This is a genomic window from Mesorhizobium sp. B1-1-7 (genome assembly GCF_006442705.1).
Taxonomy (GTDB): Bacteria; Pseudomonadota; Alphaproteobacteria; order Rhizobiales; family Rhizobiaceae; genus Mesorhizobium; species Mesorhizobium opportunistum.
Genome location: NZ_VFWQ01000001.1, coordinates 57516 through 112729, shown reverse-complemented (window position 1 = coordinate 112729; position 55214 = coordinate 57516). Strand labels below are relative to the sequence as shown.

Here is a 55214-nt window from a genome sequence, read left to right as displayed (position 1 = left end):
CCTTGCCAGAAAGCGCGTTCTTTAGGGATCGCTGGCCGCCCTCTCTTTCATGGATGGAGGGGCAGGACGGCGTAACCTGCGCAACGTGGGAAGCATACGCCAAGGCTTGACGCCGGCGTCGCCGGCGCCATCATTTAGCGATGGCTGATAAGACAATCGACATCGACATCGGCGACGACATCACGCTTGAGATCACCATCGTCAAGCTGCTGCCGGACGGCCGCGCCAGCTGCCAGATCGCCGGCTACGACTATCCGTTTTCCATGGTGGTGCCGCCCAAGTCGAAACCGGGCGACCAGCTGGAATTGACGCGCCAAGTCAAGCGCGTCGATGACGACCTTGGCACCGTCACAATCGATGTCGGCTATCCGATCAGCGTGCGGCAGGCAGCGGTCGGGTGACCAAGGCGCCGCGGCGCAAGACCCCGTTGCGCGACAAACCCACGTGAGGAATTTTTTCCTCGACCGCTTGACGGCGCATGCGGGCGGAACGAAATCGGAACGATGGACCCGCTCTATGACGCCGTGCCAGGCAAGGCTTACTACGCCATCAGCTTCAACGATGTGCCGCCGGAATACATTCTCGGCGGGCGCTGCCTGATCTGCGAGCATGTCGGGCCGGTCGATCGCCACCGCATCGAAAAACGCTTCGGCGCCAGCGAGCAGCTGCGCTGGGTCGGCGGCCGGTTCCTGCGCTGCCTAGCCTGCGGCAACCGGGTCCGCAATCACTTCACCGTCGTCGGCTGCTATCTCACCGTGCTGCTGGAAAAACGCTAGCCGCTTTCCAGTTCGCGCAGCGCCTGGGCCAACAGGCCTTTCAGCTTGGCGCGCCCGTCCGACGTAAGCTCAAACGAGCCTTCCAGCCTGGTGACCACCTCTTCATTCAGGCTGCGGCCGTTCTCGGCCGCCGCGACCTTGAGCCGCTTCTTGAGGTCGGGTGTCAGGCGGATATGGGAATCGAGGCGCTCGGGCATGTCGATCTTATGACCGACTCCGCGAGGCGGGGAAATCGCCCCACCAGATGGGTTAACATGCCCACAACACCGCCCACCTTCTCAACGCTATTCACCGCTATCCACAATGATATCTGCTTATACCGGCACCGGCGTTGACCCGGCCGGTCACGCGGACGTGAACTACCCCCAGGCCGCCCCGAACAAGACGGCTCAAACACACGGGATCGTCAAAGGAACAACCAGAACTATGGAGCATACAGACCCGCTGAATCGCATCGACCAGCAACTTGCCGAAATTCGACAGCTGCTGGTCGCCGTTATTTTTATTTCCGAGAACGTCGAGCCCTACCAGCACGAGCTGCTGCAGCACTCGGCCATCACACTGTGTCATTGCGCCAATGACAAAATCGCGGCCGCCAACCGCGACGTTTCGCTCTTGCTGCGCAACGCGGCCTGACTCGCCCGGAACAGCCAGAGAACGCGCCGTGCGAGAAAACGACCTCGCACGGCTCGCATTCCTCGCACAGGTTCCGGCTCTGTTCCAAGACCGGATTTCCTAAGTGTTTGATGTTCCACGTGAAACGATGGTGAGCGCGTCGGGGTTCGAACCCGAGACCTACTGATTAAAAGTCAGTTGCTCTACCGGCTGAGCTACGCGCTCCCGCGGGCTCGAAAAGGCCGCCCTCGAAATTGCGCGGAACATAGGGAGAGTGCTTCGGCCGGTCAACCGGAAAAAGCGGGCCTGCGAACCTGTCCAGCGCCGCCAGTTGCGGCACCGTAGGGTCGCTCCTTGACCTCTGCCCGCCAGCGGCGGCCGATGCGGGGGAACAAATCCCCTGCGACGACCGTTTTCGGCCTACAGGGACGTCCGCTAATCCTTCGAGGAGAAGACCCATGAACAGAATCCTATCCGGCGTGATTGCAGCTACCCTTTCGGCCACATTTGTTGCGGCGGAAGTGGTGCCGGTCAACGCTGCAACTGCCTATGTACCCCTATCCCAGACCGTAACGCCTGATGTGCAGACAGTGCAGTACCGCGAGTGGAGGAGAAACCGCTCCTTTGACCGCAATTTCTCGCGCAACCGCAGTTTCGCCCGCAATGGCGGCATGTATTGGAATGGCCATCGCGGCTATCGCGAATACCGTCGCGGCTATCGCCGTCACGGCGACTACTGGTTCCCGCTCGCGGCCTTCGCCACCGGCGCGCTGATCACCGGCGCGATCGTCAACAGCGAGAACAACCGCGTCTATGAAGGCAATGCCCATGTGCAGTGGTGCTACGACCGCTATCGCAGCTACCGCGCTTCGGACAACACGTTCCAGCCGAACTACGGTCCGCGTCGGCAGTGCCGTTCGCCCTATTGATTTGCGGGTGAGTGCCAGCAGCTGCCGAGCAGGCCCGTGCCAGAACCTGGCGCGGGTCTTCTCTTTCAGTGAGTATGGCGAGCCGGCATCAGCCGGCCCAACTGATGGCCTTGATGATGTAAAAACGTGCATCGCCCTCCCCGGAAGGTGAGCGATATGCTCCAAGGGCGTCGCAAATTCGAACCGCCACGGCGCTCAGTTCCCAACCAAGCACTTCCAGCTCGTCATCCACATCCGTCACGTAAGACTGGGCCAGTTCATCGACGCTGTTCGTCTCGCCGAAGGATCGAACCAGCTTTGCGTCGATCATAACGTCGTCGGGCCAATTTGAATTTGCCCAGGCCCAGAGCCAACTCTGCGACTTAATGCTCGTGGAACCGGCAATCTGGACCTCTGCGGTCACTTTGATTTCGCCGTCTTTGGAAAACAAAAGCCTTCTGGTCTCTATGTCATAATCGTAGCGAGACCAGTGGCCGAGCTGGAAGTCTTTCTCCAAGCGGTCATTCTTGGCATTCAGTTGTTCGATAGCCTCGTCGCGCCAAGCAGGATACCAGTCCGGCTTCATTTCTCTCGTCCCCCGACCCAGATAGTTTGATTATTGCACGCTCAGCGTCCTGCGCACAGCATCGCGCCAGCCTGCGAGTTTGGCTGAGCGTATGGAGCTATCCATGTCCGGCTGGAAGCGCCGCTCGAGCGCCCAGCTTTTCGCGAACTTCTTCGCATCCGGCCACACGCCCGCCTTCGAGCCGGCGAGCCAGGCCGCCCCCAGCGCCGTGGTCTCCAGAATGGTCGGGCGGTCGACCGGCGCATCGAGGATGTCGGCCAGGCGCTGCATGGTCCAGTCCGACGCCACCATGCCGCCATCGACCCTGAGCACCGTCTTGGCCGCGCCGCCCTTCCAGTCCTTGCGCATGGCGTCGAGCAGGTCGCGCGTCTGATAGGCGACCGATTCAAGTGCGGCGCGCGCAAACTCCGCCGGACCGGAATTGCGGGTCAGCCCGAAGATGGCGCCGCGCGCTTCGGCGTCCCAGTGCGGCGCGCCGAGCCCGACGAAGGCCGGCACCAGATAGACGTTTTGCGAGGGATCGGCTTCAGCGGCCAATTTGCCGCTCTGCTCGGCCTTGCCGATCACCTTGATGCCGTCGCGCAGCCATTGCACGGCCGCACCGGCAATGAAGATTGAGCCTTCCAGCGCATAGGTCGTCCTGCCGTTCAGCCGGTAGGCTATGGTGGTCAACAGCCGGTTCTTCGAACGGACCAGGTCGCTGCCGGTGTTGAGCAGCGCGAAGCAGCCGGTGCCATAGGTCGACTTCATCATGCCCGGCTCGAAGCAGGCCTGGCCGATGGTCGCGGCATGCTGGTCGCCGGCAACGCCGAGGATTTTTATCTCGGCGCCGAACAGACCCTTCTCGGTGGCGCCGTAGTCGTCGGCGCAATCCTTCACCTCAGGCAGCATCGCGGCGGGGATGCGCAGGATCGAAAGCAGTTCCTCGTCCCAGACATTCTCGGCGATGTTGTAGACCAGCGTGCGCGAGGCATTGGTGGCATCGGTGGCGTGGACCTTGCCGCCGGTCAGCCGCCAGATCAGGAAACTATCGATGGTACCGGCCAGCAACTCGCCCTTCTCCGCGCGTCGCCTCGCCCCTTTCACCTTGTCGAGCATCCAGGCGATCTTGGTGCCCGAGAAATAAGGATCGAGCAGCAGGCCGGTCTTGCGGGTGAATTTCTTCTCCAGCCCTTGCTTCTTGAGCTTGTGGCAGAGCGGTGCGGTGCGGCGATCCTGCCAGACGATCGCATTGTGGATCGGCTTGCCGGTCGCCTTGTCCCAGATGACGACGGTCTCGCGCTGGTTGGTGATGCCGATGGCCGCGACATCCGAAGCGACGCGACCGGCCTTCTTCAGCGCTGCTTTCACCGTCGCCACGACACTGCTCCAGATTTCCTCCGGATCGTGTTCGACCCAGCCGGAGGCCGGATAGTGCTGGGTGAATTCCTTCTGCCCGGAGCCGACGACTTTCATGTCGCCATCGAACATGATCGCCCGGGTCGACGTCGTACCCTGGTCGATCGCCAGCACAAAACCACTCATCCCAACGTCCTCCGCCTTGATACAAAGAAGGGAGACGGCAACACGCCGCCTCCCCTGATTTCACACGGGCGCGAGCGCCCGCATAGACAGTCCTATTTCTGCCAGCTCTTCACCAGTTCGTCGTAGTTGATGGTGATCGGCTTGTCTTTCTCCTGCTCGAGCTTCAGCTGAGGGGCGAGATTGCCGGCCTTGACCGCGTCGGCATTCCAGTAGGCCAGATCGTGCTCTTCGGCCATCTTCGGCCCGATGTCGCCCTGGACACCGGATTTCTCGATACGGCTCATGACCTTTTCCTGATCGGCGCAGAGCGAATCCATGGCTTCCTGCGGCGTCTTGGCACCCGAGGATGCGTCGCCGATGTTCTGCCACCAGAGCTGCGCCAGCTTCGGATAATCCGGCACGTTGGTGCCGGTCGGCGTCCACTGCACACGGGCCGGCGAGCGGTAGAACTCGATCAGACCACCGAGCTTCGGCGCACGTTCGGTGAAGCTCTTGTCGTGGATGGTGGAGTCGCGAATGAAGGTCAGGCCAACCTGGCTCTTCTTCACGTCGACGGTCTTGGAGGTCACGAACTGCGCATAAAGCCAGGCGGCCTTGGCGCGGTCGGTCGGCGTGGACTTCATCAGCGTCCAGGAGCCGACGTCCTGATAGCCGAGCTTCATGCCGTCCTTCCAGTAGGAGCCGTGCGGCGATGGCGCCATACGCCACTTCGGCGTACCGTCCTCGTTCATGACCGGCAGGCCCGGCTTGACCATGTCGGCTGTGAAGGCGGTGTACCAGAAGATCTGCTGGGCAACATTGCCTTGCGACGGCACGGGACCGGATTCGGAGAAGGTCATGCCCTGAGCTTCCGGCGGCGCATAGGCTTTGAGCCAGTCAAGATACTTCTGGATGGCGTAGACCGATGCTGGTCCATTGGTGTCGCCGCCGCGTGCCGTGCACGAGCCGACAGGCCGTGAATTCGCATCGACCTTGATGCCCCATTCGTCGACCGGCACGCCATTCGGCAGGCCCTTGTCGCCGTTGCCGGCCATCGACAGCCAGGCGTCGGTGAACCGCCAGCCGAGCGACGGATCCTTCTTGCCGTAGTCCATGTGGCCATAGACCTTCTTGCCGTCGACGTCGCGGCCGGTGAAGAACGCGGCGATGTCCTCATAGGCCGACCAGTTGACCGGGACGCCGAGATCGTAGCCGTATTTGGCCTTGAAGTCGGCCTTGTTCTTCTCATCGTTGAACCAGTCGTAGCGGAACCAATAGAGGTTCGCGAACTGCTGGTCGGGAAGCTGGTAAAGCTTCTTGTCCGGCGCGGTGGTGAACTTGGTGCCGATGAAGTCGTCGACGTCCAGCATCGGATCGGTGACGTCCTTGCCTTCGCCCGCCATCCAGTCGGTCAGGTTGCGCACCTGCTGGTAGCGCCAGTGCGTGCCGATCAGATCCGAATCGTTGACCCAGCCGTCGTAGATGTTCTGGCCGGTTTGCATCTGGGTCTGAATCTTTTCGACGACGTCGCCTTCTTGGATGACGTCATGCGTGACCTTGATGCCGGTAATGGCGGTAAAGGCCGGCGCCAGCACCTGAGACTCGTACTGGTGCGTGGTCAAGGTTTCCGACACGACCTTGATGTCCATGCCGGCGAAGGGCTTGGCCGCGTCGATAAACCACTGCATTTGCTTTTCCTGGTCGGCACGGGAAAGCGTCGAGACGTCGCCTATTTCCTTGTCCAGGAAGGCCTTGGCCTCGTCCATTCCGGCATACGCATTGCCTGCCCCGAGCAATAGGACAAGCGCAGTCGTCGATGTAAGAAATTGCCGTCGCATTGTGTTTCCTCCACATTTTGAAAAGATTTCAAGTGCGATCTGGAGCGGCCGCCGGTATGCGGCCGTTCCAACAGTTTCCCCCTCTATACGTAGCGGAACACGCCGACGGCGTAGACCACGGAGAGAGCGAGAGCCCACCACAGGTTGGGTCCGACAAGACCCAGCCAAGCGAGATGGATAAAGGCGCTGCCAAGCAGCGACAGGAAAAGACGGTCGCCGCGCGTCGTCTCGAAGCGCAGCACGCCGACGCGCGGATTGCCGCCCGGAGAGGCGTATTCCCAAGCGCCCATCCCGACCAGAAGCAGCACGATGACGGCGAAGAAGGCGGCCGTCGGCCAGGTCCACGCCATCCAGGAGAAGTCGAGGTTCATGGTCACACCCTCCCGAGGGCGAAGCCCTTGAAGATGGTGTTGCGGACGAACCTTTGCGTTCGTTTCATCATACCCTCCCCAGGGCGAAGCCCTTGGCGATGTAGTTGCGGACGAACCAGATGACGAGCGCGCCGGGGATCAGCGTCAGCACGCCGGCTGCGGCCAGCAGCCCCCAGTCCATGCCCGATGCCGAGACGGTACGGGTCATTGTGGCGGCGATCGGCTTGGCGTCTGTCGTGGTCAGCGTGCGGGCGATCAGCAGCTCGACCCACGAGAACATGAAGCAGAAAAAGCAGGCGACGCCGATGCCGCTGGCGATCAGCGGCATGAAGATTTTTACGAAGAAGCGCGGGAATGAATAACCGTCGATATAGGCGGTCTCGTCGATTTCCTTCGGCACGCCCGACATGAAGCCCTCGAGGATCCACACCGCCAGCGGCACGTTGAACAGGCAGTGCGCCAGCGCCACCGCGATATGCGTGTCAATGAGGCCGAAGGCGGAATAGAGCTGGAAGAACGGCAGTGCGAACACCGCCGGCGGCGCCATGCGGTTGGTCAAAAGCCAGAAGAACAGATGCTTGTCGCCGAGAAAACGATAGCGCGAGAAGGCGTAGGCAGCCGGCAACGCCACGGACACCGAAATCACCATGTTCATGACGACATAGGTGATCGAGTTGATGTAGCCGGAATACCACGCCTTCTGCGTGAAGATGGTGACGTAGTTGGCGATCGTAGGCTGATGCGGATAGAGCGTCAGCGAATTGACGATCTCGGCATTGGTCTTGAAGCTCATGTTGATGAGCCAGTAGATCGGCAGCAGCAACACGATGATGTAAAGCGTCGGCACGATCCACCACCAGCGCGATTCCTCGCCGCGCCGGCGCATGCGCCGATCGATTTCGCTCTGCGACAGCGCGCTGGAGAGCCCTTCTGAAACCTGGCTCACCCGGTCACGCTCCGTCGTCGTCTCGTTGGCGCGGCCCATCTCAGCGCTCCGCGTCGTAGTTGGTCATCACGGTGTAGAACACCCATGACAACAACAGGATGATGAGAAAGTAGACCAGCGACATGGCCGCCGCCGGCCCAAGGTCGAATTGGCCGAGTGCGGTCTTGACGAGGTCGATCGACAGGAATGTCGTCGAATTGCCCGGCCCGCCGCCGGTGACGACGAAGGGTTCGGTGTAGATCATGAAACTGTCCATGAAGCGCAGCAGCACGGCGATCAGAAGCACGCGCTGCATCTTCGGCAACTGGATGTAGCGGAACACCGCCCAGCGCGAGGCGCCGTCGATCTTGGCCGCCTGATAGAAGGCATCCGGGATCGAGACCAGGCCGGCATAGCAGAGCAGCACGACGAGGCTGGTCCAGTGCCAGACGTCCATGACGATGATCGTCACCCAGGCGTCGAACGGATCCTGCACATAATTGTAGTCGATGCCGATCGCGTTGAGATAATAGCCCAGCAGGCCGATGTCGTTGCGTCCGAACACCTGCCAGATGGTGCCGACGACGTTCCACGGGATCAGCAGCGGCAGCGACATCAAAACCAGGCAGACAGGAACGCCCCAGCCCTTTTTCGGCATGTTGAGCGCGATGAAAATGCCGAGCGGCACCTCGATCGCCAGGATGATGAAGGAGAAGATCAGGTTGCGCACCATCGCTTCCCAGAAGCGGCTGGACGAAAGCAATTCCTCGAACCATTCGGTGCCGGCCCAGGTGAAGACATTGTTGCCGAACGTGTCCTGCACCGAATAGTTGACGACGGTCATCAGCGGGACGACAGCGGTGAAGGCCACCAGCACCAGCACCGGCAGCACCAGAAACCAGGCCTTGTTGTTCCAGGTCTTGTCCATCTATGCCCCCATCTCGACACGCCAGGAATCGGCATAGATGTTGATGCCGGCCGGATCGAACCGCACCTTCGGTTCAGCCGGAACCGTTTCGTCCTCGCCGATCACGGCCGCGATGTCCCGGCCTTCCAGTTTGGCGCGCACCACCTTGTGGCGACCGACGTCTTCGACCTTGCTGATCGAGACAGCCATGCCGTCGCGACCGAGCCGTACATATTCAGGACGGATGCCGAGTTCGACTGCGCCGCTGCCGGCTTTGGGCGCGCCCGGCAATTCGATCCGTTGCGGACCGAGCATTGCCGTCCTGCCTTCGATCGCCACCGGCATGACGTTCATGCCCGGCGAGCCGATGAAATAGCCGACGAAGGTATGGCGCGGCCGCTCGAACAGTTCCGCCGGCGTGCCGATCTGGACGATGCCCCCGTCAAACATGACCACCACCTGGTCGGCGAAGGTCAGCGCCTCGGTCTGGTCGTGCGTGACATAGACCATGGTGTAGCCGAAGCGGCGGTGAAGCTGCTTGAGCTGTGAACGCAGCACCCACTTCATGTGCGGATCGATGACAGTCAGTGGCTCGTCGAACAGGATGGCATTGACGTCCGAGCGCACCAGACCTCGGCCGAGCGAGATCTTCTGCTTCTGGTCGGCGGTCAGGCCCCTCGCCTTCTTCTTGGCCCAGGACGACAGGTCGATCATCTCCAGCGTCTCGCGCACCTTGCGGTCGACGTCGGCTTCCGGCACGCCGCGATTGCGCAGCGGGAACGCCAAATTGTCGTAGACGGTCATGGTGTCGTAGATGACCGGAAACTGGAACACCTGTGCGATGTTGCGCTCCTGGGTCGACAGGCTGGTCACGTTCCTGCCGTTGAACAGCAGCTGGCCGTGCGAGGGATGCAGCAGGCCCGAAATGATGTTGAGCAGCGTGGTCTTGCCGCAGCCGGAAGGCCCGAGCAGCGCATAGGCGCCGCCGTCCTCGAAGGTGTGATGCACTTCGCGCAGCGCGAAATCGGCATCCGTTCGCGGGTTCGGCAGGTAGGAATGCCTGACATGGTTGACGTTGATGCGCGCCATATCGCCCTCCTCAAGCCGCCAGCTTCGGTGCCGTCACGGCGCGGCCGTGCTCGTCGAAAACCATGATGTGACGCGGGTCGATAAACACATCGATCGCATCATCGGGCTCGAAATCGAGGATGCCGTGAGACAGCATGACCCAGCGTGCATCGGCGAAGTCGAGATGGATGAAACTCTCCGACCCAGTGATTTCTGTGATGGTGACCTTGGCTCGCACCGGCACTGCCAAGGCATTGGGCCGTTCGAGCGAAAGATGGTGCGGTTGAAAACCAACCGTGTAGTTCGCATCGGCAATGCCGACGAGTTCGGGCGGCACCGGCAGCTTGACCCCGCCCTCGAGCAGGAAGTCGGCGCCTTTCTTGGCCAGCACGATGGTGTTGAGCGGCGGATCGGCGAACGTCTTGGCCGTCACCAGGTCGACCGGCTTGCGGAACACATCGATGGTCGGCCCGAACTGGGTGATCTGGCCTTCCGATAGCGTCGCGGTGTTGCCGCCGAGCAGCAACGCCTCGTGCGGCTCGGTCGTGGCGTAAACGAAGATGGTGCCGGCGGCGGCAAAAATCCTCGGCAGTTCGGCGCGCAATTCCTCGCGCAGCTTGTAGTCGAGATTGGCGAGCGGCTCATCGAGCAGCACCAGGCTGGCATTCTTGACGATGGCGCGCGCCAATGCGGTGCGCTGCTGCTGCCCGCCAGACAGGTTGAGCGGCGTGCGGTCGAGATAGGGCGTCAGTTTCAGCAATGCGGCGGCTTCGCGCACCTGGCTGTCGATCTTGGCCTGCTCGATGCCGGCCACCCGCAGCGGCGAGGCGATGTTCTCATAGACCGTCATCGCCGGATAGTTGATGAACTGCTGGTAGACCATGGCGATCTTGCGCTTCTGGACCGGCATGCCGGTGACATTCTGGCCGTCGAACCAGACCGAGCCGGAAGTCGGCACATCGAGGCCGGCCATCAGCCGCATCAAGCTGGTCTTGCCTGAAAGCGTTGGGCCGAGCAGGACGTTGAGCGAGCCGTGCTGAAGCGTCAGCGACACGTCGCGGATGTGCTCGATCGCACCGACCGTCTTGGTGACGTTCCTCAGTTCCAGCATGACGCCTCCTCCCAGGCTTTCCGCATCAGCTCAAAAACCTCTTCATTCAGCGGCCGCGACGTGCCGCCGGCTTATGCCACGCATGAATTCATCGAGTGCGGAAACCTGCTCACGGCCAAGATGCAGGCCGCGCTTGGTCCGCCGCCACAGCACGTCTTCCGCCGTGATAGCCCATTCGTTTTCAACGAGATAACGCACTTCGGCCTCGTAGAGATCGCCGCCGAAATTGCGGCCGAGATCGGCATTCGATTTGGCAAGGCCGAGCAGGTTCTGTGCACGCGTCCCGTAAAGCCGGGTCAGCCGGCGGGCAAGGCGCGCGTCGAGGAACGCATAGGCCGCCTTCAGCTTTGCCACCTGCGCGTCGAAACCGGTGGCGGGGAAGTCACCCCCAGGCAGTGGCGCGTTGGCGGTCCATGGCTTGCCGCGCTTGCCGAGAAAACCTTCGATCTTTTCCAGCATCGATTCCGACAGCCGGCGGTAGGTGGTGATCTTGCCGCCGAAAGCGTTGACGATCGGGGCCGCGCCGTCGCCGCCATCGGCCTTCAGCACATAGTCGCGAGTTGCTTCCTGCGCCTTGGAGGCGCCGTCATCATAGAGCGGGCGAACCGCCGAATAGGTCCAGACAATGTCCGAGCGCTTCACCGGTTGCGCGAAATACTCGCTGGCCGCGGCGCAGAGATAGTCGATCTCGGTGTCGCTGATCTTCACGTCGTGCGGATCGCCGGGATAGTCCCGGTCGGTGGTGCCGATCAGCGTGAACTCTTCCTCATAGGGAATGGCGAAGATGATGCGCCCATCCCTGTTCTGGAAGAAATAGGCGCGCGGATCGTCGAATTTCTTGGCGATGACGATGTGACTGCCCTGCACGAGGCGGACATTGTGGACATCGTTCTGGCCGACGACGCCGGACAGGACATGATCGACCCATGGACCGGCAGCATTGACCAGCAGCCTTGCCTTGATCTCCTCGGTCGCGCCTGTCTGCAGGTTCTCGATCTTGATCGCCCAGATGCCACCTTCGCGGCGTGCCTCGACCACCTTGGTGCGGGTTCGGATCGTCGCGCCGCGGTCGGCGGCATCGCGTGCATTGAGCGCCACCAGGCGTGCATCATTGACCCAGCCATCCGAATATTCGAAAGCCTTCTTGAACAATGGCTTCAAGGGCTTGCCCGCCGGGTCGCTCGCCATGTCGAGCGTCCTGGTCGCCGGCAGCAATTTGCGCCCGCCAATATGGTCGTAGAGGAACAGGCCGAGCCGGATCAGCCAGGCCGGGCGCAGGCCCTTGGCATAGGGCAGCACGAAACGCATCGGCCAGATGATGTGCGGGGCGTTCTTCCACAGAACCTCGCGTTCCATGAGCGCCTCGCGCACCAGGCGAAATTCGTAGAATTCGAGATAGCGCAGCCCGCCATGGATCAACTTGGTCGAACCGGAGGATGTTCCGCTGGCGAGATCGTTCATCTCGGCGAGAAAAACCGAAAAGCCACGACCGACGGCATCGCGGGCGATGCCGCAGCCGTTGATGCCGCCACCTATGACGAAAATGTCACGGATTGAAGATGCGTCCACTTAGCTCCTCCACGATTTCGCATTGCACCATTTTGGGTCTTTTGCGAAACCGTGGTGGAATTATTTCGAACTGATAACGAATGTCAAACGAAATATCGCGAGCCTGTGAGACGGCCGTGAAACCTCTTAGCCGAGCGATGTCTCGATCAGTTGAACCTCTGCCTCCTGGCAGATCTTGCGCACCGAAGGAATGTCGCAGCGATCGGTGATGAAGGTGTTGACCTGCGACAGATGGCCGATGCGCACAGGCGCGGTGCGTTCGAATTTGGTCTGGTCGGAAACCAGGATGACATGTCTTGCGTTGGCGATAATCGCTTGCGCCACCTTCACCTCGCGAAAATCGAAATCGAGCAAGGCGCCGTCATGGTCGATCGCCGAGGCGCCGATCACGGCATAGTCGACCTTGAATTGCCTGATGAAATCGACCGCCGCTTCACCCACGACACCGCCATCGGAGCCGCGCACCACCCCGCCGGCGATCACCACCTCGATCGAAGGATATATACGCATCCTATTGGCAACATTGATGTTATTAGTAATCACCATGAGACCGTTGTGGTCGAGCAAAGCCTTGCTGACCGACTCCGTCGTGGTGCCTATGTTGATGAACAGCGAAGCGTTGTCGGGGATCAGCTTGGCCGCCGCGCGTCCGATCGCCTCCTTCTCTTCGGCGGCAATCTTGCGCCGCGCCTCATACTCCATGTTCTCTATGCCCGAGGGAAACAACGCGCCGCCATGGATGCGCGAAAGCAGCCGCTGGTCGCAGAGGTCGTTGAGGTCCTTGCGGATGGTTTGCGGCGTCACGTTGAAATGCGTTGCCAGGTCGTCGACCAGCACGCGCCCATTATCCTTGGCCATCTGGACGATTTCGGCATGGCGCGGCGATAGATACATTTGGGCAAGCTCCCGTTTTCGTTTTTCTTGAGCATAGTTGAAAACGAAACCGATGAAAAGGCACAAGCCGGCTAACGAAAATCACATGATTGCAAAGACAAACTCCTGCGCAATCCGGAACAGCCTTGATTAGGACATGGCGCGCGCGACTTCGGTGATGACCGCGAAAGCCGCATCGACGTCGCCAGCCGTCGCCTCGAACTGACCAACCTGGAAGCGGATCGCCACCCGTCCATCGACCCTCGTCTGTGTCAGGTAGATGCGGCCGTCATCGTTGATCGCATTGACCAGCCGCAGATTGTGTTCGTCAGAATTGGCGTCCGGGGCCGCCTCGTGCCGGAACGAAAACAGCGAGAGCATCGGTTGGCTGACGATCTCGAAATCGGCCTCTTTGGCCAGCCGCGCGGCGAGGCCTTCGCTCCAGGCGACATGGTTGCGGATCATCGTGCGCAGGTTTTCCAGCCCGTGAGCCCGCAGCAGGAACCACAATTTCAGGGCGCGGAAGCGCCGCCCGAGCGGCACCGACCATTCGGAGTAGTTGATGATGCCGTCGTGACCATGGGTCTTCAGATAGTCCGGCTTGATGGCCAGCGTCCTGACATGGCTTTCGGGATCGCGCAGGAACTGGATGGAGCAGTCGAATTGCGCGCCCAGCCATTTGTGCGGATTGAAGACGATCGAATCGGCGCCTTCGACGCCGGTCCAGAAATGCCGGTACTCAGGACAGATCATCGCCGACCCCGCCCATGCCGCGTCGACATGAAGATAAAGCCCATGCCGCCGCGCCACCTCGGCGACCGCGGCAATGTCATCGGTACCGCCGGTGCTGGTGCCGCCAACGCAAGCGATGATCCCCGCCGGCAGCATGCCGGCTTGCCGGTCCGCGATGATCGCCGCTTCGAGAGCCGAAGTATCCATGGCACGAAAACGGCCGGCGACCGGAATGCGCACCAGATTGTCCTCGCCGATACCCGACACCCAGATCGCCCGGTCGATGGAGGTGTGCACCTGGTCGGAGGAATAGATGCGCAACCGCTCCTGCCCGGCCAGCCCCTTTTTGTTGCCTTGCCAGTCCAGCGCCCGCTCGCGCATGGTCAGCACCGCGTTCAGTGTCGCCGACGAGGCCGAATCCTGGATCGCGCCGGAAAAGCCCTGCGGCAGGCCGAGCGCCTGGCGCATCCAGTCGACGGTGCGCGTCTCGAGTTCGGTCGCCGCCGGCGAGGTCTGCCAGAGCATGCATTGCGCGGCCATCGCCGACACCAGGTACTCCGCCACCACCGAGACCGGCGCGGCGTTGGCCGGGAAATAGGCGAAGAAACGCGGATGCTGCCAATGCGTCATCCCCGGCACGATCTTCTCCTCGAAATCGGCGAAGATCCTGTCCATCGGTTCGGCGTCTTCGGGCGGCGAGGCTTCTATGCTCCTGAAGATGTCGCCCGGCTCGACCAGCGGCCGCACCGGCCGCTCGCGCAATGTGTCGCGATAGTCGGCGCCCCAGTCGGCGGCGCGTTGCGACCATCGCCGGAAATCATTGTTATTCATCTTGTCCTCCCGACACGATCGCAATGCCGGCACTCTTCGCCCGGCCTTCAAAATCCATTACTAATTAACATGTGAAGCATATGCAACGGCTGACGCCTGCTGCACGCGCCCTACCCCGGAAAATCCGGCAGGCTGGCAAAGGCCGTCTTCAACGCATTCGACCAGCCATCGGAGATCGTGCGATAATACTGGTCGTCCTGGCCGATCCGCTTCCTCAAGCCGACCTTGAAGGCATCATTCTCCAGGAAAAGCAGGTCGAGCGGCAGCCCGACCGACAGGTTCGACTTCAGCGTCGAATCGAAGGAAACCAGCAGCAGCTTCACCGTCTCGGCGAGGCTCATCGTCCGCTCATAGGCGCGGATGATGATCGGCTTGCCGTATTTGGTCTCGCCGATCTGGAAGAACGGCGTGTCGTCGGTGGACTCGATGAAATTGCCCTCGGGATAGATCATGAACAGCCTGGGCGGGCTGCCCTTGATCTGTCCGCCCAGGATGAAGGAGGCGTTGAAATAGGAATCAGCCTTCTCGCCCGCGGGCGAAGAGTGCGCGATCACTTCCTTGACGGTGTCTCCGACCAGCCGCACCGTCTGATACATGGACGGCGTTTCGAGCAGCGTTGCATGGCGGTCCGCCACGGCCTTGGTGCGCTCGTCCAGCAGGCTGACCACGGCCTGCGTCGTCGCCAGATTGCCGGCCGACATCAAGACGATGACGCGCTCGCCGGGCTCTTCCCAGACATGCATCTTCTTAAAGGTCGAGATCGAATCCATACCCGCATTGGTGCGCGTGTCCGACATGAACACGAGCCCGCGATCGATCTTCAGGCCGACGCAATAGGTCATGGAATCTCTTCTGGCACCAATCCTTGCGGGATTACTGCTCTACCGTGACGGTGACCGCAAGCAGTTCTTCCGCCTGTCCCAGCCGAATTCCCGACACCGGTGAGGCGTCGCGGTAGTCGCGACCGGTGGCCACCTTCACATAGCGTTCGTCGGGAGAGATACCGTTGGCGGGGTCGAAGGCAACCCAGCCGAGGCCCGGGACATGGGCTTCGGCCCAGGCGTGGCTTGCCGCCTGCTCGACAGCGGCGTCCATCATCAGATAGCCGCTGACATAGCGGGCCGGAAATCCCATCGCACGCGCGGCGGCGGCGAAGATATGGCCATGGTCCTGGCAGACCCCGGTCTTAAGCGCCAGGGCTTCTTCCGCCGACGTCGTCGCGTTGGTGGTGCCCGGCGTATAGGCGACGCGTTCGCAGATGATGGCCATCAGCCGATGCAGTCTTTCGATGTCGGTACCCTTGCCGACCGTCTCGGCAAGATCGCGGATGCCGTGGCCGATCGTGGTCAAAGGCGTCTCCTGCGCGAACAGCCAGAGCGGCGCAAAGCCCTGGTGCGGTCCGCATACGCCTGATGTATCGCGCGTCACCACCTCGCCGGACGCCTCGACCGTGATGAAGTCGCGGTCACCCTCGACGCTCAGCAGCCTGGTATCGTTGCCGTAGTGATCGGTAAATCGCACTTCCTCGCGCGCGCCTTCGATCTTCAGCGCCCAGGACAGCACCGTCTGCGTCGGCCCGCTGACCGGAAGCAGCCTTAGCCTCTGGAGCAGGTATTGCACCGGCGCATCGTAGCGGTATTCCGTCCGGTGGGTGATCTTGAGCCGCATGGGGTCATTTTCCGTTTGTAAGCAAGATCTTGTCCGCAAACCGGTTTCCACTTTGCGGGATCATGCTCAATAAAACCGGTAATCCTGCGCGATCTCGTCGCCGAGCCTGGTGTTGTCGCGAATGAACCCCGCCAGGAACTCGTGCAGGCCGGTGTCGAATATATCCTTGATCGATCCGGCCCTCAGCATCGCCTGTGTTTTGTCCGCCGTGGCGTGGCAGGCATGCCGCTCGCCATAGTCGTCGCCAAGAAATTTCAGATGCTCCGACAGAAAGCGATAGCAGAAGGTCAGCGAACGCGGCATGCGCACATTGAGGATCAGGTAATCGGCGATGTTGGTCGGCTTGTAGTCGGCGTCGTAGACCCAGCGGTAGGAGCGATGCGCCGACACCGAGCGCAGGATCGATTCCCACTGGTAGTTGTCGAGTGTCGAGCCGACCCAGGAAATCGACGGCAACAGCACGTAATATTTCACGTCGAGGATGCGCGCCGTGTTGTCGGCGCGCTCGACATAGGTGCCGAGCTGCGAAAAATCGAAAATCTCGTTGCGCAGCATGGTGCCGTAGAACGAGCCGCGGATCAGCGCCGTCTCGCGCTTGATCGCGTCGAGGACGGTCGGCAGGTCGCGTTCGTCGATCGGCCTTGCCAGCATCCGCTTCAGCGCCATCCAGGCTTCGTTGATGCTTTCCCATGTCTCGCGCGTCAGCGCGGTGCGCACCATGCGCGCATTGTTGCGGGCCGTCTCGATCGACGACATCGTGCTCGAAGGGTTCGACGTGTCGCGCAGCAGGAAATCGGAGACGTTGGCAGCCGTGTAGTCCTGGTATTTCTGCGTGAAGGTGACATCCGAGCCGGCGCTGAGCAGCACCGAATTCCACTCTTCCGAAGCGCTCTGGGTGCGGGTCAGCGCCATCCGCAACCCGGCATCGACCAGCCGCGCCATGTTTTCAGCCCGCTCGATATAGCGGTTCATCCAGTAGAGCCCGTTGGCGGTGCGGCCCAAAAGCATGTCAGCTTGCTCCGATGTCGAGCGAATAGCGAGTAGCGAATAGCGAATAGCGAATAGCGGAAAAACTTTTCATGACTTCTGTTGCAGGCTCCTGATCATCGAACGCAGCATTTTCCCAATCTCGTCAGCTTGGCCAAGCAAGTTCGCGACACCCGCTTCGACCATCAATCCCACCTCTCCACACAGGATGATATGTGTCTCCAACTCTTTTAGGGAGCCCTGCGCTACGCGAAGAAACTGAATGAAGGCCCCTGTACTTTCTCGACCATGACCTTCAGCGATATTTGCTGCAATGGAAGCTGCAGAGCGTCGTATCTGAGAGGTCATTCCGTATACTTCGCTACTCGGAAAGCCTTTCGTGGCCGAGTAGCAATTCACTGCCAACCCTAGGGCCGCCTTCCAAATAATCAGATCCCTGTAGGAATTGATCGCCGTCGTATCCCCCTATTCGCTATTCGCTATTCGCTACTCGCTCTCTCAATCATCCAGCACCCAGGTGTCCTTCGTTCCGCCACCCTGCGACGAGTTCACCACCAGCGAGCCTTCCTTGAGCGCGACGCGGGTCAGCCCGCCGGGCACGATCTGGATGCGGTCGGATACCAACACGTAAGGCCGGAGATCGACATGGCGCGGCGCCAGGCCCTTGTCGGTCAGGATCGGACAGGTCGACAGCGCCAGAGTGGGTTGCGCGATGTAGTTGGAAGGTTTTGCCGCCAGCTTCTTGGCGAAATCCTGGCATTCCTTTTTCGTCGCCGCCGGCCCCACCAGCATGCCGTAGCCGCCCGAGCCATGCACTTCCTTGATCACCAGTTCGTGGATGTGCTCGAGCACGTATTTCAGGCTGTCCGCTTCCGAACAGCGCCAGGTCGGGATGTTGCCGAGGATCGCCTTGCGGCCGGTGTAGAATTCGACGATCTCGGGCATGTAGGAATAGATCGCCTTGTCGTCGGCGATGCCGGTGCCCGGCGCATTGGCGATGGTGATGTTGCCGGCGCGATAGACATCCATGATGCCTGGCACGCCAAGTGCCGAATCCGGCCGGAAGGTCAGCGGGTCGAGGAAGGAATCGTCGACACGGCGGTAGAGCACGTCGATCTGCTTGTAGCCCTCGGTCGTGCGCATCGCGACATGGCCGTCGACCACGCGCAGATCCTGCCCCTCGACCAGTTGCACGCCCATCTGGTCGGCGAGAAAAGCGTGTTCGAAATAGGCGGAATTGAAACTGCCGGGCGTCAGCACCGCGATGGTCGGCGCACCCTTGGTGCCTTGCGGGCGAACCGCAGCCAGGGACTGGCGCAGAAGCTGCGGATAGTTCTCCACCGGCCGCACCTTGATCTTCTGGAACAGCTCGGGAAACAGCTGCATCATCGTTTCGCGGTTCTCCAGCATGTAGGAGACGCCGGAGGGTGTGCGCGCATTGTCCTCCAGCACGTAGAATTCGTCCTCGCTGATGCGGACGATGTCGACGCCGATAATGTGGGTGTAGACGCCGGCCGGTGGCCGCACGCCGATCATTTCCGGCAAAAACGCCTCGTTCTTGGCGATCAATTCCCTGGGAACGCGGCCGGCGCGCAGGATTTCCTGGCGATGGTAGATATCGTCGAGGAAGGCGTTCAGCGCCTGCACGCGCTGCTCGATGCCTTGCGTCAGGCGCCGCCACTCATTGCCTGAAATGATGCGTGGAACGATGTCGAAAGGGATCAGCCGTTCGGAGGCTTCCTGCTCGCCATAGACGGCGAAGGTTATGCCGGTCTTGCGGAAGACGCGTTCGGCGTCCTGCATCTTCTCGGTAAGTCTGGCTGGATCCTGCTCCTTCAGCCAGCGATCATAAGCCGAATACGGTCTTCTCAATCCGGAGACTTCCGGAAGCATTTCATCGAACGCTGCCAATCGCGTACTCCCCTGTGACACCATTTCACTGGCCTCGCCGGAGAAAATCAAGCGCAATCGGTGATTTGGAGGAAGCGGGCGATCAGTATCTTGCGCCTGCCTAAAATTGAGGCAGCCTAAATATGACCTTGATCAGCCTTTGCCTCCTGCCCGGGCAACAGCGTTTGGCGGCTAGAATGCGCGGAAGGTGACGACGGTGAATGTGTCCTTGATGCCGGGGAGAATCTGCACCTTCTCGTTGACGAAATGGCCGACGTCTTCCTCATCGTCGACATAGAACTTGGCGAGCAGATCGTAGTTGCCGGCGGTGGAGTAGATCTCCGAGGCGATCTCGGCATCGGCCAGCGCGCTGGCAACCTCATAGGATTTGCCCAGCTCGCATTTGATCTGCACGAAAAACGCCTTCATGGCTTCGTCCCGCTAAACGTCCAAGTCCAAGCGGCCCTTCTGGCAGACTGAAGGCGGGCTTTCAAGCGTTGGAATCCATCCTTAGCCGGCCCGAGCCTTGGCCGCGGCTTCCCGTGGCTCGGTTATCACCTTTGCGATTATTCGCAATCGCTGAAACCGCGATATCCCGCAAAGCGTATATTATAATGCGTCTTCGGACAGCGATTTTGAGGGAAGCCCTTTTCGAGGGACAACGGAGACAGGCCATGCGCCGCGCTTTTTTCGCATTCGCAGTCGTTCCATTCATCTTCATGTCGCCCATCTTCATACCAGGAGCCTTTGCCGGCGATGCCGAGATCAAGGCCGGCCAGGCTGTCATCGACGGTCAGTTGAAAGCCCTCATCGCCAATGACGGCGCCAGGGCCTACAGCTTCGCCGCGCCAAACGTGAAGCAGGTCTTCCCGACCGTCGACGCCTTCATGGACATGGTGACCAACGGCTACCCGCCGGTGCGCAGGCCACAATCCTATGCCTTCGGCAAGGTCGAGCAGACTGGCCCGGGTTCGATCGTCCAGCAGGTGCTGATCGTCGGGCCCGATGGCAAGAACTACGAGGCGGTCTATACGCTGCAGCAGCAGCCCGACGGCACGTTCCAGATCACCGGCTGCAGCTTGCGGGCGTCGAATTCGTTGAGCACGAGGTTTTTACAGGACGGGGATGTCGCCCCTCGCCCAGCCCTCGGTGATCTCAGCTCCACGCGCATCGAACGCGCCGGCCTCGATCGCGGCTCGGATATCCTGCATAAGCTTTTGATAATACGAAAGATTATTCCAGGTCAGCAGCATGGCCCCGAGCGCCTCCTGCGAGCGCACCAGATGGTGCAGATAGGCGCGTGAATAATCCCGCGCCGCCGGGCAGTCGCTTTCCTCGTCGAGCGGGCGCGGATCGTCGGCGTGGCGTGCGTTGCGCAGATTGACCTTGCCGCGCCTGGTGTAGGCAAGGCCGTGGCGGCCGGCCCGCGTCGGCATCACGCAATCGAACATGTCGATGCCGCGCGCCACCGATTTCAGGATATCGTCGGGCGTACCGACGCCCATGAGATAGCGCGGCTTGTCGTCAGGCAGTTCCGGACAGGTGATGTCGAGCATCTCCAGCATCACCGCTTGCGGTTCGCCGACAGCAAGGCCGCCGACCGCGTAGCCTTTCAAATTCATCGCGCTCAGCGCCTGCGCCGAGCGCACCCTCAGTGCCGCGTTGTCGCCGCCTTGCACGATGCCGAACATCGCCTTGCCCGGCTGGTCGCCGAACGCCGTCTTGCAGCGCTCGGCCCAACGCAGCGACAGCTCCATGGCGCGCTCGATCTCCTTGATCTCGGCCGGCAGCGCCGTGCATTCGTCGAGCTGCATCTGGATGTCGGAATCGAGCAGACCCTGGATCTCGATCGAGCGCTCCGGCGACATTTCGTAAGCGGCGCCGTCGATATGGGAGCGGAAAGTGACGCCCTTCTCGGTCAGCTTCCGCAGCTTCGACAGCGACATCACCTGAAAACCGCCGCTGTCGGTCAGGATCGGCTGCGGCCAGCGGGCAAACTCGTGCAAGCCGCCAAGCCGCGCCACGCGCTCGGCTCCGGGTCGCAGCATCAGATGATAGGTGTTGCCAAGGATGATGTCGGCGCCGACGCCGCGCACCTGGTCCATGTACATGGCCTTGACCGTGCCGCCGGTGCCGACCGGCATGAAGGCCGGCGTGCGGATTTCGCCGCGCGGCATGTCGATCAGGCCACGCCGCGCCGCGCCGTCGGTCGCCAGAACCTTGAAAGAGAACGGCTTAGCCATTGAATTCCTTGTCATGAACCGGCGCGTCCGGCGCTTGGCTGTCGAGCGACTGGCGATATTGGATGCAGCCGCGCATGAATTTGGGCCAAGGCGGCACCGCGATGGATGGCTCGGTCTTCTCCGGCAGCAGATCCCAGAGGTCGGGATGATGCCAGCACAGATCGTGCCCGGAAGCATCGCGGTGTGCGCGAATGCCGGCGCGCAATTTTTTCACCTCCGCGATCAGGTTTTCGCGATCGAGGGCTTGCAGATCATCGTCCATCGCTCGTCTCCGCTCGATAAAGCAGGCTTGCGTCTCCATACGAATAGAACCTGTAGCGCTCGGCGATGGCATGCGCATAGGCGGCACGCATCGTCTCCAGGCCACTGAAGGCCGACACCAGCATGAACAGGGTCGAGCGCGGCAGATGGAAATTGGTCATCAGCATGTCGGCGGTGCGGAAACGATAGCCGGGCGTGATGAAGATGTCGGTCGGCCCGGACCATGCAGCCAATGTGCCGTCGTCATGCGCGGCACTTTCCAGCAAGCGCAGCGACGTCGTGCCGACGGCGATGATGCGCCCGCCCCTCGCCTTCGCCGCGTTGAGCGCTTCGGCGGTCGCCGCGCTGACCGAACCGATCTCGGCATGCATCTTGTGGTCGGCGGTATCGTCCGCCTTCACCGGCAGGAACGTGCCGGCGCCGACATGAAGCGTGACGAACCGGCGTTCGACGCCCTTGGCGTCGAGCGCGGCAAACAGCTCCGGGGTGAAATGCAGGCCAGCGGTGGGCGCCGCAACGGCACCTTCCTCCCGCGCATAGATGGTCTGGTAGTCGGCCCGGTCGCGCTCGTCGTCATCGCGCTTCGAGGCAATATAGGGCGGCAGCGGAATATGGCCGACGGCATGCAGCGCCTCGTCCAGGAACGGCCCCGACAGGTCGAAGCCGAGCAGCGCCTCGCCGCCCTCGCCCTTCTCGATCACCGTCGCGTCGAGCTGGCCGAGGAAACAGGAATTGCCGTCATGGCCGAAATGGATGCGGTCGCCGACGGCAACGCGCTTGCCTGGCCGCATGAAGGCGAGCCAGCGGTCCGGCGCCATGCGCATGTGCAGCGTGGCCTCGACCTGTGCCTGCGCCTCGCCGCGCCGCCTTATGCCTTTGAGCTGCGCAGGGATGACCTTGGTGTCGTTGAACACCAGCACGTCGCCGGCCCTGAGCAGGGACGGCAGGTCGCCAACCCTGCGATCGTCGAGCGCCTCGCCCGGTCTGACCACCAGCATCCCGGCGCTGTCGCGCGGCTCCGCCGGTCGAAGCGCGATGCGCTCCTCAGGCAGGTCGAAATCAAAGAGATCGACACGCATCAGTAGAGCCGGACGAGCAGCGCTCCGGCCAAGAGCAGCACCGCGCCGGCAACGCGGCCGAGCGAGATTTCACGCACCGCGACACCGAGGAAGCCTATGCGGTCGATGAGCATGCCGGCCAGCAGTTGCCCTGCAACCAGGAACGCCATCAGTGCGGCGGCACCGATGCGGGGCGTGAGGATCGTCGACAACGTGACGTAGAAGCCGCCGAGCATGCCGCCGGCGACGAACAGCCAGGGCGCCGGCGCCTTCCAGTCGAGTGAGATGCCTTGCAGCTTGACCACGATGACGGCGATGATGCCGAGCACCACCGCGCCCGACAGGAACGAGAACGCAGCCGCCGCGACCGGGAGCCCCAGGCCGCGCGCCAGCTGCGAATTGATCGGCGCCTGAATGGCAATGAAGGCGCCGGACAGGATGCCGAGAAGCGACCAGACGACGCCCATCATTGTCGTATTACCTTACTTGACGTCGGCCGCGACCTTCAGCGACACGATCTTGTCGGGATCCTGCACCGGCTCGCCGCGCTTGATCTTGTCGACATTGTCCATGCCCTCGATGACCTGGCCCCAGACCGTGTACTGGCGGTTGAGGAAGGCGGCATCGTCGAAGCAGATGAAGAACTGCGAGTTGGCCGAATTCGGGTTCTGCGAACGCGCCATCGAACAGGTGCCGCGGCCGTGGTTGGCATTGGAGAATTCGGCCTTGAGGTCCGGCTTGTCGGAGCCGCCCATGCCGGCGCGGGAAGGAGCAAAGGTCGGCTTGTTCGAATTGCCGAACTTGACGTCCCCGGTCTGCGCCATGAAGCCTTCGATGACGCGGTGGAAGACCACGCCGTCATAGGCGCCTTCCCGAGCCAGTTCCTTGATGCGGGCGACATGGCCAGGTGCCAAATCGGGGAGAAGTTCGATTACGACCTTGCCCTTGGTCGTTTCCATGATGAGCGCGTTCTCGCGGTCCTTGATCTCGGCCATGTCAGTTATCCTTTTGATAAAACAGATTTATTTGACAATTTTACTTGTCTGCGGCGATGCGCACTTTGATCATCCGATCGGGATCGGAGACCGTACCGTTGTCCGCCTCGTCGCCCTTCTTGATCTTGTCCACCAGGTCCATGCCGCTGACCACATTGCCGACGATGGTGTACTGCCCGTCGAGCGGCGGCGCCGGCGCGAACATGATGAAGAATTGCGAGTTTGCGGAGTTCGGGTCCTGCGAGCGGGCCATGCCCACCACGCCGCGCTTGTAGTGCTCGGTCTGCGAGAACTCGGCCGGCAGGTCGGGCAGGTCGGAACCGCCGGTGCCGACGGCCTGGGGGTTGAAACCCTTCTCCATATTGCCGAACTTCACGTCGCCGGTCTGCGCCATGAAGCCGTCGATGACACGGTGGAAGGCGACGTTGTCGTAAGCATGATCACGCACAAGCTTCTTGATCTGCGCGACATGCTTGGGCGCCAGGTCGGGCCGCAGCGCGATGGTCACGTCGCCGCCCTTCAGGGTGATGATCATGGTGTTTTCGGGATCGGCGGCATGGGCCGAGATCGATGCGGTCACGAGACCGGCAAGCACGACGAGGAACGAGGCGAGCTTTTTCAGCTGCATGGTCTTCTCCGAGAAACCTATTTTGCGAATTTGGCGGTGAGCGCACCGGCGACGGCCGCTGGCACGAAGGGGCGGATGTCGCCTCCCATCGAGGCTATCTGGCGCACAAGTGTGGCCGTAATGGTGCGTACCGAAGGGCTGGCGGGCAGAAAAACCGTCTGCAGTTCCGGCGCCATGGTCTCGTTCATGCCGGCCATCTGCATCTCGTAATCGAGATCGGTGCCGTCGCGCAGGCCCCGGATCATGATCGAGGCGCCCTCTCTCCTGGCCGCGTCGATGACCAGCCCGTCAAAGGCGACCACCTTGATGCGGCCCCCGTCCCGGCCGAATTCGGCCTTGGTGGCGGCTTCGATGAGTTGCACCCGCTCCTCGAAGGAGAACAGCGGTTTCTTGCCCGGATGAATGCCGATCGCGGCATAGACGATGTCGGCCACGGCCAGCGATGCTTTCAGCACATCGAGATGGCCGTTGGTCAGCGGGTCGAAAGAGCCGGCATAGAGGGCAATTCGTTCAGTCATGGCTGGTGCTTCTAGCGAGCCTCCGCCGCAAAGGCAAATCCGATCGGCACCGAAGCCGTGAACCTTTTCCGCCGCATGAACGACAGATGAACACGCTGATCACGAAGCCTTCACGCAGCGTTCACTAGGTTGCACCTTAATAAGATGAAACCAAAATCCCATCTATCCGTTGTAAGGCGCAGGAGAACACGCAAATGCTGATCTACATGCTCGCCACCGCAATGACCGTCGCCATGCTGATCGCCACAGTATTCGGGCTGCATCAGGAGGCGCAACGGGTCCGCGTCAGGGCCACCACCAAGCGCTTCGAAGGCTTCGGCCCCCGCAAGCCCTATCGTCACTACTAAGTTAGTCCAGACTTGCTGCCGCGCCGGCCAATGGGCCGGCGTTGCTATGTCCAGAACCTGCCGCGGCAGTTATTCCGCGGTACCGGTGCCAGCGTCTGGTGTAGGGCTGGCCTCAGAACCGCCCTCGACGGCTTCTTCGATTTCCTCGTCCGATTGCGGTTCGGATATCCGCTCGACCGAAACCACCTTTTCACCCTCAGCCGTGTTGAAGATGGTCACGCCCTTGGTGGCGCGGCTGGCGAAACGGATGCCGTTGACCGGTACCCGGATGACGGTGCCGCCGTCCGACACCAGCATGATCTGGTCGTCATTGCCGACCGGGAAGGTCGCCACCAGCTGGCCGATCTCGGCGGTCTTCGACACGTCGGTGGCGCGGATGCCCTTGCCGCCGCGGCCGGTCAGGCGGAAATCATAGGACGACGAGCGCTTGCCGTAGCCATATTCGGTCACCGTCAGCACGTACTGCTCATGCGCCTTGAGCTCTTCGTAACGGCTGTCGGAAAGCTCCGTCTCCTCGCCGATCTCCTCATTGGTGAGCGCGATCTCTTCTTCCTCTCCCGCCGTCTCGGCGGCAAGCCGCCGCTCCGACGCCGCCCGCTTGAGGTAAGCGGCTCGCTCCGCCGGAGAAGCATCGACATGCTCGATCACCGACATGGAGATGATGCGGTCGGCCGCAGCCATGGTGATGCCGCGCACGCCGACGGAATTGCGGCTCTGGAAGACACGCACGTCCCCGACGGAGAAGCGGATGCACTGACCCGAATTCGCCGTCAGAAGCACATCGTCATTGTCGGTGCAGGTCTCGACACCGAGGATCTCGTCGCCCTCTTCCTCCAGCTTCATCGCAATCTTGCCGTTGCGGTTGACCTGGACGAAGTCGGACAGCTTGTTGCGGCGCACGGTGCCGCGTGTCGTGGCGAACATCACGTCGAGCTCGCCCCAGCTCGTCTCGTCCTCCGGCAGCGGCATGATGGTGGTGATGCGCTCGCCCTGCTCCAGCGGCAGCATGTTGATCAGCGCCTTGCCGCGTGACTGCGGGTTGCCGATCGGCAGCCGCCAGACCTTTTCCTTGTAGACGATGCCGCGCGAGGAGAAGAACAGCACCGGCGTGTGGGTGTTGGCCACGAACAGCCGGGTCACGAAATCCTCTTCCTTGGTCGACATGCCGGAGCGGCCCTTGCCGCCACGGCGCTGCGCCCGGTAGAGCGAAAGCGGCACGCGCTTGATGTAGCCGGAATGGCTCACCGTCACGACCATGTCCTCGCGCTGGATCAGGTCCTCGTCTTCCATGTCCGCGCCGCCGTCGGTGAGTTCGGTGCGGCGTGGCGTGCCGAACTCGTCGCGCACGGCGGCAAGTTCGTCCTTCACGATCTGCTGGACCCGCGCGCGGGACGACAAAATGTCCAGATAATCAATGATTTCGGCGCCGATCGTGTTCAACTCGTCGGCGATTTCGTCGCGGCCAAGTGCCGTCAGGCGCTGCAGGCGCAGTTCGAGGATGGCGCGCGCCTGTTCCTCGGACAGATTGTAAGTGCCGTCCTCGTTGATGCGATGGCGCGGATCGTCGATCAGAAGGATCAGCGACTCGACATCGCCCGACGGCCAGCGCCGCTCCATCAACTGCTCACGCGCCGTCTGCGGATCCGGCGCGGTGCGGATCAGCTTGATCACTTCGTCGATGTTGGCGACGGCGATGGCCAGACCCACCAGCACATGGGCGCGGTCGCGCGCCTTGCGCAGCAGGAATTTCGTGCGCCTCGTGATCACCTCTTCGCGGAAGGAGACGAACGCCCTCAGCATATCGGTCAGGTTCATCACTTCCGGCTTGCCGCCGTTCAGCGCCACCATATTGGCGCCGAACGAGGTCTGCAGCGGCGTGAAGCGGTAAAGCTGGTTGAGGATGACGTCGGCAACGGCGTCGCGCTTCAGTTCGATGACGACGCGGTAGCCCTGGCGGTCGCTTTCGTCACGGATGTCGGAAATGCCCTCGATGCGCTTGTCGCGCACCAGTTCGGCCATCTTCTCGATCATCGAGGCCTTGTTCACCTGGTAGGGAACCTCGGTGATGATGATCGATTCACGGTCATTGCCGCGCTGTTCGATGTTGACCTTGCCGCGCATGACGATGGAACCGCGGCCGGTCGCATAGGCGCTGTAGATGCCGGAACGGCCAAGCACGATGCCGCCGGTCGGAAAATCCGGCCCCGGAATGATCTCCATCAGCGCCGGCAGGTCGATCGCCGGATTGTCGATGATGGCGATCGCGCCGTTGCAGACTTCGCTCAGATTGTGCGGCGGAATGTTGGTGGCCATGCCGACGGCAATGCCGCCGGAGCCGTTGACCAGAAGGTTGGGGAAGCGTGCCGGCAGCACCTTCGGCTCGGTGTCGGAGGCGTCATATGTGTCCTGGAAGTCGACGGTGTCCTTGTCGATATCCTCCAGCAATTCATGCGCGACCTTGGTCAGGCGCGATTCGGTGTAGCGCATCGCCGCCGGCGGATCGCCGTCGATCGAGCCGAAATTGCCCTGCCCGTCGATCAGCGGCACGCGCAGCGACCAATCCTGCGCCATGCGCACCAAGGCGTCATAGATCGAGGCATCGCCATGCGGATGGTATTTACCCATCACGTCGGCGACCGGGCGCGCCGACTTCACATATTTGCGGTTCCAGTGGTAGCCGCTCTCATGCGCCGCATAGAGAATGCGGCGATGCACCGGCTTGAGGCCATCACGCACATCGGGCAGCGCACGGCTGACGATCACGCTCATGGCGTAAGACAGATAGGAGCTCTGCATCTCCTCGATGATGGAGATCGGCTCAATGCCGGTGGGGCCGCCGTCGGCGCCGCGCGGTGTTTTTTGGTCGGTCAAATCGGATCACAATCTAATCAGGAATCACTTGACGCTTATATAGGAAGCACGGCCGAAACTCCAATATTCCCGGCACTTTTCCAGTGTCATTTTTAGTGGTTATTTCAAAAGGATACCGCTGATTGCGACGATATGGCCACAACGCTTTTCGCCGCCACCTGGGCAAAAGCCGGCAATGGACCAACTTCGCCAAACGAAAGCCGCGGGCGCCCTGAATTTGGAGCCCGTGGCTGCCTTGCGAGCGCTGAGCCGCGATCTCGACGGCATCTGATCGCGGCTTGGCCGTGTGCCGACTTCTGACTGAGCCCTAACCAAGACGCTCGCGAGCCGGGGCGCTTGATCGGCGGGCGCGATAGTCGCCGGGCGTTTCGCCCATGACACGTCGAAACCGGCGATTGAAGGTCGACAAATCATTGAAGCCGGCCTCGAAGGCGATCGCCGAGATCGTATCGTTCGACATGCGCAGCCGCACCGCCGCGCGGTGCAGCCGGATCTTGAGCAGGAACTGATAGGGCGTCATGCCGGCGACCTGCCGGAAGGTGCGCAGGAAATGATAGGGACTGGTCGCCGCTTCATCGGCCAACACCGAAAGCGAAACCGGCCGGTCGGCATCCAGCTCGATCCGCCGCACGGCTTCGGCCACCCGTTTCTGGTCGCGGCGGCTCGGGGCGCGCCTGGCAGGCGTGGCGCTGGAAACCGTGGCGACTGCGGCAGCGGCAATGCGTAGGGAAAGTTCCTCGAAGGCGTCCTTGTCGGCCATTTCGCGGGCGGCTTCCACCTCTGCCAACAATGGCGCCAAGGCCGGCAAAGGCGGCAGTCGCGGCGCGTCGAAGGCAGATTTCTTGGCGCCTGGCACATCGGCGACGATCCGTTCCATGTAGTCCGGCCTGAAATGGAACGAGAGGCAACGGTCGCCGCTGCCATGCTCGTGCCCGCATTCGTAGCACGTGCCGGGATTGCCGAGCAGGAGGGCGCCGGGTGCCAGCATCGCGGTGCCTTGCTGCGCGCGGTAGCGGAACGTGCCGCTGGTCACCGCCGCGACACAAAAATCCCGATGCGCCTCCTCGAACGGCCGATCGCCGGCGCCGGCCGTGCAGATCACATCCGCCACATGCCAGCCAGGTCCAAATGCGAGCGTATGCGTTGTGGCCCTCATGGGCCGAAATATAGCAATTTTTCCCAAGCCCAGAACCCCGTCACCGGCTAGTCCTCACGGTCTCCTGACAAAAAGAGACCACGGCCATGTTCGATCCCTTTGCCGAAGCTTTGCACAGCCCCGGACCGATCGGCGAGTTAGCCGAAAAACTCAATCTCTACGGCCGCTTCGTCGGTGCCTGGACATTCGACGCCTCGCGCCACCTCGAGGACGGCACGGTGCTGACCGGGCGCGGCGAGGTGCATTTCGGCTGGGTGCTGGAAGGCCGCGCCATCCAGGACGTCTGGATCCTGCCCGCACGGAATACCGGTTCGCAGCCTTCGCTCGGCAAATGGACGTTCTATGGCACGACGCTGCGGGTCTATGATCCCGCCGCGGACGCCTGGCACATCTTCTGGAGCGATCCGCGCAACCAGTATTTCAGCCGCCAGCTCGGCCGTGCCGAGGGCGACACGATCGTGCAGGTCGGCGCCGATGGCACTGGCTCCTCGGTGCGCTGGAGTTTTTCGCGCATCACCGAGGACAGCTTCCGCTGGCTTGGCGAGCGTTCGCACGACGATGGCGCGACATGGCGGCTCGAGGTCGAATTCCTGGCCCGCCGCGCGAATAAAGTTCGAAATGAAAGGTAGCGGTCCCTCACGCCCCCTCTATCTTGCCGGCATTTCACGCCACAGCCTGTTTTCAGTGCCCCTGCTTTGCTCTACCAATTGCAGGGCACGGGCTCGGCCCGGCGGGAGGGTCAGAGATGCCGAGTTTCGACAGCCTGTTCAACGCCTTCGTCACCATTCTGGTGACCATCGACCCGCCCGGCCTGGCGCCGCTGTTTCTCGCCGTCACACGCGGCATGAACCGCGAGGAGCGCCAGCAGGTCTCGGTCCGCGCCTCGATCATCGGCTTCCTGGTGATGGCGCTGTTCGCCGTCGCCGGCGCCTCCATCCTGTCGGTGTTCGGCATTACGCTGCCAGCCTTCCGTGTCGCCGGCGGTTTTCTGCTGTTCTTCATCGCCTTTGAAATGGTGTTCGAGCGCCGGCAGGATCGCAAGGAGAAGATCGGCGACGTTGCCATCACCAAGGACATGATCCACAACATCGCCGCTTTCCCGCTGGCGATCCCGCTGATCGCCGGCCCCGGCGCCATTTCGGCGACGGTGCTGCTCTCCGGCTCGTTTCAGGGCTTTGCGGCGCAAGCCGCGCTGGTCGGCATCATCTTCGTCTGCCTCGCCATCACCTATCTGGTGTTCGTGCTGTCGGAGCGCATCGACCGCATCCTCGGCCAGACCGGGCGTTCGATCCTGACCCGCCTGCTAGGCGTCATCCTGGCGGCATTGGCCGTACAGTTCGTCGCCGACGGCATCAAGGCGCTGATGGCGAGTTGAACAGTAATCCCTACTGCCTACTGCCTACTGCCTACTGCCTACTGCCTACTGCCTACTGCCTACCTCGCCGTCGTATCGATCACTTCGAAATCATGCGTGATCGTGGCGGTTTTGGCCAGCATTGCCGAGGCCGAGCAGTATTTCTCGATCGACAGGTCGATCGCTCGCTTGACCTTGTCCGGCGAGAGCGCCCTGCCCTTGACGACGAAATGCATGTGGATGCGCGTGAACACCTTTGGGTCGGTCTCGGCCCGGTCGGAATCGAGCTCGACGACGCAGTCCTCGACCGCCTCGCGGCCCTTTTCAAGGATATGGACGACATCATAGGCCGAACAGCCGCCGGTGCCGATCAGCACCAGTTCCATCGGGCTCGGCCCCGGCGTCTTGCCTTCCGGGCCGGACGCGGTTCCCAGCACGACCTTATGACCGCTGCCGGACTCACCGATGAATGTGCGTTCCTCCACCCATTTCACGCGTCCTTTCATCGAACTCGTCCTTCACCGTGTTTCCTTGACCGCTCGGCCAGCGCTCAATTCGACAATGCAAAACCCCGAAAGTCCATTGGGACTCTCGGGGCACAATGCTTGAGCCAACATTGAGCCTGAGCCAAAACTGGCGTCCGCGGTTTCGATCAGAGCCCGCCTTGATCAGAACGGGATTTCGTCGTCCAGCTCGCGCGACGAACCGCCGCCACCGCCGCCCCTGGGAGCGCTGCCGCCGCCACGGTTGAAGCTCTCGTTCGGGCTGGACTGGCCGAAATCGGAACCACGGCTGTTGCCGCCGGAATAACCGCCGACCTGGCCACCCTCGCCCTGGCCGCGCGCGTCGAGCATCTGCAGCTCGCCACGGAATTTCTGCAGCACGACTTCCGTCGTGTATTTGTCGGCGCCGGTCTGGTCCTGCCATTTGCGCGTCTGCAGCTGGCCCTCGACATAGACCTTCATGCCCTTCTTCAGGTACTGCTCGGCGACCTTGGCGATGCCCTCATTGAAGATGACGACGTTGTGCCACTCGGTCTTTTCCTTGCGCTCGCCCGAATTCTTGTCGCGCCAGCTTTCCGATGTGGCGATGCGGATGTTGACGACCGGCTCGCCCGAGTTCAGGCGGCGGATTTCAGGGTCCGCACCGAGATTGCCGACCAGAATGACCTTGTTGACGCTACCCGCCATGATATTTCTCCGCGCTCATCCGAAACAAATTTTTGTCGCAGCACCTTACAGGCTGCGAATGTCAGCCGCCTGCTAAGGCTGGCTTTTCCCACAAGGTTTTTGTTCCCTTTTCGTTCCTATATGCACTGCCGCTGATTGTCAAGGAATGGCAGCAATGCCCGAGCCCCGCATATGGGTTTCAAAACATCACTTGCCAAATCAATAAGTATCGACTTATGCTTTCGCCATGATCGAAGCAGAGATTTTCCGCGCCCTGGCCGACCCGACGCGCCGCGCCGTCTTCGAGCGTCTCGCCACGGCAGAGATGAGCGTGTCGGAACTGCGCAGCGGCCTGACGGTGTCACAGCCGGCCGTGTCGCAGCATCTGGCGGTGCTGCGCAGCGCCGGCCTCGTGGTCGAGCGGCGGGCCGGCCGCAATGCCTACTACCGCGCCGATCCGCAGGGGCTTGCCCCCCTGCTCTCCTGGATCGAGCGCTACCGGACCTTCTGGCCGGAGCGTATCGAAAGGTTGAAGACGGTTTTGAAGGATATGGATCAGTGAAGGGTTTGGACCAGTGAAGGATTTGGGATCGATGAAGGCCAAAAACCAAAACGAAGTCGCCCAGGATGCGCTGGAGTTCGAATACGATCTTTCCGAGCCGCCCGAAAAGGTGTGGCGGGCGCTGACGGTGCCGGAATTGCTCGCCGCCTGGATGATGCCGAACGACATCAGGCCGCAGGCCGGCAGCCGTTTTGCCTTCGCGGGACCGGAGGCTCCGATCGAATGCGAAATCCTCGACGCCGAGCCCGAACGCCTGTTGCGCTATTCCTGGCGGGAGCAGCCGGGCGATGCGACACGGCAGGACCCGCTCGACAGCACCGTCACCTTCACGCTTGCCCGCACCGTTTCCGGCGGCACGCATCTGCGCATCGTCCATGACGGCTTTGCCCGCAAAGCCATGCCCGCCGTCGCCATGGCTGGTGCCGGCTGCCGGCTTTCGCTGGGGTTGCACGAGGCCGGGAAGCCCATCGCCGCGAACACGCCGCGCCTTCTGCTGCGCGCGGCGTGAACATAGAAATCGGAGACGAAAAAATGAGCGGTGTTGCCAATCTGGTGCCGATGGTGATCGAGCAATCGAGCCGCGGCGAACGCGCCTTCGACATTTTCTCGCGCCTGCTGCGCGAGCGCATCATCTTCATCAATGGCGAGATCAACGACGACATCTCGGCGCTGGTCTGTGCGCAGCTTTTGTCACTGGAATCAGACAATCCCGACAAGGAGATCTCGCTCTACATCAACTCGCCGGGCGGCGTGGTGACCAGCGGCTTCGCGATCTACGACACCATGCAATACATCAGTTGCCCGGTATCGACCGTGTGCATGGGGTTTGCCGCGTCAATGGGGTCGTTCCTGCTGATGGCAGGCACGCCGGGGCGTCGTATCTCGCTGCCGAACGCCACCATCCTGCTGCATCAGCCGCTGGGCGGCTTCCAGGGCCAAGCGTCCGATATCCAGCGCCATGCCGAGCGCATCGGGAAGACCAAACGCCACATGGCCGAACTTTACGCGCAGCATTGCGGCCGCAGCTACGAAGAGGTCGAACGTACGCTGGACCGCGATCATTTCATGACCGCCCGCGAGGCACAGGCATGGGGCATTGTCGACCACGTCTTCGACACGCGCAAAAAGGCGGCGTGAGGCGAAGGCAGATCGGATTTTCTTCGGCTTGCCGAAGATTTGACGAGACCGGTCTGGTTCCGATGGCGGCACCTCCCTATAATCGGGGGATGACCGACACGCATCCGTCCAGACCATCGCATCGTGTGATCGCCGCCGCCGTGCTCGCCATTGCCGGCCTCGTGTCCGGCACGGCCCTCGCAGAGGATGGCTCGCCGCCGCAGAAGGCCCTGCCCGGCGTGACCGGTGGCTATCACATTGCCAAGCCGGCCCCCCAGCCCGAGCCTGACGATGCGTTCCCCAGCAGCGGCAACGGCCAGTTCAAGATCGGCAACACCGATGTCAGGATTTCCGGCAGCATCACGGTCGATGTCGCCACGGGCGGAATGAAACCTCGAAGGTAGGGATAACCGCGGCCACCCCCGCACAAAAGAACAGCCCCGCCGTGCCCTAGGGCAAACGGACGGGGCTTTTCTGGATCTCAAATCCAATCTTGCCGGGAGTGTACTGCCGGCGTTTGATTTCGGATGCTTCGCGGCATTCAACCGACGATCCGACTAGTAGTCTCTGATTTTTGTGGGGTACGGCCGGCCACGGTTTGTCGGGGCAGCGTTGAAGCTGACCCTCACACTTACGCCTGCCGCGGCTCCAGCTAGATGTGGAGCCCTTGGGGACTATCAGGTGGCGTCATGCTCCGCTCCTTTGTCCGTTGCGACATCCGTCTCGAAGCGCAAATCGCACATGCCTGCGGCGTCTCGCAGGCCGCCTTGGGGCGGCGAGGCCATCGAAAGACGGCCGGCTTCGTTGACGCCTTGAGACTGCTCCCGTGAGCCGGCTGCGTCAACCGCCTATAGCCGGTTACGGAAAAATGTGATCGCCGGGAGGTTACGTCCAGGTCAGTTTTTGCACAACTTTGTCAGGAGCGTGTTCGGCCTTTGTTCTTTCCGCTTGCCCGTTCGCGCGAAAGACGGTTAAACGACTTCTGTCGGGAGTTGTGGCGTCTCTCGACGTGGCGGCAAAAACACCTACATAGGGGATGGCCGGGAAAAGCCCGCCAATCCCATGAATTCCAGATCTGAGGCGGCGACCGGCGATGGCCGACCATAAATTCCTTTCCATTCGCGGGGCGCGCGAACACAATCTGAAGAACGTCGATCTCGACCTGCCGCGTGACAGCCTGATCGTCATGACCGGCCTGTCGGGCTCCGGCAAATCGTCGCTTGCCTTCGACACCATCTATGCCGAAGGCCAGCGCCGCTATGTCGAAAGCCTGTCGGCCTATGCGCGCCAATTCCTCGAGATGATGCAGAAGCCTGACGTCGACCAGATCGACGGCCTGTCGCCGGCCATCTCCATCGAGCAGAAGACCACATCGAAGAACCCGCGTTCGACGGTCGGCACCGTCACCGAGATCTACGACTACATGCGCCTGCTGTTCGCGCGTGTCGGCGTTCCCTATTCGCCGGCCACCGGCCTGCCGATCGAGAGCCAGACGGTCAGCCAGATGGTCGACCGCGTGCTGGCGCTCGAGGAAGGCACGCGACTGTTCCTGCTGGCGCCCATCGTGCGCGGCCGCAAGGGCGAATACCGCAAGGAGCTGCTCGAACTGCAGAAGAAGGGCTTTCAGCGCGTCAAGGTCGACGGCGTCTTCTATGAAATCGCCGACGTTCCAGCACTGGACAAGAAATACAAGCATGACATCGACGTCGTCGTCGATCGCATCGTCGTGCGCGGCGATCTTGCCACGAGGCTTGCCGACTCCATCGAGACGGCGCTGAAGCTCGCCGAGGGGCTGGCGGTGGCCGAGTTCGCCGACAAGCCGCTCGACGCCAGTCAGACCGGCGAGGATTCGGTCAACAAGTCGAAGAACGAGACGCATGAGCGCATCCTGTTCTCGGAAAAATTCGCCTGTCCGGTGTCCGGTTTCACCATTCCCGAGATCGAGCCGCGCCTGTTCTCGTTCAACAACCCGTTCGGCGCCTGCCCGACCTGCGACGGTCTCGGCAGCCAGCGTGCCATCGACCCCAACCTCGTCGTGCCCGACGAGAACGTCTCGCTGCGCGACGGGGCCGTCAGCCCGTGGGCGAAATCGACCTCGCCCTACTACTCGCAGACGCTCGAAGCGCTTGGCAAGGCTTACAACTTCAAGCTCGGCGACAAGTTCAAGGACCTGACCACGGAGGCCCAGGACGCGATCCTGCGCGGCACCGGCGAGCGCGAGATCACCTTCCAGTACGATGACGGGTTGCGCTCTTACAAGACGACTAAAACCTTCGAAGGCGTCATCCCCAATCTCGAACGGCGCTGGAAGGAAACCGAATCCGCCTGGATGCGCGAGGAGATCGAGCGCTTCATGTCGGCGACGCCTTGCCCGGTCTGCAAGGGCTATCGGCTGAAGCCGGAAGCGCTGGCGGTGAAGATCGGCGGCAAACACATCGGCGAGGTCACCGAGCAGTCGATCCGCAATGCCGACAAATGGTTCACCGACCTGCCCGCGCAGCTCAACGACAAGCAGAACGAGATCGCGGTGCGGGTGCTGAAGGAAATCCGCGAGCGGCTGCGCTTCCTCAACGATGTCGGTCTCGACTACCTGACGCTGTCGCGCAATTCCGGCACGCTGTCGGGCGGCGAGAGCCAGCGCATCCGGCTGGCCTCGCAGATCGGCTCGGGCCTCACCGGGGTACTCTACGTGCTGGACGAGCCGTCGATCGGCCTGCATCAGCGCGACAACACGCGGCTGCTCGACACGCTGAAGCACCTGCGCGATATCGGCAACACGGTGATCGTCGTCGAGCATGACGAGGACGCCATCCTGCATGCCGACTATGTCGTCGACATGGGACCGGCCGCCGGCATCCATGGCGGCGAGATCATCGCCCAGGGCACGCCGCAGCAGGTGATGGCCAACCCCAATTCGATCACCGGCCAATATCTGTCGGGCGCGCTGGAAGTCGCCACCCCTGGTGTTCGGCGTGAGGCGAAAAAAAATCGCCGCCTGAAAATCGTCGGCGCGCGCGGCAACAATCTGAAGAACGTCACCGCCGAAATCCCGCTCGGCACCTTCACCGCCGTCACCGGCGTGTCGGGCGGCGGCAAGTCGACCTTCCTCATCGAGACGCTGTTCAAAGCGGCCTCGCGCCGCATCATGGGCTCGCGTGAGCATCCGGCCGAGCATGACCGCATCGAGGGCCTCGAATTCCTCGACAAGGTCATCGACATCGACCAGTCGCCGATCGGCCGTACGCCGCGTTCGAACCCCGCCACCTATACCGGCGCCTTCACGCCGATCCGCGACTGGTTCGCCGGCCTGCCGGAAGCCAAGGCGCGCGGTTATCAGCCGGGGCGTTTTTCCTTTAACGTCAAGGGTGGCCGCTGCGAGGCCTGCCAGGGCGACGGCGTCATCAAGATCGAGATGCACTTCCTGCCCGACGTCTACGTCACCTGCGACGTCTGCCACGGCAAGCGCTACAACCGCGAGACGCTCGACGTGCTGTTCAAGGGCAAGTCGATCGCCGACGTACTTGACATGACGGTGGAGGAAGGCGTCGATTTCTTCGCCGCCGTGCCCGGCGTCCGCGACAAGCTCGACACGCTGAAGCAGGTCGGCCTCGGCTATATCCATATCGGCCAGCAGGCGACGACACTGTCCGGCGGCGAGGCGCAGCGGATAAAACTCGCCAAGGAATTGTCGCGCAAGGCGACCGGCAAGACGCTCTACATCCTTGACGAGCCGACCACCGGCCTGCACTTCCACGATGTCGCCAAACTGTTGGAAGTGCTGCACGAACTGGTCGACCAGGGCAACACGGTGGTGGTCATCGAGCACAATCTCGAAGTCATCAAGACCGCCGACTGGGTGCTCGACCTCGGTCCCGAAGGCGGCGACGGCGGCGGCGAACTGGTCGCGTCAGGCACGCCGGAAGCGATCGTGCGCGAAAAGCGCAGCTATACAGGCCAGTTCCTCAAGGAACTTCTTGAGCGGCGCCCCGGAGGCAAGCGCGAAGCGGCGGAGTGAGCATGAACCTCAGAGCGGCCCGCCCCGAGGATCTCGCCGCAATCGTCTCGCTGACGCAAGCGGCGTACGCGCCCTATACCGCGCTGTTCGGCGGACCGCCGATCCCGGTCACGGAGGATTATGCGCCGCGCATCGGGCGCGGCGAGGTCTGGCTGCTGGAGAGTGGCGGCGAACTGGCCGGAGTGCTCACACTGGAGCGGCATGAGGACCACGCGATGATCTTCTCCGTCGCGGTGTCGCCCGCCTTCCAGGGCAAGGGTTTTGGTATCAAGCTGCTCAATCACGCGGATCGACAGACGCGCTTATGGGGCCTGCCGGAGACACGGCTCTACACCAATGCGAAAATGGGACGGAACATCGCGCTCTATCTCGCTTACGGCTATCGCGAAACGGGTCGCCGGCCCAATCCGTACCGGCCAGGATGGGTGCTCGTCGACATGGCAAAGCCGGTCGCCGAGGCCACGACGACGGCCTGATTTTCTAAAACTGGGAGGACGAAAATGAGCAAATCGGGAACAATCCGCTCCGGCATGGGCGGCTGGACCTTCGAGCCGTGGGATAAGTCCTTCTATCCGGACAAGCTTCCGAAGGCCAAGCAGCTGCAATATGCCAGCCGCCAGGTGCCGAGCATCGAGGTCAACGGCACCTATTATTCCAGCTTCAAGGAGCCGACCTTCGTCAAATGGGCTGGCGAGGCGCCGGACGGTTTTGTCTATTCGCTGAAGGGCAACCGCTTCGTCACCAACCGGCGCGTGCTCGGCGAAGCCGGCGAATCGATGATGCGGTTCCTCGGCTCCGGCGTTGCCGCGCTCGGCGAGAAGCTCGGGCCGATCCTGTGGCAGTTCGCACCGACCAAGAAATTCGATCCGGACGATTTCGAGGCCTTTCTGAAACTCTTGCCGGAAAAGCAGGATGGCGTTGCGCTGCGCCACGCGCTCGAAGTGCGCAACGACAGTTTCGTGGTGCCGGAGTTCGCGGCCCTGGCGCGCAAATACAAGGCGGCGATCGTCTATGCCGATCATGCCAAATACCCTGATATCGCCGACGTCACCGGGGATTTCGTCTATGCGCGGCTGCAGACCGGCTCGGATGACAATCCCGATTGCTACACGGCAAAGGGCCTCGACGAGTGGGCGGCGCGGGCAAAGACCTGGGCGCAGGGCAAGCAGCCGGAAGACCTGCGGCGTGCCGATCCCAAGACCGATGCGCCGGTCCAGCCGCGCGACGTGTTCGTCTACTTCATCACCGAGGGCAAGGTGCGCGCGCCGTTCGGGGCGATGGCGCTGATGAAGCGAGTGGCCGGCTGACGAGCTTCAGTCGATATCCGGCTACATGCTTAAAGCGCGCCATCTATGCTTTGTACGCGTAGCAAAGCGCCTATTCGTGGCATCTTCGCCATGATCGTAACCTTATCGACACTTCCTTGCCGCATGAATGCGACGACGCCAAGCCGCAGAGCTGGAACCGCCGTCGGCAGGGAAAGAGGGGCATGTCGCTCGACTACACTTCACTTCTGCTGGCTGTCGGTTTTTCCGCTGCTTGCCTGGGCCTGACATTGTTCGGCATGTGGCTGACCGCCCGGTCGGAGCGATTCCTGCTGACATGGGCGACCAGCCTGGTGTTCGTTGTCGGCGACATCTTTGTCTATGACGCCTATATCGACATGCCCGGCCGCCTGCTGGGCATCGCCGCGCTGGCCTTCCTGCTGATTGGTTTTTCGACCATGCTGGGTGCCGCCTACCAGTTCAGGACCGGCGGTTCGCCGATGCCGCGAGCTTTGTTGGGCTGCATATCGCTGGCCGTGGCGCTGCCACCCATGGCTCTGGGTTATGACGGCCTTGGCTTCATGTTCGAGAACCTGTTCGCGGCCTTGCTTCTGTTCGCGACGGCGTTCGAATACTGGAGAGGTCGCGATGAAGCCCCCGCCCTCACGATCGGCATCACCGCGCTCTATTCGGCCACGGCCACGTCCTTTGTGCTGTGCGCCATGGTTCTCGCCTGGGATGGAAGACTGGTCCTGGGGCATGCGCCGAGCAACTGGGCCGAGGAGCTGAGCCTGATCGTTGTCATTGCCAGCATGACCGGCATCGGCGCGTTGTCGCTTGCCCTCAACCAGGGGCGTCTGGCCAGGCATCACCGCCGCGATGCATTGACCGATCCCTTGACCGGCCTGCTCAACCGGCGCGCGCTGTTCGACATGCATGGCAATGCGCCGGTCGGAGCTTTTACCGCGATCGTTGTCTTCGACCTCGACAGCTTCAAAGCCATCAACGATGAATTCGGCCACGCGGCGGGCGATGAGGTGCTGAGGGTGTTCGCGAGCGAACTCGTAGGCAATCTTCGCCAGACCGATGTCGCCGCGCGCATGGGCGGCGAGGAATTCGCGCTGGTGCTGAAACGCACCCTGCCGGAGACCGTGGAGGCAGCGGCAGAGCGCATCCGGACCGCTTTCGCGGCGCGCCGGATAGAAACCGAGATGGGCTCGCTGACATGCACAGTCAGCGCCGGGTTTGCCTTCGGCGCCAAGGACGGCCCGAGCTTCGACAAGGTGCTCAGTGCCGCCGACAAGGCGCTCTATGACGCCAAACGCGGTGGCCGCAACCGCGTCGTCATCGCTTCTCCGTTCCGGCGCGCGAGCTGATCACGCCTATCACTACCGGCCTCTGATCGCGGGTGGACGAACGCGGCTCTTATGCCGCCATGACGATCTCATTGAAGGTATCGAGATCGACATAGAAGACCTTGGTGATCTCCTCGATCAGATCGTCGTAGTCGCAGCCCTGTGATCTCAAGATGTTGATGGCTGCGATGATGTCGACGCGTTCGGTAAGCCGCCGCTTCTGGTAATCCTCGACGTAACGTTCCATGGCTGTCCCTTAGCCTGTGTGCCCAAACGCGTTTGAACGACAGAGATCGCAGGAGGGAAGCTAGGCAGCCTTGCTTGCGTGAAACTTGCCCGGCATTGGCCGTGCTCCTCGATCTGCGATAACCAGACTGATACGGAAGCGGCCGACTCACAAAGCCATGGAAAAGACTAGCACGCGATATTGAGCGTGCCAGAGACGTGTAGCGGTCTTCGAAGAAAGATTGAGCGCCGCAGCGCACCCCGCGACTTCGTCATCCTTAGGCGTAGCGAACGCGAAGCGGAGCGAAGACCCAAGGATCCATGCCGTGCTTTAAAAGCGCCGCCACGGTGCAGTATCTGGGATCGATCAGTGCGCCGAAGAGGGTTTCTATTCTACGCCGATGCACTCTTCGGCGGATCTCACGGCATGGATCCCGGGGTCTGCACCGCGTCGCTTCGCTCCTTGCTACGCCCCAGGATGACGACGAGACGATTCTAGACCGTAAGGAACTTCCGCACATCAGCCCGGTCTAAATCTTCGGCCGGACCTGTATGGACGATCTGGCCGCGGTCCATGATGTTGACCTCGTCGGCGAGCTCACGGCAAAAGTCGAGATATTGCTCGACCAGCAGCACCGCGATGCCGGCCTGGTCGCGAAGATAGCGAATGGCGCGGCCGATATCCTTGATGATCGAAGGCTGGATCCCTTCCGTCGGCTCGTCCAGCACCAGGAGTTTCGGCCGCATCACCAAGGCCCGGCCGATGGCGAGCTGCTGCTGCTGGCCGCCGGACAGGTCACCGCCGCGGCGGCCGAGCATCTGCTTGAGCACCGGAAACAACTCGAAGACATGGGACGGCACGTTGCGGTCGGCCCGTTTCAACGGCGCGAAGCCGGATTCGAGATTTTCCCGTACCGTGAGCAGGGGAAAGATCTCCCTGCCCTGCGGCACGAATGCGATGCCCGACCGGGCGCGGTCATACGCCGCGCTCCGGTCGAGCGCCTTCCCCTCGAAGGCAACGCTTCCGCTCGTCAGCCGGTGGTGGCCGACGATCGATCTCATCAAACTGGTCTTGCCGACACCATTGCGGCCGAGCACGCAGGTGATCTTGCCGGCGCCCGCCTTCAGCGACACGCCGCGCAGCGCCTGGGCGGCGCCATAGTGGAGCGTGGCATTGGAAACTTCGAGCATGTCAGCGCCTTTTCCAGAAGCGGAGGAACGACAGATCGAAGCGATGGAATTGCACCCGCCACACCATGCTCATCTCCCCAGATAGACTTCGACGACACGCTCGTCGGCCGAGACGAAGTCGAGCGTGCCTTCGGAGAGCACCGAGCCCTCATGCAGGCAGGTGACCTTGACGCCGAGCTCGCGCACGAAATGCATGTCGTGCTCGACGACGATGACCGAATGGTCGCGTGCGATATCCCTGAGCAGCCGCGCGGTTTCCTCGGTCTCGGCATCGGTCATGCCGGCGACCGGCTCGTCGACCAGCAACAGCTTCGGATCCTGTGCCAAGAGCATGCCGATCTCGAGCCACTGCTTCTGGCCGTGGCTGAGATTGGCTGCGATTTCGCCACGTTTGTCGCCAAGCCGGATGATGCCGAGAATATCGTCGATCTGCCGCGCCTCGGCCGCGGAGCGGCGATGGAACAGCGCCGGGAAGATCGAGCGCGGTCCCTTCAGCGCCAGCATCAGATTGTCCTCGATCGTGTGGCTTTCGAAGACCGTCGGCTTCTGGAATTTGCGGCCGATGCCCATCATGGCGATCTCGGCCTCGTCATGCCGGGTCAGATCGACCTGGCCGTCGAAGAACACTTCGCCCTCGTCGGGCCGCGTCTTGCCGGTGACGATGTCCATCATCGTCGTCTTGCCGGCGCCGTTGGGGCCGATGATGGCCCGCATCTCGCCCTTGTCGAGCACCAGCGACAAATTGTTGATGGCGCGAAACCCGTCGAAGGAGACCGAGACGCCGTCGAGGTAGAGGATGGTGTTCGACTTGCTCATGATCGCCTACTCCGCCGCCTGCGGTTCAGGGTCGGACAAGGACCATTCGCCTGGATTCCTCGCCGGCGAGCGCACGGGCTTCGATGTCGCGGGCGCCATTCCAACCCTGGCGCCGGCTTCTTCAGCGGCGGCGGCCGCGCGCAACGCCCTGGCATTGCCGCGCCAGCTATCCCACATGCCGACGATACCCTTTGGCAGCAGCAGCGTGACGGCGACGAATAGGCCGCCAAGTGCGAACAGCCACAGTTCAGGCAGCACGCCGGTGAACCAGGATTTCCCGGCATTGACGAGCAACGCACCGATGATCGGGCCGACGATGGTGCCGCGGCCGCCAACGGCTGCCCAGATCACCACCTCGATCGAGTTGGACGGCTCGAACTCGCCGGGATTGATGATGCCGACCTGCGGCACGTAGAGCGCGCCGGCAATGCCGGCCATCACGGCAGAGATCGTGAAGGCGAACAGTTTTACGTTCTCCGCCCGCCAGCCGAGGAAGCGCGTACGGCTCTCGGCGTCGCGCACAGCCATCAGGAGCTTGCCGTATTTCGAGCCGACGATCGCCCAGGTCAGCAACACGGCAAGCGCCAGCATCACGGCGCTGGCCGCGAACAGCGCCGAGCGGGTCGCGTCGGCCTGCACGTTGAAGCCCAGAATATCCTTGAAATCGGTCAGCCCGTTATTGCCGCCGAAACCCATGTCGTTGCGGAAGAAGGCAAGCAGCAGCGCATAGGTCATCGCCTGGGTGATGATGGACAGATAGACGCCGGTGACGCGGCTGCGGAAGGCGAACCAACCAAAGACGAAGGCGAGGAGACCGGGCACCGCGAGCATCATGATCGCGGCGAACCAGAAATGGTCGAAACCGGTCCAGAACCAGGGCAATTCCTTGTAGTTCAGGAACACCATGAAATCCGGCAGGATCGGGTTGCCATAGACACCGCGCGAGCCGATCTGGCGCATCAGATACATGCCCATCGCATAGCCGCCGAGCGCGAAGAAGGCGCCGTGGCCGAGCGAGAGGATGCCGCAATAGCCCCAGACCAGGTCGAGTGAAAGCGCCAGCAGCGCGTAGCAGAGATACTTGCCGGTCAGCGCCACGATATAGGACGGGATGTAGAAGGGGTTCGCCGGGGACACTACGAGATTGAGCAGCGGCACGATGATGGCGACAGCCAGCAGCATGAAGATGGTGATGGCGATGCGGCGGTCCGCGCCGGCGGCGAAGAAGCGTCCGGTGATCATGCTTCCACCGCCCTGCCCTTGAGTGCGAACAGGCCGCGCGGGCGCTTCTGGATGAACAGGATGATCAGCACCAGCACGACGATCTTGCCGAGCACGGCGCCGGCGTAAGGCTCGAGGAACTTGTTCACGATGCCGAGCGAAAAGGCGCCGACCAGCGTGCCCCACAGATTGCCGACGCCACCGAAGACGACGACCATGAAACTGTCGATGATATAGCCGCGGCCGAGATTGGGCGAGACATTGTCGATCTGGCTGAGCGCGACGCCGGCAATGCCGGCAATGCCGGAGCCGAGCGCGAAGGTCAGCGCGTCGACCCATGGCGTCCTGATGCCCATCGAGGCGGCCATTCGCCGGTTGGCGGTGACGGCGCGCATCTGCAGCCCCCAGGGCGTGCGCTTCATCACGTAGAGCAGCACCGCGAAGACGGTGAGCGCGAAGACCAGGATCCAAAGCCGGTTCCAGGTGATCGCAAGCTGTCCGACATTGAACGAACCCGACATCCAGGAGGGGTTGCCGACCTCCTGATTGGTCGGTCCGAAGATCGAGCGCACCGCCTGCTGCAGGATCAGCGACACGCCCCATGTTGCCAGCAGCGTTTCCAGCGGCCGTCCGTAGAGGAAGCGGATGACGCCACGCTCGATGGCGAGACCGACGATCGCGGCAACCAGGAAGGCGAGCGGCAGCGCGATCACCAGCGACCAGTCGAACAGGCCGGGAAAGGATGTGCGGATCACCTGCTGGACGACGAAGGTGGTGTAGGCGCCGAGCATGACCATCTCGCCATGCGCCATGTTGATGACGCCCATGACGCCGAAGGTGATGGCAAGGCCGATGGCGGCCAGCAACAGCACCGAGCCCAGGGAAATGCCGTACCAGATGTTCTGGCCGGCATCCCAGAAGGCCAGCGTCGAATTGATGTTGGCGATTGCAGCGGTCGCGGCTTCCTTCACGGCTCCCGAAGCGTTCCCCTCGACCGACGTCAGCAGTGAAACCGCATCGCGATCGCCCCGCGCCCCGATCAGCGCCACGGCCGCAAGCTTGTCGGCCTCTGGCCGATCCGAGACCAGGACCGATGCGGCGCGGGCCTGTTCGAGCAGAGCCTTGACGCTGGCGACAGTCTCATTGGCGATCGCCGCGTCGAGCGGCTCGATATTGGCCGCGTCGGGTGTCTTGAACATGGTGTCGGCGGCACTGACGCGCACCGCCGGGTCCTTGGCGCCAAGCGTCAGCGTGCCCAGCGCGTCGCGGATGGTGCGGCGCAAGGTGTTGTTGACAGTGATCTTGGTTATGTCGTCCTCGGAGGCCTCGCCAGCTGCCTCACCGCTTAGCGGGTCGAAGAGATGGACGCTTTCATCGCCTTCCTTGCCGACAAACACCATCGAGTCGGCGGTGCGAATGTAAAGATTGCCGTCAGCCAATGCGGCAAGCGCCGGTTGGGCGGCGGGATCGCCTGTGGCGGTCAATTCGTGAACGACGGCTCCCGTCTCGGAAAAGTCCGTTACCGTAGCGAACTTGGCAATAATTGCACGCAGATCGGCTTCCGCGGCGCCCGAAGACGACAGCGTCGTCAGCAGGAACAAAAGCGTCAGGCCCATCGCACGGAAAATCTTCATCGGGTCTTGGTGATCCTTGAAGGTTGAATGGGCGTCCGGACAGTGGAGGAAACCGTCCGGACGCGCGCGGTCTTGGGCATGGACCGCAAGGTCCAGCCCGGGAGGATCAGTTCGTGCCCTTGCCGCCGCACTTGCCGGTAGCGACGTTGAAGTTGCCGCAGGACAGAGGCTTGCGCCAATCGGAGATCAAATCCTTGGAGTCCGGCAAATAGTCGGACCATTCGTCGCCCATCACGAGACCAGGTGTCTTCGAAACCGTTTCGAATTGGCCATTGGCCTGGATCTCACCGATCAGCACCGGCTTGGTGATGTGGTGGTTCGGCATCATCGTCGAATAGCCGCCGGTCAGGTTCGGCACCGAAACGCCGATCATGGCATCGATCACCTTGTCCGGATCGGTGGTGCCGGCCTTCTGGACCGCCTTCACCCACATGTTGAAGCCGATATAGTGGGCCTCCATCGGATCGTTGGTGGTGCGCTTGTTGTTCTTGATGAACTTGTGCCAGTCGGCGATGAACTTCTTGTTCTCGGGCGTGTTGACGCTCTCGAAATAGTTCCAGGCGGCGAGATGGCCGACCAGCGGCTTGGTGTCGAGACCGGCAAGTTCTTCCTCGCCGACCGAAAAGGCCATGACCGGGATGTCCTCGGCCTTGATGCCCTGGTTGCCGAGTTCCTTGTAGAACGGCACGTTGGCGTCGCCGTTGACGGTCGAGACGACAGCGGTCTTCTTTCCGGCCGAACCGAACTTCTTGATCGCCGAAACTTCCGTCTGCCAGTCGGAGAAACCGAACGGCGTATAGTTGGTCATGATGTCCTCGGCCGCGACGCCCTTCGCCTTCAGATAGGCTTCGAGGATCTTGTTGGTGGTGCGCGGATAGACGTAGTCGGTGCCTTCCAGCACCCAGCGCTTCACCGAGCCGCCATCTTCGCTCATCAGGTAATCCACGGCCGGGATCGCCTGCTGGTTTGGTGCGGCGCCCGTGTAGAACACGTTGCGCTCGCTTTCCTCGCCTTCATACTGGACGGGATAGAACAGGATGTTGTCGAGCTCGGAGAATACCGGCAGCACCGATTTGCGTGACACCGAGGTCCAGCAGCCGAACACCGCCGCGACCTTGTCCTTGGAGATCAGCTCGCGCGCTTTTTCGGCGAACAGCGGCCAGTTTGAAGCCGGATCGACGACAACGGCCTCGAGCTTCTTGCCGAGCAGGCCGCCCTTGGCGTTCTGCTCGTCGATGAGCATCAGCATGGCGTCCTTCAGCGTCGTCTCCGAAATCGCCATGGTCCCCGACAGCGAATGCAGGATGCCGACCTTGATCGTATCGTCGGCCGCCCTGGCGGGCGCCGACATCAGCAGGCCGGCGGCGACCGCACCTGCCGAGAACATTTTTGTTATTGTCGAGAAATTACCCCTCATAGCGAAGACTCCCAAGCTGGTTGATTGCACCGCAACAATGCAATGCAACCCCCATGCCAACCGCCTCCGGGGCATAGGAAATCGGCAAATAGACAAACATTATCATGCAGTTACTATATTAGATTGAGCAAATCAAAGAGGGCCAGTTAAAAATTGGTTGAGGGAATTTTGCGCAGTGCATACGGCATCTGCCTAATTTTTGCGCAATTTTAGTAAATGCCTAGATTTTGGCCTAAACGCCCAGGTCGCGAACGACAAATGTTGCGGCACAGCGCAAAAATAGGGCAATCTCGCTGCTCAACCGGGCGACGTCATGGCATCCCTGATTTCACGCATTTTCATCCGCATGGTGTTTCTGGCGACAGCAACCGGGGCCGCGCGGGCCGACTTCAGCGACGGCAAGATGCCCGACGGCACCTATCACTGCGAAGTCTATCTGCTCGGCATGTTCCTCAGCCTCGGCGACATCACCATCAAGGGAAATGTCTATACGGGCCCTGTCACCTTCGGCACCGCCCAGCAGGGTTACAACTATCAGATGGATACCAACGGCGTCATCACCTGGCTGGGGCCATTGGGTGGCTACACCACCGGCGGCAACGCGCTGTCGATGACCCAGGCGACGCTGGACGGCCAGAACCCGCCCTCCTTCGACATCATCATGAAGCAGCCCGACGGCGCCTTCACCGCCTCGACCTGCACCAAGAACTAAAACGAAAAAAAGGCGCGGAACCCTGTCGGGCCCCGCGCCAGCAGGCAGTCGGGAGGTTAGATCGTCTTGGCCGACATCTGGGCGGCGATATAGTCGGCCTGGCGGATCGCCAGCGACACGATGGTGAGTGTCGGGTTTTCCGCGGCACCCGTGGTGAACTGGCTGCCGTCCGACACGAACAGGTTCTTGATGTCGTGCGTCTGGCCATGCTTGTTGACGACGCCGTCCTCCGCCTTCTCGCTCATCCGGTTGGTGCCGAGATTGTGGGTCGAGGGATAGGGCGGCGTCGGGAAGGTGCGTGTGGCGCCGACCGCTGCGTAGAGCGCCGAAGCCTGCTTGTAGGCATGGTTGCGCATCGCGGTGTCGTTCGGATGGTCGTCGAAATGCACGTCGGCGATGGGCATGCCGTGCTCGTCCTTCTCATCGGCATGCAGCGTGATGCGGTTTTCCGCGCGTGGCATGTCCTCGCCGACGATCCACAGGCCTGCCATATGGTCGTAATGGTCGAGCGCCGTGGTGAAGGAACGGCCCCAGCTGCCCGGATCGAGGAACGCCGCCATGAACGGCAGGCCGAGCGACAGGGTCTCGAACTCGTAGCCGCCGACAAAGCCGCGCGATGGATCGTGGCGCGCCTCGTCGCGGACGATGCCAGCCATGGTGGTGCCGCGATACATGTGCACCGGCTTGTCGAAGATGGCATAGACCGAGCCCGTGGTGTGGCGCATGTAGTTCTTGCCCACCTGCCCCGACGAATTGGCGAGGCCATGCGGGAACTTGGCTGATTGCGAGTTGAGCAGCAGCCGTGGGCTTTCGATGGAATTGCCGGCAACGGCGACGATGCGGGCCTTCTGTTCCTGCAGCTTGCCGTCCTTGTTGGCATAGACCACGCCGGTCACCTTGCCGCTGTCATCATGGTTGATCTTGACCGCCATGGCGTTCGGCCGAACCTCGAGATGGCCTGTCGCCTCGCCCTTGGGGATCTCGGTGTAGAGCGTCGACCATTTGGCGCCCCACTTGCAGCCCTGGAAGCAAAAGCCGGTCTGCTGGCAAGAATTGCGGTCGTCGCGTTCGACCGAGTTGATCGCCATGTTGCCGGTGTGGCACTCCTTGTAGCCGAGCTTGTCGGCTCCGGCCTTCAGCACCTTGAAGTTGTTGTTGCCGGGCAGCCGCGGCCAGTCATTGGTGCCGGTCACGCCCATCTTGGCTTCCGCCTTGGCGTAATAGGGCTCCATCTCGGCCAAGGTGACTGGCCAGTCCAGAAGGTTGGCGCCTTCCAGTCTGCCGTAGGTCGACAGCGTCTTGAACTCATGTTCCTGGAAGCGCAGCGACGCTCCGGCCCAGTGCGTGGTCGAACCGCCGACCGACTTGACGATCCACGCCGGCAGGTTCGGAAAATCCTTGGCCACACGCCAGTCGCCCGAGGTCGTGCGCTTGTCCTTCCAGGCGAGTTGGGCAAAGGAATCCCACTCGTCGTTGATGAAATCCTCATATTCGTGGCGCGCGCCGGCCTCGAGGATGACGACGTCGATGCCTTTCTGCGCAAGTTCGTTGCCGAGCGTGCCGCCACCGGCGCCCGAGCCGATGATGACGACCACGCCATCGTTCTTCAGATCAAATGGTGCTGCCATGGTTTCCTCCCATGAAATCAATTGGATGTGGTTGAGCCACGCAGCTCAGAGCCACTCGATGTCGTTGAAGCCGCGCGCGATGTAGCCGCCCTTCGAATAGGCCTCGCCCTCGTAGCCGAAGATCGGCCAGACCTCCTTCTGGTTGTAGAGGCTGACGACGAGGCCGCCGCGAACCGCCTGGAAGAAGGGCGAGCTCTCGATGTCCTTGAGCAGTGCGACCCGCTGTTCTTCCCAGCCAAGCCCGCGGTAGCCGTCCTTGCCGGCCTTCTTGTCGAGGTCGGCGATCCCGTTTTCGATCAGCGCCTTGTGGGCCGGATCCTTGCCGGCCATCTCGTCATGGCCCTTGACGGCGACAGCGTAATATTTGTCCGGAACCTGATCGTGCGGATAGATGTCGCGCGCCACCTGGATCAGCGTCGCCATCGTCTCGGGTTTCAGCGCCGATGTCTCAAGCCCCCAGGCATGTTCGGGGCTGATGACGGCGCTGCCGGAGATAACGAGCATCGCGCCGATGCCGCCGCGTTTGAGAAGCTCTCGCCGTGACAGGCCAGATTTCCTCTCATAGCCAGGCTTCCTCTCATAAATCGTGACCATAGTTTCCTCCCTGCTTGCTGTTCGCACCCTGAGGTGCCGTTGCTGGCGCCGCGCCGGTTCGCGCGGCGGGTTATCTCCTATTGGAAGCGTCCTCCACGCTGCAGGACCTCGATCTTGTAGCCGTCGGGGTCCTCGATGAAGAAAAAGCGGGCGATGAGTGAACCGTCGCGATTGAACTCGACGATCTTCTTCGGGTTAAGGCCGAGGGCGCCAAGCCGGTCGTGTTCGCTGTCGAGATCGGCGACCGAAACCGCGAGATGACCATAGCCGTCGCCGAGCACATAAGGCTCCTGCCGACCCTTATTGACGGTCAACTCGACTTCGAAAGGTGTATCGGCATTGCTGAGGTAAACGAGCGTGAAGGTCTCGAAATCCAGCCGTTGGGCGACATCGAGGCCGAAGGCCTTGTTGTAGAAATCGATGGATCGGGCCTCGTCGATAACCCGGATCATGGTGTGGATCGCCTTAGCCAAATCAGACTCCGCAGCTTCCGTGCTTCGAGATGATTATGCGCGCCGGCCAGGAAAGGTGGTGGCAGCCGATTACCACGCGTGGGACCGGGAAAACGGCTAGTGTCATCCCGCTTCAAGGACGAAAGTCTGATTGCCGTTGTCGGGCGTCCGACGGAAGATGAAATCGCAGGCAGTGTTCAAAAGGCACCGGCGGCTCCGTCGGTGCCCAAGACCAACAAAAAATGGGAGGTAACAATGTGCCGAGTCTTTGCCGCGCAGGATCCGGAAGGCTATCGCCAGATCAACCGGTCGATCCGCATCGACGGACATTCGACCAGCATCCAGCTCGAGGCGACGTTCTGGGCCTTGCTCGATGAAATCGCCGAAAGCCAGAACCTGACGACGCCCAAATTCATCTCGAAGCTGTACGACGAGGCCATCGAGATCAACGGCGAAATCCCGAACTTCGCCTCCATGCTACGGACCACCTGCGCGCTCTATCTGCGCGGCCATCGGCCCGACATGGATGAGCGAATGGCGTTGAAGCGGGAAGCGGCCTAGAGAAATTTCAGGAAAAGAGCGAAACCGGTTTTCCCGGGAAAACGCGTAGCGCTTTCCCTTGGGAATGGCGTCAAAACAAAGAGTTAGAGCGGTTTTCGGTGAAACCGTGAACCGCCTAGCGCCCTTCCGCAGCGATTTCGAGCGCCAGCCGGCTCATATCGGCAAAGAGCTCCTGGCGCTCGGAATAGTCGGTCAGCTCGCCGATAACCAGATTGTCGACGACGGTCAGCAGCGATAACGCCCTCGCTCCGAAATGCGCTGCGATGCGGTAGAGCGCGCTGGTTTCCATGTCCACGGCCAGCGCTCCAAGCGCTCTTGCTTCGGCATAGCGGGCGTGCGCTTCAGGATGGTAGAATATGTCGGTGCAGACCGTCAGACCGGCGTGGTGGTCGATGCCGAGTTCGGCTGCCTTGGCCAATGCGCAAGCGAGAAGTTCCGCATCCGGACCGGCGTCGGCGTCGTAAAGGCCAAAGACCTGACCGTTCTCGGTATTTTCCGGCCGCGCCCATCGCGAGATCACGAGACTGCGCAGTTTGACCTCCGCGCTCAGGCCGCCGCAGGTGCCGGTTCGGATCAATGTTCGGACACCATAGTAGTCAAGCAATTCATGGGCATAGATCAGGAACGATGAAACACCGATACCCGTCGCCTGAATGCTGACCGGCTGGCCCCGAAAAAGGCCGGTAAACCCGAGCGAACCCCGCCGGCAGTTGACGCAGCGCGGCGCTTCCAGGAATGTCCGCGCCATCCATTCGGCGCGCTGCGGGTCGCCCGGCAGCAATACCGTATCGGCGTAGTCGCCCCTGTCTGCTTCGATGTGCGGCGTCAACAGCTGCTCCCCGAGCCCGCCTGCCCTTCATCCGCAATCATGGCGTTATCAGCGCGTTGCGCAAGTGCGGGGCAACGGACCAATTAGGACTCGAGCACGTCCTTGACGATCGTCGCCAGTTGCTTGAGCGAGAACGGCTTCGGCAGGAACCCGAATTGCGCGTCCGCCGGCAGGTTCCTGGCGAATGCGTCCTCGGCATAGCCGGACACGAAGACGAACTTGATGTCAGGCTGACGCTTGCGCAATTCGCCAAGCAGGGTCGGCCCGTCCATTTCCGGCATCACCACGTCCGAAACGACGATGTCGACCTTGCCGCCAAGCGCTTCGAACACTTCCAGTGCTTCGACCCCCGAGGAGGCCTCGTGCACCGTATACCCGCGCGAGGTCAACGCCCGCATGCCGCCCATGCGCACGGCATCCTCGTCCTCGACCAGCAGCACCGTGGCGGATCCGGACAGGTCCTTGGTGCTGTCGGCCGGTTTGGCCGGCGCCGCGCTCGGCGCTTCACCAGGCTCGGCCGCCGTCTTTGCTTCCGCGATGTGACGCGGCAGGAAGATGCGGAAGATCGATCCCTTGCCGACTTCGGAATCACAGAAAATGAAGCCGCCGGTCTGCTTGATGATGCCGTAGACCATCGATAGGCCAAGGCCCGTGCCCTTGCCGACTTCCTTGGTGGTGAAGAACGGCTCGAAGATCTTCTTCAGCACGTCCGGCGCGATGCCGCTGCCGGTGTCCTCGACTTCGACCACGACATAGTCGGCCGCGGTGAGTTCGCGGTAGGGGAAGGTCTTGCATTCCTCGGTGGTGACATTGCGGGTGCGCACCGTGAGATCGCCGCCGGCCGGCATCGCATCGCGCGCGTTGACCGCCAGGTTGACCACCACCTGCTCGAACTGGCCGATATCGACCTTAACCGGCCATAGGTCGCGGCCGTGATCGATCTTCAGCTTGATGTCGTTGCCGACAAGGCGGGCGAGCAGCATTCTGAGATCGGCGAGCACATCGGTCAGGTTCAGCACCTCCGGCCGCAGCGTCTGCTTGCGCGAGAAGGCCAGCAACTGCCTGACCAGCGAAGCCGCCCGGTTGGCATTCTGCTTGATGTTCATGATGTCGGGGAAGGACGGATCCGACGGCCGGTGATTGGTCAAAAGCAGGTCCGACGCCATGATGATGGCGGTCAGCACATTGTTGAAATCGTGGGCGATGCCGCCGGCAAGCTGGCCGACCGCCTGCATCTTCTGGCTTTGCGCCATCTGGCCTTCGAGCGCCTTCTGCTCGGTCGTGTCGACGGCGTAGACGATGGCCGATTCCTCGGCGCCCTCGCCGCCGGTGCCGTCGGCGACGGCATTGACGTAGAAACGGATATGCCGGTCTTCGTTGCCGGGCAGCACGGTGTCGATCGGATCGATGTCGGCCTGCCGTTGCCGGGCCTTCTCGAAGGCGGCGGCAAAGGCCGGCCGGTCGCGCCCGTGGATCACCGTATCGAGCCGCACCCGGCGATCCACGGCATCCCGGTCGACGACCGAGGAAAACAGCGACAGGAACGGCGCATTGGTGCGCAGGATGCGCCCGCTGGCATCGACGCCGGCGATCGCCATCGGCGTCGAATTGAAGAACCGGGTGAAGCGCACTTCCGAAGCGCGCAGATCGGCGGAAGCATCCTCGCCCTGCGTGCGGTTGAGCACGATCGTGCGCGTCGGGCCGCCAATGCCTTCGCGGCTGGCCGAAACGCGATGCATGAAGCGCACCGGCAGCGCTTCGCCGGTCATCGTCGTCAGGTCGAGATCGATGACGGCGTTGCGTGTCGTGCCGGGATCGGCCTTGACCGAGCGCACCAGCGCCATGCCGTCACCGGCGACGATATCGGGCAAGCTCACCGCGCCAGGCGTGAAGCTGGCGAGATCGATCCCCAGCCATTCGGCGAGCGTGGCGTTGATGTAGGTGACGCGGCCGTCCTGATCGGCGGAGAAGAAGCCTGCCGGCGCGTGGTCGAGATGGTCGATGGCCTTCTGCAGGTCGAGGAAGAAACGCTCCTGCTCGGCCCGCTCCTGCGAAATATCGGCGAGTTGCCAGGCCAGCATGGGCAGCCGCTGGCCCGGAACGCTGAAGGCGCGCGCACGGGCGCGGTACCAGCGGGCGCCCGGTTCGGCGCCGGGCCGGATCGATTGCGCCAGCCGGAATTCGCCGTCGCCAGGCTGGCCGTCGCGCAGGCCGGAGGCCAGCCGGTAGATGGTCACCGAGGCCTCGGGAACATCCGAAAGCAGCCCTTCGACTGTCTTCAGGTCGGCGGCCGACGACGCTCCGGTCATGTCGGCGTACGCCCGGTTGGCGTAGACGACGCGGCCCTTGGTGTCCGTGACCAGGAGCCCCTGCGACATCGAATCCACGAAAGCCTTGGAGAGTTCGTCGCCGGTCGAGCGCGGCGTGATCTGGACGAAGCCGATCGCGGTCGCGAACAGGAAGCCGACGCCGATCATCGCCAGCACGCCGAGCATGCCGAGCAGGAAGGGATCGCCGAGACGCTCGCGGAACAGGCCGAAGACGATCGCGGCCCCCGTCAGAACGACGATGAAGATGATGAGCCGGGTGACCGCGCCGGGTCGCGTGTTCTGGTCGACGATCGGTACCGGATAGAAATCGGCTCGCGCTTCCTTGGCCATATGCCCCCTGCTCGTGAAGTCCGACGTTCCGACACCCGCCCCCTAATGCATGTCGCCCAAAAGTGACTTCGGTTTTGGGAAAACGACCTGCATGAAAACAAGGGCCTAAGGCGCGTCGCATGAATCGGCTTCAGCGCGACGCGCTTTAGCCGGTTGAATCACATTCTCCTAGTCCGGAAAAGGCCCGGGCGGCAAATGTCAGATAAAAATGATGCCGACCGGCCCTCCTAGTGTTTCAAGCTGTTCACGATGCGTGAAAGGTAACTTGCGGTGGCCAGCCGCAACGGTCTAGTGTCGCCTCACTTTCCAAAACCGACCAGGGGAAATCAATGCAGTGGCTGGATAGCGTGGCGGGCCCCGGTTATGCGGCAGCACTCCTGTGGACCTTCGCCGCGCTGATCCTGCTGGTCATCGTGCTCGTCATCATCAGGCTTGTCCGCAACCTGACCTTCGGCACCTTTGTCGCCGGCGGCCGCAACCGCAAGACGCGGCTGGCCGTCATGGACGCCACCGCCGTCGACAGCCATCGCCGGCTGGTGCTGGTGCGCCGCGACGATATCGAGCACCTGCTTCTGATCGGCGGCCCGACCGATGTCGTCGTCGAACGCGACATTCGCCTTGCCGCGCCGCGCCGTCCGGCGCTGACCGGAGATGGCGGCCTGCAGCCTGTCCCTGCCACCGCGGCCCCGGCAAAGCCACGGCCGCCCCAGCCCGCCCCCGCGCCTCCAAGACAGGCACCGGCGCCGCAGCCGGTGACCGCGGCGATGCCCGCCCGCCCGCGCCCGGCAGCGCCGCCACCGGCGCCCGCACCGAAGCCGGCGACGCAACCCTATCAGTCGACCAATGTCACGCCGCTGCCCGCCTATGGCTCCGCCAACGCCAATGTCGTCAAGCACGCGCCGCCGCCGTCAAGGCAGGACAGCATCGACGACACGCTGATGAGGGAACTCGAGGTTTCGCTCGACCAGCCCCGCTCCGGCGTCCCGGCGGGCAAACCGGCGGCCAAGGCGCCGCAGTCCCTCGACGACGAAATGACCAAGCTTCTGGGCGAACTGTCCAGCCAGAAGAGGTAGCGCGCCTGAGCCGCTTGCCGGTGGGCTGGGCTGATTCGGCGCTGAGGTCTCGACAAAAAATGGCCGGTTTCCCGGCCATTTCAACATCGATGTCACCGCAACTCAGCGCGGGAAGTATGGCTCAGTCGTC

General features: G+C 62.2%; 59 protein-coding genes, 1 tRNA gene and 1 pseudogene (1 of these 61 only partly in view). 19 read left to right on the top strand and 42 right to left on the bottom strand.

All coding sequences use genetic code 11. From position 1 onward, the window contains the following. Window positions 1-140: 140 nt before the first annotated feature. Entirely contained in the window at window positions 141-401 is a 261-nt protein-coding gene (locus FJ978_RS00535) for a hypothetical protein (RefSeq protein ID WP_140569379.1), read from the top strand. A 102-nt stretch (window positions 402-503) separates the two neighbouring features. Further along, entirely contained in the window at window positions 504-776 is a 273-nt protein-coding gene (locus FJ978_RS00530) for a hypothetical protein (protein ID WP_140569377.1), read from the top strand. On the opposite strand, the gene FJ978_RS00525 is transcribed toward FJ978_RS00530, so the two are convergent. Further along, the gene (locus FJ978_RS00525; RefSeq protein WP_140569376.1) at window positions 773-973 is read right to left on the bottom strand and encodes an Arc family DNA-binding protein; all 201 of its coding nucleotides are present in this window, start codon (window positions 971-973) and stop codon (window positions 773-775) included. The two genes, FJ978_RS00530 and FJ978_RS00525, sit on opposite strands and share 4 nt — an antisense overlap. 106 nt (window positions 974-1079) lie before the next feature. Between FJ978_RS00525 and FJ978_RS00520 the strand changes: the two genes are divergently transcribed. Beyond that, entirely contained in the window at window positions 1080-1412 is a 333-nt protein-coding gene (locus tag FJ978_RS00520; RefSeq protein ID WP_140569374.1) for a hypothetical protein, read from the top strand. A gap of 128 nt (window positions 1413-1540) precedes the next feature. On the opposite strand, the gene FJ978_RS00515 is transcribed toward FJ978_RS00520, so the two are convergent. Next, window positions 1541-1616 (bottom strand) — tRNA-Lys (locus FJ978_RS00515). 233 nt (window positions 1617-1849) lie between these two features. Here FJ978_RS00515 and FJ978_RS00510 point away from each other — a divergent pair. Beyond that, on the top strand, window positions 1850-2320 hold the full coding sequence (locus tag FJ978_RS00510) for a BA14K family protein (protein WP_013895321.1): 471 nt from the start codon (window positions 1850-1852) through the stop codon (window positions 2318-2320). An 88-nt stretch (window positions 2321-2408) separates the two neighbouring features. On the opposite strand, the gene FJ978_RS00505 is transcribed toward FJ978_RS00510, so the two are convergent. The 17 genes from FJ978_RS00505 to FJ978_RS00425 form a co-directional block, all read right to left on the bottom strand. Further along, window positions 2409-2885 (bottom strand): DUF6882 domain-containing protein, encoded by a 477-nt coding sequence (locus FJ978_RS00505; RefSeq protein WP_140569373.1) that lies wholly within the window; start codon window positions 2883-2885, stop codon window positions 2409-2411. A gap of 30 nt (window positions 2886-2915) precedes the next feature. Continuing rightward, window positions 2916-4409, bottom strand: coding sequence for a glycerol kinase GlpK (gene glpK, locus FJ978_RS00500; RefSeq protein ID WP_140569371.1), 1494 nt, complete (start codon window positions 4407-4409; stop codon window positions 2916-2918). A gap of 92 nt (window positions 4410-4501) precedes the next feature. Then, a complete protein-coding gene (locus FJ978_RS00495) occupies window positions 4502-6226 on the bottom strand; it encodes an ABC transporter substrate-binding protein (protein WP_013895318.1) in 1725 nt (574 codons plus the stop codon). 83 nt (window positions 6227-6309) lie between these two features. Further along, complete coding sequence (locus FJ978_RS00490; RefSeq protein WP_140569369.1) at window positions 6310-6597, bottom strand: DUF2160 domain-containing protein; 288 nt, start codon at window positions 6595-6597, stop codon at window positions 6310-6312. Window positions 6598-6664: 67 nt separating this feature from the next. Next, window positions 6665-7582, bottom strand: a complete 918-nt coding sequence (locus FJ978_RS00485) for a carbohydrate ABC transporter permease (protein ID WP_013895316.1) — start codon at window positions 7580-7582, stop codon at window positions 6665-6667. A 1-nt stretch (window position 7583) separates the two neighbouring features. Further along, window positions 7584-8450 (bottom strand): sugar ABC transporter permease, encoded by an 867-nt coding sequence (locus FJ978_RS00480; protein ID WP_013895315.1) that lies wholly within the window; start codon window positions 8448-8450, stop codon window positions 7584-7586. Then, on the bottom strand, window positions 8451-9518 hold the full coding sequence (locus FJ978_RS00475; protein ID WP_140569368.1) for an ABC transporter ATP-binding protein: 1068 nt from the start codon (window positions 9516-9518) through the stop codon (window positions 8451-8453). Between the two features lie 10 nt (window positions 9519-9528). Then, window positions 9529-10608 carry an ABC transporter ATP-binding protein gene (locus FJ978_RS00470; protein WP_140569366.1) on the bottom strand — a complete coding sequence of 360 codons (1080 nt, stop codon included), beginning with the start codon at window positions 10606-10608 and terminating at the stop codon, window positions 9529-9531. A gap of 42 nt (window positions 10609-10650) precedes the next feature. Beyond that, window positions 10651-12177, bottom strand: coding sequence for a glycerol-3-phosphate dehydrogenase (glpD, locus tag FJ978_RS00465; protein WP_140569365.1), 1527 nt, complete (start codon window positions 12175-12177; stop codon window positions 10651-10653). Between the two features lie 126 nt (window positions 12178-12303). Further along, window positions 12304-13071, bottom strand: coding sequence for a DeoR/GlpR family DNA-binding transcription regulator (locus FJ978_RS00460; RefSeq protein WP_013895311.1), 768 nt, complete (start codon window positions 13069-13071; stop codon window positions 12304-12306). A 129-nt stretch (window positions 13072-13200) separates the two neighbouring features. After that, entirely contained in the window at window positions 13201-14613 is a 1413-nt protein-coding gene (locus tag FJ978_RS00455) for an aspartate aminotransferase family protein (protein ID WP_013895310.1), read from the bottom strand. A 110-nt stretch (window positions 14614-14723) separates the two neighbouring features. Continuing rightward, a complete protein-coding gene (locus FJ978_RS00450) occupies window positions 14724-15455 on the bottom strand; it encodes a peptidase (protein ID WP_013895309.1) in 732 nt (243 codons plus the stop codon). A gap of 31 nt (window positions 15456-15486) precedes the next feature. Continuing rightward, complete coding sequence (locus tag FJ978_RS00445) at window positions 15487-16281, bottom strand: transglutaminase family protein (RefSeq protein ID WP_140569363.1); 795 nt, start codon at window positions 16279-16281, stop codon at window positions 15487-15489. Between the two features lie 66 nt (window positions 16282-16347). Then, window positions 16348-17289 (bottom strand): alpha-E domain-containing protein, encoded by a 942-nt coding sequence (locus tag FJ978_RS00440; protein ID WP_013895307.1) that lies wholly within the window; start codon window positions 17287-17289, stop codon window positions 16348-16350. Between the two features lie 69 nt (window positions 17290-17358). Continuing rightward, a complete protein-coding gene (locus FJ978_RS00435; RefSeq protein ID WP_140569361.1) occupies window positions 17359-17718 on the bottom strand; it encodes a four helix bundle protein in 360 nt (119 codons plus the stop codon). A 48-nt stretch (window positions 17719-17766) separates the two neighbouring features. Then, window positions 17767-19179 (bottom strand): circularly permuted type 2 ATP-grasp protein, encoded by a 1413-nt coding sequence (locus tag FJ978_RS00430; RefSeq protein ID WP_041164205.1) that lies wholly within the window; start codon window positions 19177-19179, stop codon window positions 17767-17769. 171 nt (window positions 19180-19350) lie between these two features. Continuing rightward, window positions 19351-19587, bottom strand: coding sequence for an Lrp/AsnC family transcriptional regulator (locus FJ978_RS00425; protein WP_010909609.1), 237 nt, complete (start codon window positions 19585-19587; stop codon window positions 19351-19353). A gap of 245 nt (window positions 19588-19832) precedes the next feature. Here FJ978_RS00425 and FJ978_RS00420 point away from each other — a divergent pair. Next, a pseudogene (locus FJ978_RS00420) lies at window positions 19833-20264 on the top strand (DUF4864 domain-containing protein); the annotation flags it as partial. Window positions 20265-20270: 6 nt separating this feature from the next. Here the strand turns inward: FJ978_RS00420 and tgt are convergent. The 7 genes from tgt to coaD all read right to left on the bottom strand — a co-directional run bounded on the left by tgt (window position 20271) and on the right by coaD (window position 24861). Continuing rightward, on the bottom strand, window positions 20271-21401 hold the full coding sequence (gene tgt / locus FJ978_RS00415) for a tRNA guanosine(34) transglycosylase Tgt (RefSeq protein ID WP_140569358.1): 1131 nt from the start codon (window positions 21399-21401) through the stop codon (window positions 20271-20273). Continuing rightward, window positions 21394-21663, bottom strand: a complete 270-nt coding sequence (locus tag FJ978_RS00410; RefSeq protein ID WP_140569356.1) for a hypothetical protein — start codon at window positions 21661-21663, stop codon at window positions 21394-21396. Before FJ978_RS00410 ends, tgt begins: the two co-directional genes overlap by 8 nt. Further along, window positions 21653-22741, bottom strand: a complete 1089-nt coding sequence (gene queA, locus FJ978_RS00405; protein WP_140569353.1) for a tRNA preQ1(34) S-adenosylmethionine ribosyltransferase-isomerase QueA — start codon at window positions 22739-22741, stop codon at window positions 21653-21655. The genes FJ978_RS00410 and queA overlap by 11 nt, the downstream gene beginning before the upstream one ends. Beyond that, window positions 22741-23190, bottom strand: coding sequence for a DMT family transporter (locus FJ978_RS00400; RefSeq protein WP_023777490.1), 450 nt, complete (start codon window positions 23188-23190; stop codon window positions 22741-22743). The genes queA and FJ978_RS00400 overlap by 1 nt, the downstream gene beginning before the upstream one ends. Before the next feature lie 12 nt (window positions 23191-23202). Continuing rightward, a complete protein-coding gene (locus FJ978_RS00395; protein ID WP_023777491.1) occupies window positions 23203-23715 on the bottom strand; it encodes a peptidylprolyl isomerase in 513 nt (170 codons plus the stop codon). A gap of 40 nt (window positions 23716-23755) precedes the next feature. Beyond that, a complete protein-coding gene (locus tag FJ978_RS00390; protein WP_224729927.1) occupies window positions 23756-24250 on the bottom strand; it encodes a peptidylprolyl isomerase in 495 nt (164 codons plus the stop codon). A 110-nt stretch (window positions 24251-24360) separates the two neighbouring features. Then, window positions 24361-24861, bottom strand: coding sequence for a pantetheine-phosphate adenylyltransferase (gene coaD / locus FJ978_RS00385; RefSeq protein WP_013895298.1), 501 nt, complete (start codon window positions 24859-24861; stop codon window positions 24361-24363). A 194-nt stretch (window positions 24862-25055) separates the two neighbouring features. On the opposite strand from coaD, the gene FJ978_RS00380 reads away from it, so the two are divergent. After that, window positions 25056-25208, top strand: coding sequence for a hypothetical protein (locus tag FJ978_RS00380; RefSeq protein WP_013895297.1), 153 nt, complete (start codon window positions 25056-25058; stop codon window positions 25206-25208). A gap of 69 nt (window positions 25209-25277) precedes the next feature. On the opposite strand, the gene gyrA is transcribed toward FJ978_RS00380, so the two are convergent. Both gyrA and FJ978_RS00370 read right to left on the bottom strand, forming a co-directional pair. Continuing rightward, window positions 25278-28079 carry a DNA gyrase subunit A gene (gyrA, locus tag FJ978_RS00375; protein ID WP_140569349.1) on the bottom strand — a complete coding sequence of 934 codons (2802 nt, stop codon included), beginning with the start codon at window positions 28077-28079 and terminating at the stop codon, window positions 25278-25280. A 307-nt stretch (window positions 28080-28386) separates the two neighbouring features. Then, on the bottom strand, window positions 28387-29235 hold the full coding sequence (locus FJ978_RS00370) for an AraC family transcriptional regulator (RefSeq protein ID WP_140569347.1): 849 nt from the start codon (window positions 29233-29235) through the stop codon (window positions 28387-28389). An 86-nt stretch (window positions 29236-29321) separates the two neighbouring features. Here FJ978_RS00370 and FJ978_RS00365 point away from each other — a divergent pair, with 86 nt between their 5' ends. Together FJ978_RS00365 and FJ978_RS00360 are read left to right on the top strand one after the other, a co-directional pair. Continuing rightward, entirely contained in the window at window positions 29322-29864 is a 543-nt protein-coding gene (locus FJ978_RS00365; protein WP_140569346.1) for a hypothetical protein, read from the top strand. A 116-nt stretch (window positions 29865-29980) separates the two neighbouring features. Next, window positions 29981-30610, top strand: a complete 630-nt coding sequence (locus tag FJ978_RS00360; protein ID WP_140569344.1) for a MarC family protein — start codon at window positions 29981-29983, stop codon at window positions 30608-30610. Window positions 30611-30669: 59 nt separating this feature from the next. On the opposite strand, the gene FJ978_RS00355 is transcribed toward FJ978_RS00360, so the two are convergent. Both FJ978_RS00355 and FJ978_RS00350 read right to left on the bottom strand, forming a co-directional pair. Beyond that, the gene (locus FJ978_RS00355; RefSeq protein ID WP_140569341.1) at window positions 30670-31095 is read right to left on the bottom strand and encodes an OsmC family protein; all 426 of its coding nucleotides are present in this window, start codon (window positions 31093-31095) and stop codon (window positions 30670-30672) included. A 162-nt stretch (window positions 31096-31257) separates the two neighbouring features. Further along, window positions 31258-31779, bottom strand: coding sequence for a single-stranded DNA-binding protein (locus FJ978_RS00350; RefSeq protein ID WP_013895291.1), 522 nt, complete (start codon window positions 31777-31779; stop codon window positions 31258-31260). Between the two features lie 226 nt (window positions 31780-32005). On the opposite strand from FJ978_RS00350, the gene FJ978_RS00345 reads away from it, so the two are divergent. From FJ978_RS00345 to FJ978_RS00310, 8 genes are all read left to right on the top strand, one after another. Then, window positions 32006-32320 carry a metalloregulator ArsR/SmtB family transcription factor gene (locus FJ978_RS00345; RefSeq protein ID WP_013895290.1) on the top strand — a complete coding sequence of 105 codons (315 nt, stop codon included), beginning with the start codon at window positions 32006-32008 and terminating at the stop codon, window positions 32318-32320. Window positions 32321-32351: 31 nt separating this feature from the next. Further along, entirely contained in the window at window positions 32352-32828 is a 477-nt protein-coding gene (locus FJ978_RS00340) for an SRPBCC domain-containing protein (RefSeq protein WP_140569340.1), read from the top strand. A 23-nt stretch (window positions 32829-32851) separates the two neighbouring features. Next, on the top strand, window positions 32852-33457 hold the full coding sequence (locus FJ978_RS00335; RefSeq protein WP_140569338.1) for an ATP-dependent Clp protease proteolytic subunit: 606 nt from the start codon (window positions 32852-32854) through the stop codon (window positions 33455-33457). 89 nt (window positions 33458-33546) lie between these two features. Next, entirely contained in the window at window positions 33547-33840 is a 294-nt protein-coding gene (locus FJ978_RS00330; protein ID WP_140569336.1) for a hypothetical protein, read from the top strand. Between the two features lie 689 nt (window positions 33841-34529). After that, window positions 34530-37451 carry an excinuclease ABC subunit UvrA gene (gene uvrA, locus FJ978_RS00325; RefSeq protein ID WP_140569335.1) on the top strand — a complete coding sequence of 974 codons (2922 nt, stop codon included), beginning with the start codon at window positions 34530-34532 and terminating at the stop codon, window positions 37449-37451. A 2-nt stretch (window positions 37452-37453) separates the two neighbouring features. Then, window positions 37454-37927 (top strand): GNAT family N-acetyltransferase, encoded by a 474-nt coding sequence (locus tag FJ978_RS00320; RefSeq protein WP_140569333.1) that lies wholly within the window; start codon window positions 37454-37456, stop codon window positions 37925-37927. A 24-nt stretch (window positions 37928-37951) separates the two neighbouring features. Then, window positions 37952-38758: a DUF72 domain-containing protein gene (locus FJ978_RS00315; RefSeq protein WP_140569332.1), complete on the top strand. Its 807-nt coding sequence runs from the start codon at window positions 37952-37954 to the stop codon at window positions 38756-38758. A gap of 182 nt (window positions 38759-38940) precedes the next feature. After that, entirely contained in the window at window positions 38941-40092 is a 1152-nt protein-coding gene (locus FJ978_RS00310; protein ID WP_140569330.1) for a GGDEF domain-containing protein, read from the top strand. 49 nt (window positions 40093-40141) lie between these two features. On the opposite strand, the gene FJ978_RS00305 is transcribed toward FJ978_RS00310, so the two are convergent. The 6 genes from FJ978_RS00305 to urtA form a co-directional block, all read right to left on the bottom strand. After that, window positions 40142-40318 carry a hypothetical protein gene (locus FJ978_RS00305; RefSeq protein WP_013531844.1) on the bottom strand — a complete coding sequence of 59 codons (177 nt, stop codon included), beginning with the start codon at window positions 40316-40318 and terminating at the stop codon, window positions 40142-40144. Between the two features lie 473 nt (window positions 40319-40791). Further along, complete coding sequence (urtE, locus tag FJ978_RS00300; protein WP_140569328.1) at window positions 40792-41487, bottom strand: urea ABC transporter ATP-binding subunit UrtE; 696 nt, start codon at window positions 41485-41487, stop codon at window positions 40792-40794. A 69-nt stretch (window positions 41488-41556) separates the two neighbouring features. Continuing rightward, the gene (urtD, locus tag FJ978_RS00295; RefSeq protein ID WP_023764840.1) at window positions 41557-42303 is read right to left on the bottom strand and encodes an urea ABC transporter ATP-binding protein UrtD; all 747 of its coding nucleotides are present in this window, start codon (window positions 42301-42303) and stop codon (window positions 41557-41559) included. Between the two features lie 6 nt (window positions 42304-42309). Further along, window positions 42310-43545, bottom strand: a complete 1236-nt coding sequence (gene urtC / locus FJ978_RS00290; protein ID WP_140569327.1) for an urea ABC transporter permease subunit UrtC — start codon at window positions 43543-43545, stop codon at window positions 42310-42312. Continuing rightward, window positions 43542-45158 carry an urea ABC transporter permease subunit UrtB gene (gene urtB / locus FJ978_RS00285; protein ID WP_140569325.1) on the bottom strand — a complete coding sequence of 539 codons (1617 nt, stop codon included), beginning with the start codon at window positions 45156-45158 and terminating at the stop codon, window positions 43542-43544. Before urtB ends, urtC begins: the two co-directional genes overlap by 4 nt. A gap of 106 nt (window positions 45159-45264) precedes the next feature. After that, entirely contained in the window at window positions 45265-46575 is a 1311-nt protein-coding gene (urtA, locus tag FJ978_RS00280) for an urea ABC transporter substrate-binding protein (RefSeq protein WP_013895279.1), read from the bottom strand. A gap of 313 nt (window positions 46576-46888) precedes the next feature. Between urtA and FJ978_RS00275 the strand changes: the two genes are divergently transcribed. Further along, the gene (locus FJ978_RS00275) at window positions 46889-47287 is read left to right on the top strand and encodes a hypothetical protein (RefSeq protein ID WP_140569323.1); all 399 of its coding nucleotides are present in this window, start codon (window positions 46889-46891) and stop codon (window positions 47285-47287) included. Window positions 47288-47343: 56 nt separating this feature from the next. Here FJ978_RS00275 and FJ978_RS00270 read toward each other — a convergent pair whose 3' ends face one another. The 3 genes from FJ978_RS00270 to FJ978_RS00260 all read right to left on the bottom strand — a co-directional run bounded on the left by FJ978_RS00270 (window position 47344) and on the right by FJ978_RS00260 (window position 49982). Further along, a complete protein-coding gene (locus FJ978_RS00270) occupies window positions 47344-48915 on the bottom strand; it encodes a GMC family oxidoreductase (RefSeq protein ID WP_140569321.1) in 1572 nt (523 codons plus the stop codon). 45 nt (window positions 48916-48960) lie between these two features. Beyond that, the gene (locus tag FJ978_RS00265; RefSeq protein ID WP_013895276.1) at window positions 48961-49509 is read right to left on the bottom strand and encodes a hypothetical protein; all 549 of its coding nucleotides are present in this window, start codon (window positions 49507-49509) and stop codon (window positions 48961-48963) included. Between the two features lie 77 nt (window positions 49510-49586). Beyond that, window positions 49587-49982, bottom strand: a complete 396-nt coding sequence (locus FJ978_RS00260; RefSeq protein WP_140569319.1) for a VOC family protein — start codon at window positions 49980-49982, stop codon at window positions 49587-49589. 234 nt (window positions 49983-50216) lie between these two features. Between FJ978_RS00260 and FJ978_RS00255 the strand changes: the two genes are divergently transcribed. Then, on the top strand, window positions 50217-50522 hold the full coding sequence (locus tag FJ978_RS00255) for a ribbon-helix-helix domain-containing protein (protein WP_013895274.1): 306 nt from the start codon (window positions 50217-50219) through the stop codon (window positions 50520-50522). 115 nt (window positions 50523-50637) lie between these two features. On the opposite strand, the gene FJ978_RS00250 is transcribed toward FJ978_RS00255, so the two are convergent. Beyond that, entirely contained in the window at window positions 50638-51351 is a 714-nt protein-coding gene (locus FJ978_RS00250) for a DeoD-type purine-nucleoside phosphorylase (RefSeq protein ID WP_013895273.1), read from the bottom strand. Between the two features lie 83 nt (window positions 51352-51434). Then, window positions 51435-54011, bottom strand: coding sequence for a PAS domain-containing sensor histidine kinase (locus tag FJ978_RS00245; protein ID WP_013895272.1), 2577 nt, complete (start codon window positions 54009-54011; stop codon window positions 51435-51437). 329 nt (window positions 54012-54340) lie between these two features. On the opposite strand from FJ978_RS00245, the gene FJ978_RS00240 reads away from it, so the two are divergent. Then, window positions 54341-55084 carry a flagellar biosynthetic protein FliO gene (locus FJ978_RS00240; RefSeq protein ID WP_140569318.1) on the top strand — a complete coding sequence of 248 codons (744 nt, stop codon included), beginning with the start codon at window positions 54341-54343 and terminating at the stop codon, window positions 55082-55084. Window positions 55085-55205: 121 nt separating this feature from the next. Here FJ978_RS00240 and dksA read toward each other — a convergent pair whose 3' ends face one another. Continuing rightward, window positions 55206-55214: the 3' portion of an RNA polymerase-binding protein DksA gene (gene dksA, locus FJ978_RS00235; protein ID WP_006202025.1), read on the bottom strand. 408 nt of this gene lie beyond the right edge of the window; 9 of the gene's 417 nt are visible here — the last part of the coding sequence; its start codon lies beyond the right edge, outside the window — the gene reads right to left on this strand; its stop codon occupies window positions 55206-55208.

Coding starts and splice junctions, on each gene's coding strand:
- FJ978_RS00535 (WP_140569379.1), top strand. CDS start 141: ATGGCTGATAAGACAATCGACATCGACATCGGCGACGACATCACGCTT.
- FJ978_RS00530 (WP_140569377.1), top strand. CDS start 504: ATGGACCCGCTCTATGACGCCGTGCCAGGCAAGGCTTACTACGCCATC.
- FJ978_RS00525 (WP_140569376.1), bottom strand. CDS start 973: ATGCCCGAGCGCCTCGATTCCCATATCCGCCTGACACCCGACCTCAAG.
- FJ978_RS00520 (WP_140569374.1), top strand. CDS start 1,080: ATGATATCTGCTTATACCGGCACCGGCGTTGACCCGGCCGGTCACGCG.
- FJ978_RS00510 (WP_013895321.1), top strand. CDS start 1,850: ATGAACAGAATCCTATCCGGCGTGATTGCAGCTACCCTTTCGGCCACA.
- FJ978_RS00505 (WP_140569373.1), bottom strand. CDS start 2,885: ATGAAGCCGGACTGGTATCCTGCTTGGCGCGACGAGGCTATCGAACAA.
- glpK (WP_140569371.1), bottom strand. CDS start 4,409: ATGAGTGGTTTTGTGCTGGCGATCGACCAGGGTACGACGTCGACCCGG.
- FJ978_RS00495 (WP_013895318.1), bottom strand. CDS start 6,226: ATGCGACGGCAATTTCTTACATCGACGACTGCGCTTGTCCTATTGCTC.
- FJ978_RS00490 (WP_140569369.1), bottom strand. CDS start 6,597: ATGAACCTCGACTTCTCCTGGATGGCGTGGACCTGGCCGACGGCCGCC.
- FJ978_RS00485 (WP_013895316.1), bottom strand. CDS start 7,582: ATGGGCCGCGCCAACGAGACGACGACGGAGCGTGACCGGGTGAGCCAG.
- FJ978_RS00480 (WP_013895315.1), bottom strand. CDS start 8,450: ATGGACAAGACCTGGAACAACAAGGCCTGGTTTCTGGTGCTGCCGGTG.
- FJ978_RS00475 (WP_140569368.1), bottom strand. CDS start 9,518: ATGGCGCGCATCAACGTCAACCATGTCAGGCATTCCTACCTGCCGAAC.
- FJ978_RS00470 (WP_140569366.1), bottom strand. CDS start 10,608: ATGCTGGAACTGAGGAACGTCACCAAGACGGTCGGTGCGATCGAGCAC.
- FJ978_RS00460 (WP_013895311.1), bottom strand. CDS start 13,071: ATGTATCTATCGCCGCGCCATGCCGAAATCGTCCAGATGGCCAAGGAT.
- FJ978_RS00455 (WP_013895310.1), bottom strand. CDS start 14,613: ATGAATAACAATGATTTCCGGCGATGGTCGCAACGCGCCGCCGACTGG.
- FJ978_RS00450 (WP_013895309.1), bottom strand. CDS start 15,455: ATGACCTATTGCGTCGGCCTGAAGATCGATCGCGGGCTCGTGTTCATG.
- FJ978_RS00445 (WP_140569363.1), bottom strand. CDS start 16,281: ATGCGGCTCAAGATCACCCACCGGACGGAATACCGCTACGATGCGCCG.
- FJ978_RS00440 (WP_013895307.1), bottom strand. CDS start 17,289: ATGCTTTTGGGCCGCACCGCCAACGGGCTCTACTGGATGAACCGCTAT.
- FJ978_RS00425 (WP_010909609.1), bottom strand. CDS start 19,587: ATGAAGGCGTTTTTCGTGCAGATCAAATGCGAGCTGGGCAAATCCTAT.
- tgt (WP_140569358.1), bottom strand. CDS start 21,401: ATGGCTAAGCCGTTCTCTTTCAAGGTTCTGGCGACCGACGGCGCGGCG.
- FJ978_RS00410 (WP_140569356.1), bottom strand. CDS start 21,663: ATGGACGATGATCTGCAAGCCCTCGATCGCGAAAACCTGATCGCGGAG.
- queA (WP_140569353.1), bottom strand. CDS start 22,741: ATGCGTGTCGATCTCTTTGATTTCGACCTGCCTGAGGAGCGCATCGCG.
- FJ978_RS00400 (WP_023777490.1), bottom strand. CDS start 23,190: ATGATGGGCGTCGTCTGGTCGCTTCTCGGCATCCTGTCCGGCGCCTTC.
- FJ978_RS00395 (WP_023777491.1), bottom strand. CDS start 23,715: ATGGCCGAGATCAAGGACCGCGAGAACGCGCTCATCATGGAAACGACC.
- FJ978_RS00390 (WP_224729927.1), bottom strand. CDS start 24,250: ATGATCATCACCCTGAAGGGCGGCGACGTGACCATCGCGCTGCGGCCC.
- coaD (WP_013895298.1), bottom strand. CDS start 24,861: ATGACTGAACGAATTGCCCTCTATGCCGGCTCTTTCGACCCGCTGACC.
- FJ978_RS00380 (WP_013895297.1), top strand. CDS start 25,056: ATGCTGATCTACATGCTCGCCACCGCAATGACCGTCGCCATGCTGATC.
- FJ978_RS00370 (WP_140569347.1), bottom strand. CDS start 29,235: ATGAGGGCCACAACGCATACGCTCGCATTTGGACCTGGCTGGCATGTG.
- FJ978_RS00365 (WP_140569346.1), top strand. CDS start 29,322: ATGTTCGATCCCTTTGCCGAAGCTTTGCACAGCCCCGGACCGATCGGC.
- FJ978_RS00360 (WP_140569344.1), top strand. CDS start 29,981: ATGCCGAGTTTCGACAGCCTGTTCAACGCCTTCGTCACCATTCTGGTG.
- FJ978_RS00355 (WP_140569341.1), bottom strand. CDS start 31,095: ATGAAAGGACGCGTGAAATGGGTGGAGGAACGCACATTCATCGGTGAG.
- FJ978_RS00350 (WP_013895291.1), bottom strand. CDS start 31,779: ATGGCGGGTAGCGTCAACAAGGTCATTCTGGTCGGCAATCTCGGTGCG.
- FJ978_RS00345 (WP_013895290.1), top strand. CDS start 32,006: ATGATCGAAGCAGAGATTTTCCGCGCCCTGGCCGACCCGACGCGCCGC.
- FJ978_RS00340 (WP_140569340.1), top strand. CDS start 32,352: ATGAAGGCCAAAAACCAAAACGAAGTCGCCCAGGATGCGCTGGAGTTC.
- FJ978_RS00335 (WP_140569338.1), top strand. CDS start 32,852: ATGAGCGGTGTTGCCAATCTGGTGCCGATGGTGATCGAGCAATCGAGC.
- FJ978_RS00330 (WP_140569336.1), top strand. CDS start 33,547: ATGACCGACACGCATCCGTCCAGACCATCGCATCGTGTGATCGCCGCC.
- uvrA (WP_140569335.1), top strand. CDS start 34,530: ATGGCCGACCATAAATTCCTTTCCATTCGCGGGGCGCGCGAACACAAT.
- FJ978_RS00320 (WP_140569333.1), top strand. CDS start 37,454: ATGAACCTCAGAGCGGCCCGCCCCGAGGATCTCGCCGCAATCGTCTCG.
- FJ978_RS00315 (WP_140569332.1), top strand. CDS start 37,952: ATGAGCAAATCGGGAACAATCCGCTCCGGCATGGGCGGCTGGACCTTC.
- FJ978_RS00310 (WP_140569330.1), top strand. CDS start 38,941: ATGTCGCTCGACTACACTTCACTTCTGCTGGCTGTCGGTTTTTCCGCT.
- FJ978_RS00305 (WP_013531844.1), bottom strand. CDS start 40,318: ATGGAACGTTACGTCGAGGATTACCAGAAGCGGCGGCTTACCGAACGC.
- urtE (WP_140569328.1), bottom strand. CDS start 41,487: ATGCTCGAAGTTTCCAATGCCACGCTCCACTATGGCGCCGCCCAGGCG.
- urtD (WP_023764840.1), bottom strand. CDS start 42,303: ATGAGCAAGTCGAACACCATCCTCTACCTCGACGGCGTCTCGGTCTCC.
- urtC (WP_140569327.1), bottom strand. CDS start 43,545: ATGATCACCGGACGCTTCTTCGCCGCCGGCGCGGACCGCCGCATCGCC.
- urtB (WP_140569325.1), bottom strand. CDS start 45,158: ATGAAGATTTTCCGTGCGATGGGCCTGACGCTTTTGTTCCTGCTGACG.
- urtA (WP_013895279.1), bottom strand. CDS start 46,575: ATGAGGGGTAATTTCTCGACAATAACAAAAATGTTCTCGGCAGGTGCG.
- FJ978_RS00275 (WP_140569323.1), top strand. CDS start 46,889: ATGGCATCCCTGATTTCACGCATTTTCATCCGCATGGTGTTTCTGGCG.
- FJ978_RS00270 (WP_140569321.1), bottom strand. CDS start 48,915: ATGGCAGCACCATTTGATCTGAAGAACGATGGCGTGGTCGTCATCATC.
- FJ978_RS00265 (WP_013895276.1), bottom strand. CDS start 49,509: ATGGTCACGATTTATGAGAGGAAGCCTGGCTATGAGAGGAAATCTGGC.
- FJ978_RS00255 (WP_013895274.1), top strand. CDS start 50,217: ATGTGCCGAGTCTTTGCCGCGCAGGATCCGGAAGGCTATCGCCAGATC.
- FJ978_RS00245 (WP_013895272.1), bottom strand. CDS start 54,011: ATGGCCAAGGAAGCGCGAGCCGATTTCTATCCGGTACCGATCGTCGAC.
- FJ978_RS00240 (WP_140569318.1), top strand. CDS start 54,341: ATGCAGTGGCTGGATAGCGTGGCGGGCCCCGGTTATGCGGCAGCACTC.